The 55,907-nt window shown below is 65.0% G+C and carries 53 protein-coding genes and 3 pseudogenes (1 of these 56 running past the window's edge); 27 read left to right on the forward strand and 29 right to left on the reverse strand.

Annotated elements, in window-relative coordinates; translation table 11 throughout:
• The first annotated feature begins 381 nt into the window (after positions 1-381).
• The 3 genes from zapE (at position 382) to OKW39_RS29770 (ending at position 2,677) form a co-directional block, all read left to right on the forward strand.
• Entirely contained in the window at positions 382-1,482 is a 1,101-nt protein-coding gene (gene zapE / locus OKW39_RS29760; RefSeq protein ID WP_429564294.1) for a cell division protein ZapE, read from the forward strand.
• A gap of 250 nt (positions 1,483-1,732) precedes the next feature.
• Positions 1,733-2,161, forward strand: coding sequence for a VOC family protein (locus OKW39_RS29765; protein WP_429333862.1), 429 nt, complete (start codon positions 1,733-1,735; stop codon positions 2,159-2,161).
• 228 nt (positions 2,162-2,389) lie between these two features.
• The gene (locus tag OKW39_RS29770) at positions 2,390-2,677 is read left to right on the forward strand and encodes a hypothetical protein (RefSeq protein WP_090809909.1); all 288 of its coding nucleotides are present in this window, start codon (positions 2,390-2,392) and stop codon (positions 2,675-2,677) included.
• Between the two features lie 160 nt (positions 2,678-2,837).
• On the opposite strand, the gene OKW39_RS29775 is transcribed toward OKW39_RS29770, so the two are convergent.
• Positions 2,838-3,749 (reverse strand): AraC family transcriptional regulator, encoded by a 912-nt coding sequence (locus tag OKW39_RS29775; protein WP_429565459.1) that lies wholly within the window; start codon positions 3,747-3,749, stop codon positions 2,838-2,840.
• A 154-nt stretch (positions 3,750-3,903) separates the two neighbouring features.
• Here OKW39_RS29775 and OKW39_RS29780 point away from each other — a divergent pair, with 154 nt between their 5' ends.
• Positions 3,904-4,737 carry an oxidoreductase gene (locus OKW39_RS29780; RefSeq protein WP_429564295.1) on the forward strand — a complete coding sequence of 278 codons (834 nt, stop codon included), beginning with the start codon at positions 3,904-3,906 and terminating at the stop codon, positions 4,735-4,737.
• A 261-nt stretch (positions 4,738-4,998) separates the two neighbouring features.
• On the opposite strand, the gene OKW39_RS29785 is transcribed toward OKW39_RS29780, so the two are convergent.
• Positions 4,999-5,352 carry a DUF4148 domain-containing protein gene (locus OKW39_RS29785; protein WP_090809904.1) on the reverse strand — a complete coding sequence of 118 codons (354 nt, stop codon included), beginning with the start codon at positions 5,350-5,352 and terminating at the stop codon, positions 4,999-5,001.
• A 633-nt stretch (positions 5,353-5,985) separates the two neighbouring features.
• Between OKW39_RS29785 and OKW39_RS29790 the strand changes: the two genes are divergently transcribed.
• On the forward strand, positions 5,986-7,935 hold the full coding sequence (locus OKW39_RS29790; RefSeq protein ID WP_429564296.1) for a hybrid sensor histidine kinase/response regulator: 1,950 nt from the start codon (positions 5,986-5,988) through the stop codon (positions 7,933-7,935).
• A 69-nt stretch (positions 7,936-8,004) separates the two neighbouring features.
• On the forward strand, positions 8,005-9,951 hold the full coding sequence (locus tag OKW39_RS29795; protein ID WP_429564297.1) for an ATP-binding response regulator: 1,947 nt from the start codon (positions 8,005-8,007) through the stop codon (positions 9,949-9,951).
• A 43-nt stretch (positions 9,952-9,994) separates the two neighbouring features.
• Here OKW39_RS29795 and OKW39_RS29800 read toward each other — a convergent pair whose 3' ends face one another.
• Positions 9,995-10,699 (reverse strand): LuxR C-terminal-related transcriptional regulator, encoded by a 705-nt coding sequence (locus tag OKW39_RS29800; RefSeq protein WP_429333858.1) that lies wholly within the window; start codon positions 10,697-10,699, stop codon positions 9,995-9,997.
• A 377-nt stretch (positions 10,700-11,076) separates the two neighbouring features.
• Between OKW39_RS29800 and OKW39_RS29805 the strand changes: the two genes are divergently transcribed.
• Complete coding sequence (locus OKW39_RS29805) at positions 11,077-12,186, forward strand: DMT family transporter (protein WP_429564298.1); 1,110 nt, start codon at positions 11,077-11,079, stop codon at positions 12,184-12,186.
• Here OKW39_RS29805 and OKW39_RS29810 read toward each other — a convergent pair.
• From OKW39_RS29810 to OKW39_RS29830, 5 genes are all read right to left on the reverse strand, one after another.
• Positions 12,183-12,641 carry a ferritin-like domain-containing protein gene (locus tag OKW39_RS29810; RefSeq protein WP_018425186.1) on the reverse strand — a complete coding sequence of 153 codons (459 nt, stop codon included), beginning with the start codon at positions 12,639-12,641 and terminating at the stop codon, positions 12,183-12,185. The genes OKW39_RS29805 and OKW39_RS29810 overlap by 4 nt on opposite strands.
• 162 nt (positions 12,642-12,803) lie before the next feature.
• Entirely contained in the window at positions 12,804-14,885 is a 2,082-nt protein-coding gene (gene tkt, locus OKW39_RS29815) for a transketolase (RefSeq protein ID WP_429564299.1), read from the reverse strand.
• Between the two features lie 265 nt (positions 14,886-15,150).
• A complete protein-coding gene (locus OKW39_RS29820) occupies positions 15,151-15,696 on the reverse strand; it encodes a cupin (protein WP_429564300.1) in 546 nt (181 codons plus the stop codon).
• Positions 15,697-15,749: 53 nt separating this feature from the next.
• On the reverse strand, positions 15,750-15,926 hold the full coding sequence (locus OKW39_RS29825) for a hypothetical protein (RefSeq protein WP_167368764.1): 177 nt from the start codon (positions 15,924-15,926) through the stop codon (positions 15,750-15,752).
• 60 nt (positions 15,927-15,986) lie between these two features.
• On the reverse strand, positions 15,987-16,313 hold the full coding sequence (locus OKW39_RS29830) for a hypothetical protein (protein WP_090810523.1): 327 nt from the start codon (positions 16,311-16,313) through the stop codon (positions 15,987-15,989).
• Positions 16,314-16,507: 194 nt separating this feature from the next.
• Here OKW39_RS29830 and OKW39_RS29835 point away from each other — a divergent pair, with 194 nt between their 5' ends.
• Complete coding sequence (locus OKW39_RS29835) at positions 16,508-16,744, forward strand: hypothetical protein (RefSeq protein WP_090809894.1); 237 nt, start codon at positions 16,508-16,510, stop codon at positions 16,742-16,744.
• A gap of 47 nt (positions 16,745-16,791) precedes the next feature.
• On the opposite strand, the gene OKW39_RS29840 is transcribed toward OKW39_RS29835, so the two are convergent.
• Positions 16,792-17,037: a DUF6723 family protein gene (locus OKW39_RS29840; protein WP_090809892.1), complete on the reverse strand. Its 246-nt coding sequence runs from the start codon at positions 17,035-17,037 to the stop codon at positions 16,792-16,794.
• Between the two features lie 177 nt (positions 17,038-17,214).
• Here OKW39_RS29840 and OKW39_RS29845 point away from each other — a divergent pair, with 177 nt between their 5' ends.
• The gene (locus tag OKW39_RS29845; protein WP_429564301.1) at positions 17,215-17,544 is read left to right on the forward strand and encodes a hypothetical protein; all 330 of its coding nucleotides are present in this window, start codon (positions 17,215-17,217) and stop codon (positions 17,542-17,544) included.
• Here the strand turns inward: OKW39_RS29845 and OKW39_RS29850 are convergent.
• Positions 17,461-18,140, reverse strand: a pseudogene (locus OKW39_RS29850) (MarC family protein). The gene OKW39_RS29845 and the pseudogene OKW39_RS29850 sit on opposite strands and share 84 nt — an antisense overlap.
• Positions 18,141-18,489: 349 nt before the next feature.
• Here OKW39_RS29850 and OKW39_RS29855 point away from each other — a divergent pair.
• From OKW39_RS29855 to OKW39_RS29865, 3 genes are all read left to right on the forward strand, one after another.
• The gene (locus tag OKW39_RS29855; protein WP_090809890.1) at positions 18,490-18,705 is read left to right on the forward strand and encodes a DUF3311 domain-containing protein; all 216 of its coding nucleotides are present in this window, start codon (positions 18,490-18,492) and stop codon (positions 18,703-18,705) included.
• The gene (locus OKW39_RS29860; RefSeq protein WP_090809888.1) at positions 18,702-20,177 is read left to right on the forward strand and encodes a sodium:solute symporter family protein; all 1,476 of its coding nucleotides are present in this window, start codon (positions 18,702-18,704) and stop codon (positions 20,175-20,177) included. The genes OKW39_RS29855 and OKW39_RS29860 overlap by 4 nt, the downstream gene beginning before the upstream one ends.
• A gap of 162 nt (positions 20,178-20,339) precedes the next feature.
• Positions 20,340-20,990, forward strand: a complete 651-nt coding sequence (locus OKW39_RS29865; protein ID WP_429564302.1) for a glutathione S-transferase family protein — start codon at positions 20,340-20,342, stop codon at positions 20,988-20,990.
• 12 nt (positions 20,991-21,002) lie between these two features.
• Here the strand turns inward: OKW39_RS29865 and OKW39_RS29870 are convergent, their stop codons facing one another.
• Together OKW39_RS29870 and OKW39_RS29875 are read right to left on the reverse strand one after the other, a co-directional pair.
• Positions 21,003-22,199, reverse strand: a complete 1,197-nt coding sequence (locus OKW39_RS29870) for a diguanylate cyclase domain-containing protein (RefSeq protein ID WP_429564303.1) — start codon at positions 22,197-22,199, stop codon at positions 21,003-21,005.
• Positions 22,156-22,935 (reverse strand): hypothetical protein, encoded by a 780-nt coding sequence (locus tag OKW39_RS29875; protein WP_429564304.1) that lies wholly within the window; start codon positions 22,933-22,935, stop codon positions 22,156-22,158. The genes OKW39_RS29870 and OKW39_RS29875 overlap by 44 nt, the downstream gene beginning before the upstream one ends.
• A 589-nt stretch (positions 22,936-23,524) precedes the next feature.
• Between OKW39_RS29875 and OKW39_RS29880 the strand changes: the two genes are divergently transcribed.
• Positions 23,525-24,592 carry an FUSC family protein gene (locus OKW39_RS29880; RefSeq protein WP_429564305.1) on the forward strand — a complete coding sequence of 356 codons (1,068 nt, stop codon included), beginning with the start codon at positions 23,525-23,527 and terminating at the stop codon, positions 24,590-24,592.
• 75 nt (positions 24,593-24,667) lie between these two features.
• Positions 24,668-24,973: a hypothetical protein gene (locus OKW39_RS29885; protein ID WP_090809877.1), complete on the forward strand. Its 306-nt coding sequence runs from the start codon at positions 24,668-24,670 to the stop codon at positions 24,971-24,973.
• A 78-nt stretch (positions 24,974-25,051) separates the two neighbouring features.
• On the opposite strand, the gene OKW39_RS29890 is transcribed toward OKW39_RS29885, so the two are convergent.
• The 4 genes from OKW39_RS29890 to OKW39_RS29905 all read right to left on the reverse strand — a co-directional run bounded on the left by OKW39_RS29890 (position 25,052) and on the right by OKW39_RS29905 (position 28,884).
• Entirely contained in the window at positions 25,052-25,432 is a 381-nt protein-coding gene (locus tag OKW39_RS29890) for a cupredoxin domain-containing protein (RefSeq protein WP_429353704.1), read from the reverse strand.
• 36 nt (positions 25,433-25,468) lie between these two features.
• On the reverse strand, positions 25,469-26,413 hold the full coding sequence (locus OKW39_RS29895) for a metallophosphoesterase family protein (protein ID WP_429564306.1): 945 nt from the start codon (positions 26,411-26,413) through the stop codon (positions 25,469-25,471).
• 172 nt (positions 26,414-26,585) lie between these two features.
• Positions 26,586-27,545, reverse strand: a complete 960-nt coding sequence (locus tag OKW39_RS29900; protein WP_187611415.1) for an aldo/keto reductase — start codon at positions 27,543-27,545, stop codon at positions 26,586-26,588.
• 163 nt (positions 27,546-27,708) lie between these two features.
• Positions 27,709-28,884 (reverse strand): epoxide hydrolase family protein, encoded by a 1,176-nt coding sequence (locus OKW39_RS29905; protein WP_429564307.1) that lies wholly within the window; start codon positions 28,882-28,884, stop codon positions 27,709-27,711.
• 116 nt (positions 28,885-29,000) lie between these two features.
• Between OKW39_RS29905 and surE the strand changes: the two genes are divergently transcribed.
• On the forward strand, positions 29,001-29,780 hold the full coding sequence (surE, locus tag OKW39_RS29910) for a 5'/3'-nucleotidase SurE (protein ID WP_184060073.1): 780 nt from the start codon (positions 29,001-29,003) through the stop codon (positions 29,778-29,780).
• A gap of 31 nt (positions 29,781-29,811) precedes the next feature.
• Here the strand turns inward: surE and OKW39_RS29915 are convergent, their stop codons facing one another.
• Positions 29,812-30,630 carry a DUF4148 domain-containing protein gene (locus OKW39_RS29915; RefSeq protein WP_429564308.1) on the reverse strand — a complete coding sequence of 273 codons (819 nt, stop codon included), beginning with the start codon at positions 30,628-30,630 and terminating at the stop codon, positions 29,812-29,814.
• Between the two features lie 59 nt (positions 30,631-30,689).
• On the opposite strand from OKW39_RS29915, the gene OKW39_RS29920 reads away from it, so the two are divergent.
• On the forward strand, positions 30,690-30,887 hold the full coding sequence (locus tag OKW39_RS29920) for a hypothetical protein (protein ID WP_429564309.1): 198 nt from the start codon (positions 30,690-30,692) through the stop codon (positions 30,885-30,887).
• A gap of 110 nt (positions 30,888-30,997) precedes the next feature.
• On the opposite strand, the gene OKW39_RS29925 is transcribed toward OKW39_RS29920, so the two are convergent.
• Positions 30,998-31,633 carry a carbonic anhydrase gene (locus tag OKW39_RS29925; protein ID WP_090809864.1) on the reverse strand — a complete coding sequence of 212 codons (636 nt, stop codon included), beginning with the start codon at positions 31,631-31,633 and terminating at the stop codon, positions 30,998-31,000.
• 319 nt (positions 31,634-31,952) lie between these two features.
• Positions 31,953-32,228, reverse strand: a complete 276-nt coding sequence (locus OKW39_RS29930; RefSeq protein ID WP_008923225.1) for a DUF1488 domain-containing protein — start codon at positions 32,226-32,228, stop codon at positions 31,953-31,955.
• Here OKW39_RS29930 and OKW39_RS29935 point away from each other — a divergent pair.
• Positions 32,227-33,927 carry an MDR family MFS transporter gene (locus OKW39_RS29935; RefSeq protein ID WP_429333844.1) on the forward strand — a complete coding sequence of 567 codons (1,701 nt, stop codon included), beginning with the start codon at positions 32,227-32,229 and terminating at the stop codon, positions 33,925-33,927. The genes OKW39_RS29930 and OKW39_RS29935 overlap by 2 nt on opposite strands.
• Positions 33,928-33,964: 37 nt before the next feature.
• Here the strand turns inward: OKW39_RS29935 and OKW39_RS29940 are convergent, their stop codons facing one another.
• From OKW39_RS29940 to OKW39_RS29970, 7 genes are all read right to left on the reverse strand, one after another.
• On the reverse strand, positions 33,965-35,128 hold the full coding sequence (locus OKW39_RS29940; RefSeq protein WP_429333843.1) for an alpha/beta hydrolase family protein: 1,164 nt from the start codon (positions 35,126-35,128) through the stop codon (positions 33,965-33,967).
• A 2-nt stretch (positions 35,129-35,130) separates the two neighbouring features.
• Positions 35,131-36,162, reverse strand: coding sequence for an AraC family transcriptional regulator (locus OKW39_RS29945; protein ID WP_429333842.1), 1,032 nt, complete (start codon positions 36,160-36,162; stop codon positions 35,131-35,133).
• A gap of 167 nt (positions 36,163-36,329) precedes the next feature.
• Positions 36,330-37,058, reverse strand: coding sequence for a precorrin-4 C(11)-methyltransferase (gene cobM / locus OKW39_RS29950; protein ID WP_429564310.1), 729 nt, complete (start codon positions 37,056-37,058; stop codon positions 36,330-36,332).
• 20 nt (positions 37,059-37,078) lie between these two features.
• A complete protein-coding gene (locus OKW39_RS29955; protein ID WP_429365499.1) occupies positions 37,079-37,819 on the reverse strand; it encodes a cobalt-precorrin-6A reductase in 741 nt (246 codons plus the stop codon).
• Complete coding sequence (locus OKW39_RS29960) at positions 37,816-38,916, reverse strand: cobalt-precorrin-5B (C(1))-methyltransferase (RefSeq protein ID WP_429365500.1); 1,101 nt, start codon at positions 38,914-38,916, stop codon at positions 37,816-37,818. The genes OKW39_RS29955 and OKW39_RS29960 overlap by 4 nt, the downstream gene beginning before the upstream one ends.
• Positions 38,916-40,139 (reverse strand): precorrin-6y C5,15-methyltransferase (decarboxylating) subunit CbiE, encoded by a 1,224-nt coding sequence (gene cbiE, locus OKW39_RS29965; RefSeq protein ID WP_090809850.1) that lies wholly within the window; start codon positions 40,137-40,139, stop codon positions 38,916-38,918. The genes OKW39_RS29960 and cbiE overlap by 1 nt, the downstream gene beginning before the upstream one ends.
• A 37-nt stretch (positions 40,140-40,176) precedes the next feature.
• Entirely contained in the window at positions 40,177-40,407 is a 231-nt protein-coding gene (locus OKW39_RS29970; protein WP_429365502.1) for a hypothetical protein, read from the reverse strand.
• A 39-nt stretch (positions 40,408-40,446) separates the two neighbouring features.
• On the opposite strand from OKW39_RS29970, the gene cobG reads away from it, so the two are divergent.
• From cobG to cobJ, 4 genes are read left to right on the forward strand one after another with little or no spacing between them, the layout of a single operon-like run.
• Positions 40,447-41,886 carry a precorrin-3B synthase gene (cobG, locus tag OKW39_RS29975; RefSeq protein ID WP_429564311.1) on the forward strand — a complete coding sequence of 480 codons (1,440 nt, stop codon included), beginning with the start codon at positions 40,447-40,449 and terminating at the stop codon, positions 41,884-41,886.
• A complete protein-coding gene (locus OKW39_RS29980; protein ID WP_429333836.1) occupies positions 41,879-42,505 on the forward strand; it encodes a precorrin-8X methylmutase in 627 nt (208 codons plus the stop codon). The genes cobG and OKW39_RS29980 overlap by 8 nt, the downstream gene beginning before the upstream one ends.
• Positions 42,506-43,249, forward strand: a complete 744-nt coding sequence (locus tag OKW39_RS29985) for a precorrin-2 C(20)-methyltransferase (RefSeq protein WP_090809842.1) — start codon at positions 42,506-42,508, stop codon at positions 43,247-43,249.
• On the forward strand, positions 43,246-45,000 hold the full coding sequence (cobJ, locus tag OKW39_RS29990) for a precorrin-3B C(17)-methyltransferase (RefSeq protein WP_429565460.1): 1,755 nt from the start codon (positions 43,246-43,248) through the stop codon (positions 44,998-45,000). The genes OKW39_RS29985 and cobJ overlap by 4 nt, the downstream gene beginning before the upstream one ends.
• A 34-nt stretch (positions 45,001-45,034) precedes the next feature.
• Here the strand turns inward: cobJ and OKW39_RS29995 are convergent, their stop codons facing one another.
• Both OKW39_RS29995 and OKW39_RS30000 read right to left on the reverse strand, forming a co-directional pair.
• On the reverse strand, positions 45,035-47,656 hold the full coding sequence (locus OKW39_RS29995) for an AAA family ATPase (protein ID WP_429564312.1): 2,622 nt from the start codon (positions 47,654-47,656) through the stop codon (positions 45,035-45,037).
• Positions 47,653-48,858 carry a metallophosphoesterase family protein gene (locus OKW39_RS30000; RefSeq protein WP_429564313.1) on the reverse strand — a complete coding sequence of 402 codons (1,206 nt, stop codon included), beginning with the start codon at positions 48,856-48,858 and terminating at the stop codon, positions 47,653-47,655. Before OKW39_RS30000 ends, OKW39_RS29995 begins: the two co-directional genes overlap by 4 nt.
• 209 nt (positions 48,859-49,067) lie before the next feature.
• Between OKW39_RS30000 and OKW39_RS30005 the strand changes: the two genes are divergently transcribed.
• A complete protein-coding gene (locus OKW39_RS30005) occupies positions 49,068-50,348 on the forward strand; it encodes a DUF445 domain-containing protein (RefSeq protein WP_429564314.1) in 1,281 nt (426 codons plus the stop codon).
• Positions 50,349-50,463: 115 nt separating this feature from the next.
• Positions 50,464-52,443 (forward strand): AI-2E family transporter, encoded by a 1,980-nt coding sequence (locus tag OKW39_RS30010; protein ID WP_429564315.1) that lies wholly within the window; start codon positions 50,464-50,466, stop codon positions 52,441-52,443.
• Positions 52,444-52,507: 64 nt separating this feature from the next.
• Here OKW39_RS30010 and OKW39_RS30015 read toward each other — a convergent pair whose 3' ends face one another.
• Positions 52,508-53,413, reverse strand: coding sequence for a LysR family transcriptional regulator (locus OKW39_RS30015; RefSeq protein WP_429333830.1), 906 nt, complete (start codon positions 53,411-53,413; stop codon positions 52,508-52,510).
• Between the two features lie 114 nt (positions 53,414-53,527).
• On the opposite strand from OKW39_RS30015, the pseudogene OKW39_RS30020 reads away from it, so the two are divergent.
• The 4 genes and pseudogenes from OKW39_RS30020 to OKW39_RS30035 all read left to right on the forward strand — a co-directional run.
• Positions 53,528-53,956 (forward strand): annotated as a pseudogene (locus OKW39_RS30020) ((R)-mandelonitrile lyase).
• Positions 53,931-54,632 (forward strand): carboxymuconolactone decarboxylase family protein, encoded by a 702-nt coding sequence (locus tag OKW39_RS30025; protein ID WP_429564316.1) that lies wholly within the window; start codon positions 53,931-53,933, stop codon positions 54,630-54,632. Before OKW39_RS30020 ends, OKW39_RS30025 begins: the two are co-directional and overlap by 26 nt.
• 130 nt (positions 54,633-54,762) lie before the next feature.
• A pseudogene (locus tag OKW39_RS30030) lies at positions 54,763-54,975 on the forward strand (PLP-dependent aminotransferase family protein); the annotation flags it as partial.
• A gap of 128 nt (positions 54,976-55,103) precedes the next feature.
• On the forward strand, positions 55,104-55,907 hold the 5' end (the start) of the coding sequence (locus tag OKW39_RS30035) for an FAD-dependent oxidoreductase (RefSeq protein WP_429564317.1). Its footprint extends 933 nt past the window's final position; the window shows 804 of its 1,737 coding nt (coding positions 1-804); the start codon lies at positions 55,104-55,106; its stop codon lies off the right edge, out of view.

Consider the following 55,907-nt stretch of genomic DNA (forward strand, 5'->3'; position numbering starts at 1 on the left):
CGTCACGCTCGCGCAGGCCAAAGCGTTCGCCGAGACGTTGATGAAGGGCGACCCCGATCAGGGCAACGTGGTGGTCGAAACGGCGAAGCAGGTGCTCGGTGCCGTGCTGCCGGGGCATCACGACAAGTGAATGACGCGGTAGCGGCTCGACGACGCGTGTGCGCGCCAACGTTCGACGCAGAACGTGGCTGGTAAAATGGCGCGCGCTCCGTGCACGCGCTCATTGGGTCTGCTTCGCCGCAGGCCATCACGTCGGCCGTTATCTCATGCTCACACACGTCCTCGCCGTTTTCGCGGCGGCCCACACTGCGTCATTCGCGCAAGTCGCATCATTCGCGTCACTCGCGTCATTCGCGTCATCAGGCATGGACGCTCTTGCCGATGCTTGACGAAACCCGCATCGCGCGCGCACTGACCGCGCGCGGCATCTCTGCCGATGCACGGCAGCGCGAGGCCATCGGCGCGCTCGTCGGGTTGGTCGGCGCGCAGCAGCGCGCGCGGCAGGCATGGTCCACCGCCGCGTTCGGGCCGCAAGGCGTCTACTGTCACGGACTGCCGGGCCGCGGCAAGAGCCTCGTTGTCGATACGCTGTTCGAGCTTGCGCCATGCCGCAAACGGCGCCTGCATTTCCACGAGTTCCTGCGCGAGATGAACCGCCGGCTCGTGCACGCGCCGCGCGGCGACGACCGGCTCGGCGACGTGTCGCGGCAATGGCTCGACGGTATCGAGCTGCTGTGCTTCGACGAATTCCATGTGCACGATATCGCCGACGCGTTCCTGATGGGCCGCTTTCTCGACACCGCGATCAAGCTGGGCACGCGTATCGTGCTGACGTCGAACTACGCACCGGACGATCTGTTGCCCGACCCCGAGTTTCACGAGCGCTTTCTGCCGACCATCGCGCAGATCAAACGCGGCTTCACGGTGATCCATTTCGACGGCGTGCGCGATTACCGCTTCGGCGGCGAAGCGGCCGAGGTGCCGCGCTTTTTCGCGCCGCTCGACGCATCGAGCGAGGCCGCGTTGCGCGATATCTTCACGAGCCATGAACGCGACGCTGCGATCGAGCCGGTCAGGCTGAGCGCGGCGGGCCGGCCGCTCGAAGCGCGGGCAGCCGGCCGCGCGCTGGTGTGGGCGGACTTCGAGCAGTTGTGCGTCGCAAGCCGCTCGCACCTCGACTACCTCGATCTCGCCGAGCAATGGCAAGGCTTGATCGTCGATCGTCTGCATACGGAAGCGCTGAGGCAGCCTCATACGCTGCAGCGACTCGTCTGGCTGATCGACATCTTCTACGACCGCAAGCGCGCGCTCTTCATCGCCTCCGATCGGCCGATCGAGACCGCGTTGATCGGTCTCGAAGGCGCGCATGATCTGTCGCGTACGCTGAGCCGGCTTGCCGAGATGCAGTCGCGCGCATATCGCAGCGCGCTTGAACGAGGCGGCGAGGAGAACGCGCAAGACGGCATCAACGCCAAGGCTTGATGGCCGGGCATCGCACTCGCGCGCATTTCTGCAATTCTTGCAAAGCGACGGTAAAGCGTGCCAACGCCGTTTCGCGTCGACGCACGCGCCACGGCGCCGGGCGATGCATCGCCGGCCACCCGAAACAAGCCTACACTCAACCATGCCATGCCCCGCAGTACCGGAAAACTCGCCGGCAGATCAGTTCGATGGGCGTGGGCAAACATGTTCGTTCTTCATCGCGCCGCTCTTTCGCGGCAAAGGAGAAGCCATGGAACAGATCCCAAAAGCCACGGCCTTGTTCATCGCAGGTTTTGGCCCGATTGTGATTGAAGCCCAGGCAAGCCGCGATCTCTACGGTCGGGCCTTCGGTATCCCCTTCAAGGAAGAGAACGGCGGCTATCTCCATACGGAGGGTCTGAACGGCGCAAACTCTTTCGCCTTGTGGCCGCTCTCCCACGCCTCCCAGTCGTGCTTCGGCACGGATTCGTGGCCTCGCGACGTACCCATCCCGCAAGCCTGGATCGAGTTTGATGTCGACGACGTCCAGGCGGCAACGGCGGAACTTGAATCGCAAGGGTATCGGATGCTGGTCAGGAACCGGAATGAGCCGTGGGGCCAGACGGTCAGTCGCTTCATCGGGCCGGAAGGATTGCTGGTCGGAATCACGTTTACGCCGTGGATGCGGGAAGAGAAATAATGGCGGCCGCAGTGGCCGTCTTGCGCGCAGTGACTGATAGCCTCAGATTGGGGACCAGCGCGCGTCAGGTTACCCGGTTAGCGCCGAAAATCGATATTCACCATTGTGAATAATGCGCGTAACTATCAGCCACCGCTTTCCTAAACTTGGCATTACGGGACCGCGACGGAAACGGTACGAAAGCATCGTTTGCGTGGAAATCGCAGTCCAACCAAGGAGAAGCGTGTCATGAACAAGGCAAGCAGCACATTGATCGCGGCCGTCGCCGCACTCACGCTGTCGGGCGGCGTATATGCACAAAGCAACAACACGCTGGCGACTCCGACCACACAGTCGCCGGCCGCTGCAACGAGTGGCTACGGCACGCCTGGTGCCACCAACACGGACAGCGGCGCCGGGTCGCCGACCTCGGGCCAGCCGAATAGCGCGAACAGTAGCTCGACGTCCCGCCCCCCCGCTTACGGGGTTAACAACTCGCTGGCGACCCCAACCACAAAGTCGCCAGCCGGCCAATGACAGCAATCAAGGCTGGCAACCGGGCGCAAATGAGCGCAAAGCGACCAGGCGGTTCAATTTCGTCGGGCGTAGCGTGACCGAATAGCCGCGCCTGGCAACACAGATCGCGACGGTAGAAAAAGTTGGTGTGACTGGCCGATCGAACCGAACCGCGGCAAATTCAGTGGGACGAGACATAAGCCGTATCAGCGAATACTGCCGGGATCGCGAAGCTCTCGCGCATACGCTTAGCCTCTGCGGCAGGCGTCAAGCCAAACAGACGCCTGAATTCCCTGCTGAACTGGGACGGGCTCGCATAACCCACAGCGTGTCCCGCCGCCTCCGCGGTTAGTTCCTTGCGCACCATTAACAGGCGAGCCTGATGAAGGCGCGTCGACTTCACATATTGCATCGGCGACACCTGCGTAATTGCCTTGAAGTGGCTGTGGAAACTCGGAATGCTCATACCCGCTTCGTCGGCCAGTTGCCTCACGTCGAGGGACTGCGCATAGCTTGCATGAATCAGGCGGAGTGAGCGCCCTATCTGTCCGAACTGTCCTCGCATCGCCAAAGCCTCGCGCAACGAGCCTCCCTGGGCTCCGGTGAGCACCCGGAAATACAGTTCACGCAGCAGCCCGGCGCCCAACACAGCGGATTCGAGTGGCCGATGCATCGCCTCGAGGAAGCGCAGCACGGACGCTTGCATTGCGTCATCCATCAGCGTCGACATCATGCTTTGAGGTGCTGGTGCGCATTCCCCCACGCCTTCGCGGTCGATCCGCTCCGCAAGTTCGGCGGCCAATGCGAAATCGAGGTGCAGATACAGCGCGAGCAGTGGGCGCTCCTCGGTTGCGTCGGTCTCCATGCTGAACGGCACGGGCACGGACACGGCCAGGTAGTGACGCTCGTCGTACAGGTAGAGCTGGTCGCCGAAATAACCTCGCTTGCGGCCCTGGCAGACGATCACGATACCGGGATCGTAGAGAACGGGCGTGCGCGATAGCGCCCGGTTCGACCGCAAGATGCGGACGCTCGGCAGTGCCGTCAGGTTGTAGCCCTCGTCGGGCGCCAACGCGCGTAGCAGGACAATCATGCGTTTCTGGCTTCGAGAGGATAGAGCTGGATGCTGGGCCAAAGCGCGTATCGTGTTCATAGTTTTATGCAAGAAAATCAGCGGAATTCGGCTTAATTTGCCTCGCTGGTCAGATTAGCATGCACTCTCCAATCGACATTCGGGAGAAGCTTCAATGGCAACCAGCAAAACTCTGCTCATCACCGGCGTCAGCAGCGGCTTTGGCCGCGCGCTCGCACAGGAAGCGCTGGCGGTGGGTCACAAGGTCGTCGGTACGGTGAGAAGTGCCCAGGCAAAGCGTGAATTCGAGTCCGTATCCGCGAATGCCGCCTGGGGACGCGTGCTCGACGTGACCGACTTCGACGCGATCGACGGCGTCGTGGCGGAAATCGAGGCTGGCGTCGGACCAATCGATGTGCTGGTCAACAATGCCGGCTACGGCCACGAGGGCATCATGGAGGAATCGCCGCTCTCGGATATGCGCCGACAGTTCGATGTGAATGTATTTGGTGCGGTCGCCATGATGAAGGCCGTCCTGCCGTTCATGCGTGAGCGCCGCCGCGGCCACATTCTGAATATCACATCGATGGGCGGCTACATCACGATGCCGGGAATCGCTTATTACTGCGGGAGTAAGTTTGCGTTGGAGGGCATCTCCGAGGCGCTTGGCAAAGAGGTCAAGCCCTTCGGTATTGCGGTGACGGCCGTGGCGCCGGGCTCATTTCGCACTGACTGGGCAGGTCGCTCGATGACGCGGACCCCCCGCTCGATTTCGGATTACGACGATATTTTCAATCCCATTCGCCAGGCCCGCGAGGAAAAAAGCGGCAAGCAGTTGGGAGATCCCAGCAAAGCGGCGCGCGCAATGCTGGCCGCCATGGCAGGGGATCATCCGCCCACGCGTCTTTTGCTCGGTAGCGACGCACTCGGGCTCGTACGAGACAAGTTGTCGGCATTGAAGGTGGAAATCGATGCGTGGGAGGCTACCACCGTTTCGACGGACGGCTGATGAGCGCCGAGGCTGAGAAGCTGTCGAGAACCGTATCCCGCCGCGTCGGGTGCGAACGAAGCGATGCTTGCCCGATCTGAAAGTCCGTTGGCAACGAGGTCAACACCATGTGGCCGACGATGTATCGCCCGCGGGTTCATCATTTCACCTGGAATTCGTTGCGCAGGGTCCGAAGATTCGGACGCCACCGGTGAGGACGCCCCCAGACGATCCAGGCACGTTACCCGGATCGTCGGGCGGTGTCGGGCGAGCCATCTGCGGTCAATTGCCGAAGAAAAGGTTGCAATAACTTGCGGGGCCGACGCACGACGATGGCGAGGGCGTCGACACATGCTCGACACTGCCGGAAGCTGCGGTGCCGTTGGTCGTCGTACCGCCAACGTCACTGTTGCCCGCCTGCTGGCTGTCCTGTGCAGCGATCTTCGCTTCAGCAGCCTGAATTTGCTCGGGATACTTCGTATGGTCGCCGTCGCCCATGTGATAGCCGGCCTGCTCGAGACGGATCAGATCCGCGCGCACCTGCGCACGGGTGACGGGCGCGGTGCTCTGAGCGAAGCTGACGACTGGGCTGGCAAGCGCACAGCTGGCGAGGACAAGGCATGCAAGGGTTTTCATCGTGGAGCTCCTTGATTCATGGCTAACTTAACAATCGGGAAACCGAATAGCACACTGCAGCCAGTTCTGCAGACAAACTGGAAGTTGTGGTTGATATGGGGGGCATTCGACAAGAGAAGAACGCGGGCCATTGTGCGGTGATTGACGCCCTCCTTGTATCGAATTATGTTGCATTATTGCGCCGTGTAATCGTGTCAGTTGTAGTTACGTCGGTAATTTGATGTTCGGCATTAAAAGTTCCTTTTCGGGAGAATAAATGTTCGGCGTCGCTTTACGATTATTCGTTAGAGTGATTTCTTGAGCGTACGGCGCACGCCTGGTTACGGATGCAGTTCGACGCGGCACACACGGAGCGAGCACCCAATATCGCAATTGGCGAACCGTGCTTGATCGGGACAACCGCGAGTTACTGGTACTGCGCAGCGCGAGAGATCAGCCTCATACTTACCCTCGTTCAGCAGCTTTGACGGTCTTCCGCCCAACGCTCGGCACAGCGGGCACAATCTCAGGTAGGGACCACCTGCGTGGATCACGAACTTTTGTTCGGCAAGAAACAGAACACCTGTCCATCGACTTGCTGGCGGACCGCTAGCACAATGGCGTGTAGCTGCACCTGATGCCCGGAGGCCTGTTATGGCGTCCTGTACTCGAACACCACGTGATTCCGACGCGGGCGAAAAGCCCGGGGCCAGAACATCACTGTGCGCGGGCGAAACGGCTCACACAATCGAGCGCCGCAGATTCGCTGAATTTATGAATCTTTTTGTGGGACCGGTTGCAGCACTCAGTACTGAGCAGAATCTCCTCGTCAAACGCGAGTTATTGCAATCGTTGTCCCGCCGATCGGTTTATTGGATCGCGCTACTGCTGGTCGGAAGCCCGTTCTGGTTCGTATTTGGATCGTGGATCGAAACATCGGATATTTATCCCTTGTTCCGTGTCGTCTGGATCCTGGGACTGTGGGGGATAGCCGCTCCTTTGGCAGCATACTTGCTGAAAAAGACCATGACGCTCCCGAAGCACGCCAGCGTCAACGCGGTCGAGCAGATGCACTGGGCATGGGCTGCATTGGTCATGCTGACATCTTTCTGGTGGGCGGCGGCCAGCTTTGGGCTCATCCCACCCAAATTCGTGGTCCTCCATGGTTATTACTTTAGATTCGGCCGGTATGGCTTTCTGGAACTGACGATGATCTGCCAGGCATTCACGTTGCTGCTGCTCGCACCCAGTCTTCGTGCGGCTTTAGGCGCACTCGTGATTGGCACTATCCCATTCGGATTTAACATGGCACCACTGTTCTTTATTAACCGGCCAGGAATGTTTGACTGGTATACGGCTCAAATAATTGGCTATTGTGTCGTCGCATGGTTCATTTGCAACGATCAGCAACGCACATGTGTAAAAGAGGTTGTTCTCGAGGAGGCGCGATCTCAGGCTGTAGCGGCAACGGCGGAGAAGAACCAATTCATCGCCGCAATAAGCCATGACCTGCGTCAACCGCTCACCACGCTCGGCCTGAAGTTAAATTTCATCGAGCGGGGCATTAAATCGACCAATCTGGTTGAAGACGTCTCGATTGCGCAAAGGCAAGTGGATGCAATGGAAGGGATGATTAACGGGGCACTGGATATCTGCCGCCTCGAGTCCGGCACCTGGAATGTAGAAATTCAGGAGGTGGCGCTGCCTTCCCTTTTACGCGGCATAGTCGTGGATATGCAGCCGCTGGCTGAGGCAAAGGGGCTGAAGTTAAGACTCCGTAGTCGCCCCTATCTGGTCCGTACGGATCGACATGCGTTGGACAGGATCGTCCGGAATATGGTGATCAATGCGGTCCGTTACACGCCTTCCGAGCGGGGAGGCAAGAAGGGACATGTTCTGGTGAGTTGCCAGAGGCGAGGCAGCCGCATAAAGATAAGCGTCTGGGACAACGGGATCGGTATCCCTGAAGGTCGACAGGCGGATATCTTCAAAAGCTATGTACAGGTCGATAATCCCGAGAGGAATCGTGAAAAAGGGTTCGGCCTGGGTCTGTCCATTGTCCAGGGGCTCGCGAGCCTTCTTGGTCACAAACTGGACGTGGACTCGACACCAGCACGGGGATCGCGTTTTTCGGTTACGGTCCCGTTCATGGGACTCATACCGCCGGAGTTGCGCGAGGTTCAAACGGTTGAAGACGGTGACCCGGACCTGACCAATATGGTCGTGGCGATCATCGAGGACAACAGCGACTTAAGAATCGAAATATCGATGCGCCTGATCGAGCATGGCTGCTACGTCGTGGCGGGGGAATCGTCATCCGACGTCATCGAGCAGTTGCGCATTGAGGCTTTGGCAAGCGGTCCGCACTTCATCCTCTCCGACTACCGGCTGGAAAACGAGAACGGCATTGCGGCGATTACGGCGGTCCGCGCTGCTACCGACGCCTCGATCCCTGCGATCCTGTGGTCGGGCGACCCCTCGTCAGCTGTGCTCAAAAAAGTAGCCGTCAGTGGCATGAAGCTTTTGTCGGGACCGGATTCTAACCAGACCTTATTGACCATACTTGCAGAACATAAGCCAAAAACATTGACCGAAGGCGGGTGAAAGAGATGGCAGGGGAACACAAAGCTAGCGCAACGGAGCGTAGCTGCACTTGATTCTCGGAGGCCTGTTATGGCGTCCCGTATTCAAACACGACGTGATTCCGACGCGGGCGAAAATCCCGGGGCCGGAACATCACTGTGCGCGGGCGAAACGGCTCACACAATCGAGCGCCGCGTATTCGCTGAACTTGTGAATCCTTTTCTGGGACCGCGTGCGGCACTCAGTACCGAGCAGAATCTCTATGTCAAACGTGAGTTATTGAAATCGCTGTCCCGTCGAGCGGTATGTTGGACCGTGCTAGTGTCGGTCGGAGCCTCGCTGTTGTGCGTATATGGATCGTGGATCAAAACGTCGGATAGCTACCGTTGGTTCCGTGTCGTCTGGGTCCTGGGACTGTGGGGGATAGCCACTCCCATGGCAGCATACTTGCTGAAAAAGACCATGGCGCTCCCGAAGCACGCCAGCGTCGACGCGGTCGAGCAGATGCACTGGACGTGGGCTGCAGTCGTCACACTGACATCGTTCTGGTGGGCGGCAGGTAGCTTTGGGCTAACTCCACCCGATTTCTCGGGCCATGCTCCCTACGTCAAATTGGCCAGTTCTGGCTTCCTTGAGTACACGCTAATCAGCCATACATTTACCTTGCTGCTGCTCGCACCGAGTCTTCGTGCGAATTTAGGTTCATTCGTGCTCGGCGCTATCCCGTTCGGATTTAGCTTGGGACCACCTCTATTTATTTACCGGCCAGCAATGCTGGGCTTTTATACGGCTCAACTGATTGGCTATTGTTTCCTCGCGTGGTTCATTTTTTACGCTCAGAAGCGCGCATATGTTAAAGAGATCATTCTCGAGGAGGCGCGATCTCAGGCTGTAGCGGCAACGGCGGAGAAGAACCTGCTTATCGCTGCGATAAGCCATGACCTGCGTCAACCGCTCACCACGCTCGGCCTGAAGTTAAATTTCATCGAGCGGAGCGTTAAATCGACCGATCTGGTCGAAGGCGTCTCGATTGCGCAAAGGCAAGTGGATGCGATGGAAGGGATGATTAACGGGGCACTGGATATCTGCCGCCTCGAGTCCGGCACCTGGAATGTAGAAATTCAGGAGGTGGCGCTGCCTTCCCTTTTGCGCGGCATAGTCGTGGATATGCAGCCGCTGGCTGAGGCAAAGGGGCTGAAGTTAAGACTCCATAGTTGCCCCTATCTGGTCCGTACGGATCGACATGCGTTGGACAGGATCGTCCGGAATATGGTGCTCAATGGGCTCCGTTACACGTTTTCCGAGCGGGGAGGCAAGAAGGGACATGTTCTGGTGAGTTGCCAGAGGCGAGGCAGCGCCATAAAGATAAGCGTCTGGGACAACGGGATCGGTATCCCTGAAGGCAGACAGGCGGATATCTTCAAAAGCTATGTACAGGTCGATAATCCCGAGAGGAATCGTGAAAAAGGGTTCGGCCTGGGTCTGTCCATTGTCCAGGGGCTCGCGAGCCTTCTTGGTCACAAACTGGACGTGGACTCGACACCAGGACGTGGATCGCGTTTTTCGGTTACGGTCCCGTTCATGGGACTCATACCGCCGGAGTTGCGCGAGGTTCAAACGGTTGAAGACGGCGACCCGGACCTGACCAATATGGTCGTGGCGATCATCGAGGACAACAGCGACTTAAGAATAGAAATATCGATGCGCCTGATCGAGCATGGCTGCTACGTCGTGGCGGGGGAATCGTCATCCGACGTCATCGAGCAGTTGCGCATTGAGGCTTTGGCAAGCGGTCCGCACTTCATCCTCTCCGACTACCGGCTGGAAAACGAGAACGGCATTGCGGCGATTACGGCGGTCCGCGCTGCTACCGACGCTTCGATCCCTGCGATCCTGTGGTCGGGCGACACCTCGTCAGCTGTGCTCAAAAAAGTAGCCGTCAGTGGCATCAAGCTTTTGTCGAAACCGGTTTCGGAACGAACCTTATTGACCACACTTGCAGAACATAAGCCAAAAACGTCCACCGAAGGCGGTTAAAAGTGATGGCAGGGAAACATGAAGAGCGGTGTAGCAGAGATCTTCACGACAGTCGCGTATCTGCTGCCCCCCTTCCAAGGGTAAGCTCGGCATTGACTCGAAGTGCAGCTTCAACGCGGTTTCTGACTTGAAGTTTGTCGTAAATAGCACATGAAACCTGTCTGACATGTCCCTCGGAGACGCCAAGTTCTCTTGCGATCTGTTTACCTGAAAGGCCACGTGCAATGCAACGCGCCAAATCCCACTCTCGCGGAGAAAGCCCAAGATGATGCTGATTCCGGCTAGCTGAGGGCGCTTGTGTCGAGCAGGCAAAGCGGAGCAAGACTTCTTCCGGAATCCAGAGTTCACCTCCTAAGATCCTGCTCAGTCCAATGAACATTTTTTTGTGCGCGCCTCCTTTCAACAGGATTCCTCGAGCGGCGTAGTCACGCATGCACATTCGCAAAATTTCAACTTCATGATCGTTTCCAGGAGCAAGTCCTGTGCAGATGACCACGGGAACATTGGATGGATTTCCGGCCTGAAAATGCTCAAGTGTCGCGGCGCCACGATTCTCACCATCCAGATTAAGATCCAGGAATACCAGGTCCGGGGGCGGTGTCTTGTTGACTTCTTCAAGCGCGCTGGCAAGCGTAAAGACGGGTGTGATGTCGATTGGGGCTGCGCTCAGCTCCGACGCGTGTGTTTGGACATATTCGGACAGAGCAACGCAAAGAATTTCGTGGTCATCGACCCATAGGATTTTCATGGTCGCTTCTCCTCTTTATACATCCGAGAAAAGCATCGATCGTGCGCTACGTTTGTGCGGAGTACTGCCTGACAGCTTAGCATATCGAGCGAGGCCGCAGATCTTGAACTGCAGAGTGATGCGGACCCGCGATCTCTAGGGCACAGGGTGTGCCATGTTCGCGCCGCGTGCCGCGCCCCGGGCGGCACACGGCTTTGCGCGATCGAATCGGTTTGCGCGGCAGCCGCGGGCAAGAAGGCGATTCGCGAGTGGTGGTGGCGCACGGACAGCCTCGCGGCGAAATGTCTGCGGCGTGCCGACAGTTCGATGCTCCGAACATGTGCGAAGTGCGTCGACGTATGCCCCTATCATTTCGTCCAGGCGGTGTTGAACGACCGATGTACCTTGGAAACTGTCCCTTCTGCTGCGGACAAGAGGTTGGAGTGGTGAGATCAGGATACGGCGCGATATTCACCGCCTTAATCGCCGCGGCGCTGTTCGGCGCCGCGACACCGTTGGCCAAGTCGCTGCTCGGCTCAGTCAGCCCCTTCATGCTCGCAGGACTGTTTTATCTCGGTAGCGGCCTGGGGCTTGGCGTCGGCATCGCGTGGCGTGCCTTTCGATCGCGCGGGCTCCGGTCCGCCGCGGACCACCGCATCACCAAAGGCGAGTTGCCTTGGCTGATCGGGGCGATAGCGATGGGTGGCGTCGCCGGCCCCGCATTGCTGATGCTGGGCCTGTCCACCACTCCAGCGGCAACGAGTTCGTTATTGCTCAACCTTGAGGGTGTGTTGACCGCCGTGATTGCCTGGGTGGTCTTCCAGGAAAATGTCGACATTCAGGTTTTTCTCGGGATGGTGGCGATCGTTGCGGGCGGCGTGCTTCTGTCGTGGCATCCGGGACAGTCAGGCGTGCCGGTGGGTGCGTTACTGATCGTCGGCGCGTGTCTGTGCTGGGCAATCGACAACAATCTGACGCGCAAGGCCTCGGCGAACGACGCGATGGTGATCGCGTGTCTCAAAGGGATGGTGGCCGGTCCCGTGAATCTCGGCATTGCGATCGCGGCGGGCGCTTCGCTTCCGTCAGCAGGAACCATGGCGGCAGCGATGCTGACCGGGCTTGGCGGTTACGGCATCAGCCTCGTGCTGTTCGTTGTTGCACTTCGCCATCTCGGTACGGCGCGTACAGGCGCGTACTTTTCCGTTGCGCCGCTTTTCGGTGTCATGCTTTCGCTGATCATATGGCCCGCGCTACCCAATCTGTCTTTCTGGATTGCCGCCGCTCTGATGGCGCTGGGTATCTGGCTACATGTGCGCGAGCGGCATGAGCATGAGCACAGCCATGAGTTTTTTGAACACGCGCACCAGCATCGCCATGACGAGCACCATCAGCACGCGCATGAGTTTCCTTATGCTGGTGAGGAGCCGCACACGCACCTTCACGTGCATCTGCCCATTACACATTCGCACGCGCATTTCCCCGATATCCATCATCGGCATCAGCACTAGCTGTCCTCCGACGTCGTCATCTCCCCAGGGCGGCGCAGCATCTTGTCGACTTCGCCCGCGTGCATCTCCTCGACGTGGATCATCTGACGGGCGAACTCCTCGAGTGCAACAGAGCGGTCCTCGACGAGCGCCAGCAGGTCGCGATACAACTGCAACGCAAGATTCTCGGCTTGCAACGACTCGCGGAGGATCGAAGAGATATCGAAGGTGTGCGAGTCGAGCAGAGGACCGATCGCAAGCGACGGATAGGCACCCAGAGTCGTGATCCATTCGCCGGCCTGCTGTGCGTGCAACAACGATTCATCGGCCTGCGCGCGCAACCACGACCTGATCGGAATGCGTCCGAATCCGAAAACAAGGAACGAATAGTGCGTATATCGGACGACGCCGGCCAACTCGGATTCGAGAATCCGGTTCAGCACCGCAACAACGTCTTCCTTATTGATCTCGGCCATTTGAAGTCTCCTTTCATGGCGTGGCGAGGCGTCCGGCCTCGCGACCGAGTAGGCCGGCAAGCGGCCGCAAACCGTGGCCGCACGCCTGATCGAAACGGATAGATTCCGCCGGCCCACCGCTTTTCGCATCAAGCGTTCACGACGTCGTCGAGCGCCGCACGCTCAAGTGCCCTTCCCCTTCTTCACCCGCTCGATCTGCTGCTTCGCCGCCTGATACACGACTTCCGGCGTGAAACCGAATTTCTTCTTCAGATCCGCGATCGGCGCCGACGCGCCGAACGTATGCATGACGACCTGCGCACCGAGCCGTCCTGTATACCGATCCCAGCCGAGCGACGCAGCCTGCTCGACCGCGACGCGCGCCTCGACGTCCGCGGGCAGCACCGACTCCTGATACGCGCTGTCCTCGCGCTCGAAGATGTCCCACGACGGCATCGACACGACGCGCGCCGCGATGCCCTCGCTCTTCAGCTTCTCGTACACGTCGGCGCAGATCGATAGCTCGCTGCCGGTCGCCATCAGGATCACCTCTGGCTTCTTGCCAGTGGGCGCATCGGCGAGCACATACGCGCCGTGCCTGACGCCGCTCGCGGGCGCATAGCGGCTCCGGTCGAGCGTCGGCAGCGGCTGGCGCGACAAGACGATGCACGCCGGTCGATGCGGCTGCGTCAGCGCAACGCGCCAGGCCTCGGCCGCTTCGTTCGCGTCGCCGGGACGCAGTACCGTGAGGCCGGGCACCCCGCGCAGCGACGCGAGCTGCTCGATCGGCTGATGTGTCGGACCGTCTTCGCCGAGCCCGATCGAATCGTGCGTGAACACAAAGATGGCCGGCACTTCCATGATCGCGGACAGGCGGATCGGCGGCTTCATGTAGTCGCTGAAGATCAGGAACGTCGAGCCGTACGCGCGCAGATTCGATAGCGCAAGACCGTTGACCACCGCGCCCATCGCATGCTCGCGAATGCCGAAGTGCAGATTGCGGCCGCCATAGTTATTCGCCTGGAAGCTGCCGGCGCCTTCGAACTTCAGGTTGGTTTTCGTCGACGGCGACAGGTCCGCCGCGCCGCCGATCATCCACGGCACACGCGCGGCAATCGCATTGAGCACCTTGCCCGACGATTCGCGTGTCGCGATGCCCTTCGGGTCCGCGTTGAAGCTCGGGATGTCGCTGTCCCAGCCCTGCGGCAATTCGTGCGCCTCGATCTGCGCGAATTCGCGCGCGAGCTCCGCATACTGCTTTTTGTAGCTGTCGAACTTCGCCTGCCATTGTTCGCGCGCCGCCTTGCCGCGCGCGCCGATGCCCTGCGCGAAGCGCTCGTGCACGCCCTCGGGCACGTAGAAGAACTTGTCCTCGGGCCAGCCGTAGAACTTCTTGGCGAGCGCGACTTCCTCGACGCCGAGCGCTTCGCCATGCGCGGACGCGGTGTCCTGCTTGTTCGGCGCCCCCCAACCGATGATGCTGTGGACCACGATCAGCGACGGCCGGTCGGTCACGCTCTTCGCTTCGACCAGCGCCTTTTCCAGCGCGGCGGTGTCGTTCGCATCGCCGACGTGCAGCGTGTGCCAGTTGTAGCCGTGAAAGCGGCTTGCCACATCGTCGCTATACGCGAGGTCCGTATGGCCTTCGATCGTCACGCGGTTGCTGTCGTAAATCCAGATCAGGTTCGACAGCTTCAGATGCCCCGCGAGCGAGGCCGCTTCGTGCGAGATGCCTTCCATCATGTCGCCGTCGCCGCAAATCGCGTACACGCGGTAGTCGAACAGCGGCGTGTCCGCGCGATTGAAGTGGCTCTCGTACCAGCGCGCGGCCATCGCCATGCCGACGCTATTGCCGAGCCCTTGCCCAAGCGGTCCAGTGGTGGTCTCGACGCCGGTCGTCATCCGGTACTCGGGGTGGCCCGGCGTATTGCTGTCGATCTGGCGGAAATGCTCGATGTCGTCGAGCGACACGGCCGGCGCGCCGGTCGGCTTGCCGTGTTCGTCGACGGCTTTCACGTTGGCCAGATGCAGCAGCGAATACAGCAGCATCGACGCATGCCCGGCCGACAGCACGAAGCGGTCGCGATTCGGCCACAGCGGCTCGTCAGGGTCGTAACGCAGGTGGTGTTGCCACAGGTGATAGGCGACCGGCGCGAGCGCCATCGGCGTGCCGGGGTGGCCGGAATTGGCTTTCTGCACGGCGTCCATCGACAGCGTGCGGATCGTGTTGATGCACAACTGATCGAGGGCGGAATCGTTTTGCATGGGACGCTCCTTGTTCGGCAATTCGGGAGACGGCCGACGCGCGCCGCGGAGCGCGCGGATGGATCGGCGCATCGTGTCGACATGGAATCGCGCGCGTCCGGGCATGTCGATAAGGACGCGAAGCCGCACGTGGAACCGCCCACGTGCCAGCGTCAGCGCCGAAAGCGCGCGGGAAAATCGCGGCAAAGCCCACAGATGATGCGCCTAACCGCGCGACTCTGCACGCCACGCCGCGGCAGGTCGGTTGCTTCGCGAACGACGAAGTTCAGGCCGACTGCAGCCAGAACTCGATGACGGGACCGTGCTTGCCGTCGATCGGATCGAGCGGCGGAAACGGCAACGCCAGCATCTCGGTGAGTTCCTGCGGCGTCAGCGCTTCGCGGCGAATGTCCCATTGCTGTCCTAACGGATAGCCCGCCACCACCTGAAAATGCCGCTCGAACGATTGCAGACAATGGCCGGTGCCGGCCGGCAAGAGCAGCACGTCGCCCGCGTGCACCGTCACCACGCGTCCGCCCGGCCCGCCGACGATCACCTCGGCGCTCGCGTTTGTCACACCGAGCACCTCGTGCGCGGTCGCGTGAAAGTGATGGAAGTCGAAGATGGTGTTGCGCCACTGCGCGGGCCATGCATTGCGCTCGAAGAGGATTTCGAACGCGGCGGGCAGATTGCCGCTGCCGGGCGACAGCGCGCGCCGGTACAGCACGACCGGCAGCTTGCTGTTGTTCGGCACCCAGTCGTGCGACTCCAGCATGAACGCTTCGTATTCGGTCTGCGCGGCGTCGAAGCCGTGCCTGGACTCGTTGAACATGGTTGCTCCTGGCTTGTGATGCGGTTGCCGCGAACCTGCGGACGAGCAGCCGGCTAGCCTCCGCCGATGCCCTGCAGCACCTTGCCCGTGCCGCCGCACACCGCGCAGCGAGCGCCCTCGACCTTGCCCGTGCCGTGGCAGGCGCCGCACAGGTCTTCGCCAGCGCCCGGCGTGTTGGGCGGCGCTTCGTCGCCGGGGTTCACCGATTGGGTTGGATTGTCCGGTTGCATGCGCTTTCTCCGGTTGGGTGTTGACGGATTGGATGCACGGCTGGCACGCAACGCGCCGCGTCATTGCTCGCCCGGCTGCTTGTGATGCGACTCGCGCCCGCCGCCCCCCGGCGGCTCCGCGTGCTCGCCGGTGCCGAGCGGCACTTCGGCGCCCTGGCGCGGCCGCTCGCTCGACCGTGGCGGATTGGTCGCTTTGTCCACGCCGGTCTGCACGACCGGTTCGATGCCGAGCGGACTCGGCTCGACGTAGTGCGTGCCGCTCGGCTTGTTGCGGGCTTTGACTTCGTCGGACAGCGTGGGCGCGGCGCGGTTATCTGGCCTCGCGGACTGCTCGCCGCCCGGCGTCGCGCTCTGCTGCGGGGTGTCGGTCGATTGGGGATCTTGCATCGCGCCCTCCTCGTTTGTTCTGCCGTCGATTCGCGTCATTACGCGCCATCTCGAACGGCACCTGGTTCATGCAGCAACATTCGAGCCTTGCCGGAGAAGTCCGCGCGCAGCGCAACAGGCACGGCCATTGCGAGCTCGAAGGCAGTAGCGCGGCACGTTCGCTTTGTAAAAAAGCGCCCCCGAAGGAGAACCTCATGAGCATTACGACAATTCGCATATCCGATACCGAGGTGCAGGTCGAGCGCACGCTGTACACGTTCGCGCAAAAGAGCGACGCCGATGCGTTCCAGAACTGCCTCGTCGACGGTTCGGTCGACACCTGCTATCGCGATCATCCACCGCTGTCGGCGCGCCCTACCCTGCCCGACGAACATCCGGACGATCCCGCGCGCGGCAGCACGATTTCGCCGTCGCTCGGCGGTATGCCCTGATGGCTCTGCGCCTCTCACGCAAGCACTGCCAAACCGGCTGCGCCCGCTCAGCCTTCGGGCGCGGCACGATCGGCCGCGACGAGCTTGCGGCCGTATGCAATTGCGGCGCGGCGTGCTTCGTCGGCGGTCGCATAGGGGCCGATCTGCGGTGCGCCCTCGAATGGGAACAGAATCCGCCTGTCCGCTTTCCTCACAACCTTCAGTCCACCTATATATCGGCCGTCGCCTGTTCCGTGATAGCTGGCGAAAATCTCGAAGTCGTCGTCGGCAACGTCGGCCTTATGTCGCGCCATATGCGCTCCTCGTCCTGTGCTTTGCGTGGGCGATGTCCAATGTGAGCCGGGCGCGCGCGGTCATCGCGATGCGGCACGCGTGCCGGGTTCCAGCAATTGGCGTTCCACGCGAACGAGATCCGTCGGCATGCGGCACGGGCATTGCGCGTCTGAACGAAGACTATAGGGAGAGGACCGATGGATTCACCTGATACGAGCCGGCAAGCGCCCGGTGCAATCGGCACATTCGACCAGTCGCTGCCGCTGCATCCGCATGCGCCGATGCCGCCCGAAGTCGACCCCGACATCGCGCCGAACACGCCGCCGCCGAAGATCGACCCCGATCCGATCCCCGACGATCCGGTCGACGTTCCGCACGAACCACCCGAAGGCGATCCACCTGCGGCGCCGCCGCCACAGCGTGCATGGCGCCGGCATGCGGCGCTAGCCCGCCGGCGGGCGCATCGTCGCGATCGGAATCAGGAATTCGGATACACCGGTCAGAATGATCTGCACGCCGATGCATAGCAGCAGGAACGCCGACACCCGCAACGCGACCTTGGTGCCCTCGACGCCGAGATAGCGCGCGAGGATCGTCGCGCGGCTGTAGATCAGATACACGCAGACGGCCACCGCGAACGTGATGGCGACCGACGCGATGCCCGACATCACGAACGCCGACAGCTTGTGCGTGCGATTCGCCGACAGCGCGATCGCGGTCGCGATCGAGCCGGGCCCAGTGGTCAGCGGCACGGTCAGAGGAAAGAACGCGCGCGATTTCGCGGTTTCGGCGTCGACGCGCTTGACTTCCGTCTGCTCGACCGCCGGCGTGTCCGGCGCATTGAGCATTTGCCAGCCGCCCACGGCAAGCGCGAGCCCGCCGCCGATGCGCAGCGCCTCCATCGAGATACCAAAGAAATGCAGGATCGGCGTGCCGATGAAGAATGCCACCAGCAGCACAACGGCGGCGTTGATCGCGATCTTGCGCGGGCGAGTAAGGTGCGCTCGTCGAGGGTCAACGACGCGGTCCGGTCCAGAAACACGAACGCGCCGCTGAACGGATTGATGATGCTGATTAAGCCGATAAAGCCAAACATGATGTCCGAGATCAGACTTTCGACCATGTGGGTGTCCGTGTGCCTGCTTGTCTGCGTGTGCTCGCGCGGGTTCGCGCCTGGGCGCGCTGCCGGTCATGAACCCGGCCGGAATCGCGCGGTCCGGAAAATGCTGCAATGCTCGCAGATCATATCGCGGCGCGCCAGTCGGCCTGCAGAAAAGCCGCGCGACGCCTTGCGCGCCACGGCGCGTCCCGCTTTGCACTGCAGCAATCCGGGCTGGAAAGATGCAATTGCAGCGGTCGAAACTCCGACATTTATTTTGACCTGCTTTACGGGACCGAAGTATCCGGCATACAGTCCTCAGCGAAGCCGGAATTTCAACGACACATACCTACTGGTTCGAGGAGTTGTCCACATGCTGCTTCGTGTACTTGCCGCGTTGCCGTTCGTCGGCATCCTGGTCGGCGTTTCGTTTGTCAATCGCGTCGAGCCGCTCGTGCTCGGCATGCCGTTCGTGCTGGCCTGGATCGTCATGTGGGTGGTGTTGAGCGCGATCATCATGGCGATCATCTACAACCTCGATCCGTCCAACCGACACGTCGCCGCCGATGGCGAGGAGGTTCGCCCATGAGCGCACTCGTCATCATCGCCGCCGTTACGCTATTCGCGCTGTTCCTCGGCGTGCGCGCAAGGCGCGGCCACGACATGAGCCTCGAGCAGTGGACCGTGGGCGGCCGCAGCTTCGGCACCGCGTTCGTGTTCCTGCTGATGGCCGGCGAAATCTATACGACCTTCACGTTCCTCGGCGGCAGCGGCTTCGCGTACGGTAAGGGGGCGCCGGTCTACTACATCCTCGCGTACGGCACGCTCGCGTACATCCTGTCGTACTGGATGCTGCCGCCGATCTGGCGCTACGCGAAGACGCACCGCCTGGTCTCGCAGCCGCACTTCTTGAGGCGCAAATACGAGAGCCCGGCGCTCGGCACGCTGGTCGCGCTGGTCGGCGTGGCCGCGCTGATCCCGTACCTGGTGCTGCAATTGAAGGGCCTCGGCATCATCGTCGCGACCGCGTCGTACGGCGCGATCTCGTCGACGGCGGCGATCTGGATCGGCGCGATCGTCGTGACCTCTTACGTGATCGTGTCGGGCGTGCGCGGCTCCGCCTGGAACTCGGTGGCCAAGGATCTGCTGATTCTCGCGATCGTGCTGTTCCTCGGCATCTATCTGCCGCTGCATTACTACGGCGGCATCGGCGCGATGTTCCGCACGATCGACGCCGCCCGTCCCGGCTTCCTGACCTTCCCGGCGCGCGGTTCGAGCGTCGTGTGGTTCCAGTCGACGGTGCTGCTGACGGCGCTCGGCTTCTTCATGTGGCCGCACACGTTCGGTTCGATCTTCACGGCGAAGGACGAGCGAATCTTCCGCCGCAATGCCGCGATTCTGCCGCTCTATCAGCTGATCCTGCTGTTCGTGTTCTTCGTCGGCTTCGCGGCGACGCTGCGCGTGCCGGGCCTGAAGGGCGCCGACATCGACCTGTCGTTGTTCCGCCTGTCGCTGCAGACGTTCGATCCGTGGTTCGTCGGCGTGATCGGCGCGGCCGGTATCCTGACCGCGCTGGTGCCGGGCTCGATGATCCTGACCTCGGCGTCGACGCTGCTCGCCAACGACGTGTATCGCGGCATGGTGAACCGCAACGCGTCGGATGCGTCGGTCGCGGTGATCGCGCGCTTCCTCGTACCGGTCGTGGCGCTGGTCGCGGTCGCCTTCACGCTGAACGGCGGCGAAACCATCGTCGCGCTGCTGCTGATGGGCTACAGCTTCGTCACGCAATTGTTCCCGGCCGTGCTCTGCAGCCTGTTCCCGCACAACCGCGCGACGAGGCAAGGCGCGTTCTGCGGCATCGTCGCGGGTGTCGCGGTGGTCACACTGACCACGACGCTGCACTGGAGCGTCGGTCACCTGATGCCGTTCCTGCCCGATGCGCTGAAGGACGTCAACATCGGCTTCCTTGCGCTCGCGGTCAATGTGATCGTGTTCGTGATCGTCAGCGCGGTGACGCAGCCGAGCGCAGCCGAGCAGGAGAAGCACGCGTCGGCGCATTGAAAGACCTGGCCGCGGGCATGATTCGAGGCTTGCTGTTTCGAGCGCCCGCATTTGCGTACGCTGGCGCCTTACGCATCTGAAGGGGCTGTTCGTTTCGGCGACAGCCCCTGATTCTTTCTGTTCACGGCTCGACCTCGCTCTCGACGATCCACGGAGCCCCGAATGTCCTACGTTCTCTACTACTCGCCCGGCGCGGCCAGCATGCCCGTGCACTGGATGCTGCTCGAAATGGGCGTGCCGTTCGAAGCGCGCCTCGTCGATATCGACGCGGGCCAGCAGCACGATCCCGAGTATCTGCGTCTGAATCCGGCCGGGCGCGTGCCCACGCTGGTCGTCGATGGCGTGCCGCGGCATGAATCGGCCGCGCTGCTGATGCTGCTCGCCGAGCGCCACGCCGAGGCCGACCTCGCGCCCACGCCCGGCTCGGCCGCACGCGCGCAATGGCTCGAATGGATGATCTACCTCGCGAATACGCTGCTGCCCGCGATGCGCGACTGGTTCTACGCCGGCAGCGACGGCGACCCCACGGGCGCCGAGGCGGTGCGTGCGCTCGCGCAACGCCGCATCGAAGAAGCGTGTGCGCGGCTCGACAGGCATTTCGCCGACGGCCACGCATACCTCGCGGGCGGCAAGCTCAGCACGGCCGATCTGCTCGCGCTCGTGCTGATGCGCTGGACCCGCAACATGCCCCACCCCGCGACGGTGGGCTGGCCGCATCTCGCGAGCTATATCCGCAGGCTGCGCGCACGGCCGGCGTTCATCGAACTCAACGAGCGCGAAAAGCTGACGGAGTGGCGCAACGAAGGCCAGTGACGTTCAGACGGTTCACAACGTCGCTTCCCTGCCCGTCTGCGCCGCGAACGCGAAGCCGTTTTTGCCGTCGCGCTTGACCTGATACATCGCGGCATCGGCGGCGGCGACCAGACGGCGGTGATCGTCGACGTCGTCGGGATAACTCGCAATGCCCACGCTCGCGCGCACGCCGCCGATTCCCATCTGTTGGTCGGTGTCGACCACGCAGGCCATCAGCCGGCGCGCGATCTCGGCGAGCTCGTCATCGCCCGCAAAGGTGCGCACCAGCACCGCGAACTCGTCGCCGCCGATGCGCGCGACCAGATCGCCTTTGCGCACCGACGCGCGAAACCGGGCGGATACCGCGGCAAGGAATTCGTCGCCGGTGCGATGCCCGAACGAATCGTTGACCTGCTTGAAGCCATCGAGGTCGATATACAGCACGGCGAAGCGCTGCTCGACGGCCGCGGTCCGCGCGTGCCTCGCGGCAGAGTCGAGCGCGGCCAGCAGCTTGCGGCGGTTCGACAGGCCCGTCAGCGAATCGTGCAGCGACGCCAGCTCGAACTCGTGCGACTGCCCCGCGAGCTGGCGGGTGCGCTTCGCGTACATGCCGAGCGCCGTGATCAGCATGCAGAACAGCAGCGCGGCGAGCGCGATCAGCGTGCGCGCGACGTGCGCGACGCGCAGCCGCACGTCGGCGCTCGACGCGTCGCGTTGCGCGCGCCAGTAGGCCGACACGCTGCCGAGCGCCGCCGCGACGGCTTCGGGCGTCGCCTGTGTCGGTGACATCGACGGAATGGGCGGCGCCGGCGACGGACTCGCGTTGACGAGCGCCGCGAGCGCCGCGAAACGCCGCGCGAGTTCGGCGCGCGCCGCGTCATAGGCCGGCACGAACGACGCGTCGTGACTCGCCGGGGTGTCGGCCATCCGCTGCCACGCGGCCAACTGCTCGCGCGCGCTGTCGACGCGCCCGGCGGCTTCGAGCACGAGGCCCGCGTACTCCTGCTTCAACTGATCGGAAAACACCGTGCGGATCTGCATCGCCACATACAGCAGGCCGAACAGCAGACACAACAGCGCGGCCACGCCGACGCTCGCGGGCCCCAGCCGGAACCGCCACACCGGCACGCGCGCGCGTGCGGCGCCGCGCAGCCCTGCTCGCCCCGCTGGCCCGACGACCGCGTGCTCAGGGATGGGAGTAGGTATCTTGTTGCCGTCGGCCGTTGTCATGTTGACGATAGCTCACGCGTCGAAAGAACTGTCCGATCCGCGCAAACAGACCGCCCTTGTGCTGCGACGACGCGCGCCGCTCCTGCTGTGCGAGCCGTGCTTCTTTCGCGTCGTGACCGGCCGCGGGCTTCGCGGTGGAATGGGCGGCATTGGCGACGTGCCGCGTGTAGCCCGGCGGCGGCGTGGGAACAACGGGGGCTGTGGGTGGGGTGGCCGACATATCCGCCGACATATCCGCCGAGGTATCGACCGGCGTATCGGCCAGCGTGGCGGTGAGATTCGGGTCAGGCGTACTCGCGCGGATCTGCCCGGACCACACGGCCGGGTTGGTGTCCTCGAAGCCGCCGTTCGCGCCGGCCGCTGCGAGCGCGACCTCTGGCGCAGCGGGCTGCCTGGCTGACGGCATGGCAAACGGCATGGCAAACGGCGCGGCGGCCTCCTCCGGCGCGTGCGCGACGGCCACCGTCGGCACCCGGGCCGATGCCGATGAGCCGAGCGCCTGGCGCGCGCCCGCAATGGCATCCGCGTACGTCTGCTGATCCTGGTTGAACCAGACGCCGTAGGCGACGGTGCCCATCACACCGAAGGTCAGCGCGCCGGCCGCCGCGAGGCACAGGGCGAGGCGGCCGAAGCGCGGGGGCGGCACGCCCGATTCGTCAGGGCTGTCGGGTTCGAAGGAGGACCGGCCGTCCGTTGTGGAATGACGCAAGTCGATATCGTCGGGATCGGTAGCCATCGCAATACGCTCCGGGTATGCCACTTCTTGCAGACAAGCTGGCGCGCTGACGAGCCGGCGCGTAAACCGAGCTCGCGGACTGCCGCTGCACGCAATGCTCAATGAATGTAATCCTGTCGCGAACGGCCGACAACATAGCAGCGTTGCGTTTCCGCCTCGCTTCGGCGGTGCTTCAAACGACGCCGCCCGATGCCGTGTGAGTTGGCAAAAAAGCGTGCAAAGCCGGTAAAAACTCCAACCTGGCACAGAGCCCGAGAGCCAGCCGTGCGCCTGCCGGAGGCCGCTACGCTCGATGCGACGCGGATTCTGCGAAACGCGCCAACGCGGTCGCCGTTTCGCACGCAACAACCGGGCCTGGCGGCGAACGCGCGCGCGACGCCGAAACCGCCGCTTGAAACCCGCGTTGGACTGCGCGCGCCGCGCGCCTCGAGCCGCATTCCGCGAACCTGCTGCCGTGCGAATTCCCGAAGCCGTCCGCGCCGGATGATAAGGTCACGTGCGCGCATGTCGCGAACGCCGCGCCGTGCCGGGCCCAACGGTGCCGGGCCCAACGGTGCTCGGCCCCACGTCATCGGTCAGCATAAAAATCATGTCGAACAGGTATCTGCACCAACCACTCACGCCCTTGCGCCGCGCGCTCGCGCGCTTTTCTCTGTCGGAAACCGCCAAGTACACGAAGCTGACGCTCGGCCTGTGGATCGGTTTCGGCATCCCATACCTGCTCGGCTTTCCCGACGCGGCCGTGCCGCTAGCCGGTTCGACGATGCTGACGCTGGCGCTCGGTAGCTCGATTTCGGCGGCTCGAAGCTACTTCTATAAGCGGGTGTTTTCGAACGTGGTGGCGATGCCGATCGGCACGCTGCTGATCTGGCTGACCGCGCCGCACCTGTGGATGGGCGCGGCGCTGCTGCCGGTCGTGATCTTCAGCATCGTCGCGCTGCGGCCGTCGCTGTTCCAGATGACCAGCATCACGGTGCCGATCACGCTCGTGCTCTATACCGGCGAACATCTTCCGCTGCTCGAACAGCGCCTGATTGGCGTGGTACTCGGCATGTTGCTCGGCTTCGTCATCCAGCAGATCGCGTTTCCGCCCGATCACGGCTACTGGGCGAACACGCTCGTCAACGACGGCAACGAACAGGCCACCGATGTCGTCGCGCAACTGGCCGCGGGACAGCTCGACAAAGCGCAGATCAAGCCGGCGGCCTCCAGGCTGCGCATGCTGAGCACGAACCTGAAGCAGGCGCACCTGCTGCTGAAGACCGACCTCGAGCAGGCGTGGGTGTCGCCGCATCTGAAGCGCAACGCGGCACGGCTGCCGGTGTTCGCGAGCTATCAGGAGACCTTCGATTCGCTGGTCAATTTTCTTGAAACGATGGACACGTTTCACGATCAGTTCGCCGCGCTCGACGCCGCGTGGCGCGAAATGTTTCTCGCGCGGCTCGCGCGGCTCGTCAACGCGCACCGGCAACTGGCCGGGGCGGCGGACCTGCGCGTCGAGCGTCCGCCGCTCGACGCGCCGCCGCTGCATTTGGAGGACCTGCGTGAGCTGACCGAGGAGCTGCCCGCGTCGGACGTGTTTACGAGCGTGTACCTCGGGCATCTGACCGGCTATGGGATTCTGCTGTGCCGGTTGAGCGAGTTGCATACCGCGTGACCCAAAACCCCCGTGCTTATGCCATGTGCAAACAGACGGCATCTCAAAATTACCAGAGCTGCAGAGGTTTCTGAGATGACAAAGCGCCAGCGTGCCACCGTGATTTTTTATAACGAGGATGCCTGTGAAATCCAGGTATGTACCGTGTCGCGCGAGGAAGTCGAGGGGGCAATTGATCGGCAGATAGCGCGCGGAATGGCAATGACTGTGCCTCTGGGTTCGGACGATTGCCGCGCGCCGATCACGGACGAAACCTTGCGTCAAATCGGAGGCATGGCTGTTCTCAACCAGGCGTCTGTCCATCCCGAATTGCGCGATCGTCTGCAGATTTCGCTGCACCACCCCGTCGACTGGGGGCAGGCCAAGCCGCCTACGGAATAACAGTGCTCGCGATCCAGGGTTGAGTTCGGAGCAAAATCCGAACTGCCCTTGCTGAGCAAGGGTTTGGCGGCAATCGGATCATTGCACGGTAATGGTCGCCTTCATGTTCGGATGGATGCCGCAAAAGATCTTGTACACGCCCGGTTTATCGAATTTGAACTGATAGGTGTCGTCCTGATCGAGCGCGGCCGAGCGGAACAGGCCCGCGTCGTTGACCACGCTGTGCGGCTCGCCGTCGAGATTCTTCCATGTGACCGTCGTGCCCGCCTTGATGGTCAGTTCCATCGGCGAGAACATGAAGTTCTTGATGACGATCGCGTTAGGCGTCGACGCGACGGTCTGTTTCTGCACCTGCATCGGCATCGTCGTTTGCGCAAAACCGAGCCCCGCCGACACCGCCAGAATCGCGACACTGCCGAGCAGAATCGCGAGCGCGCGGCCCATCATCCTGGTTAGCATCATTGATCTCCTCGAGCGTAAAAGTAGCGCGTGTCGTCAGGCGAGCGTCGTGTCGTCGAGCGTCGCCTTCAGCGGATGACGCGCGATGCTGACGCTCGTCACGCCGAGCATCTTCGGCAACTGCTCGCTCGCGACCTTCAGCGGCCCAGGGCCATCGCCCTGGCCGGCGGTCGGCTGCGGATAGGCGGTCGAGCGCGCGGTATGGAACGTCACGTTGCCCTCGACCTTCGTCACGATCTGATGAATGTGGCCGTTCAACACCGTCACGGAACCGAAGCGCTTCAGATAGCTCATCGCCTGTCCCGCGTCGCCCGTGCCCCAGCCCCACGGCTCGTAGATGGTCCACATCGGCATGTGCGCGAACACCACGACCGGGGTGCTCGACGAGCGGCCTTTCAGATCGTTTTCGAGCCATTCGAGCTGCTCGTCGCCGAGACCGCCGAGGCCGTTCGGCTTGAAATGCATCACGTTGACGAGCCCGACGAAATGCACGCCCTGGTGATCGAAGCTGTAATAGCCGCGGTTATCCGAAGCCTTGCCGAAGCGGCTGAAGTACTCCGTGCCGGGGCCGTCGGTGACGTCATGCTCGCCGGGGACCGTGTGCAGCTCGGTGATCCTCAGTCCCGACATCAGCTGCGCGGCCAGATCGAATTCCGCGGGCTTCGACAGATGCGTGATGTCGCCGGTGTGAATCGCGAGCGGCGGACGCGCCGGCATCGCGTTGACGTAATCGATCGTCTGTTTCAGCGTGCCCGCGACGTCGGGATTCGCCTCCTTGTTGAAGCCGATATGCGTGTCGCTGATCTGCAGGAAAAGCGGCGTGCCAGCCGCTGGCGTCGCGGTGTTCGCGTCGGCCGCGAGCGCGAGTTCGACCGGCGTCAGCACGCCGCCCGACAGCATGAACACGGTGCCGAGGCCACCGAACGCAAGACACTTCAGCGCGCCGCGACGCGCCGGATCGAATGAATGATGTGACGACATGATGACCTCACGATAAGGATTCGCCGAACCGAACCCGGTTCGTGAGGCATGACTGGCGTGTGGCCGGTTTTATTCCCGTGTCGTGCGGCGTTTGTGGGAGGCGGCACCTGTATGCGAATAGCAAGCGGCAAGTAATCGCCGTGGCGGACTGCGCACTGGATTGCGCATCACGTCAGCCGCCGACCGCCGCGATGATCCGCGCGCGCATCGCGTCGTCGGGTAGCGGTCCCGATCCCGCGCGCACGTTGTCCGCCATGTATTGCGGCCGCCCGGTGCCCGGAATCACGACCGTCACCGCCGGCTGCGCGAGCACGAATTTCAACAGAATCTGCGCCCAGCTCGTGCAGCCGATTTCGCCGGCCCATGCGGGCAACGGCATTTTCATCACGCGCGCGAGCAAACCGCCGCCGCCGAACGGTTGATTGATCACGACGCCGATGCCGAGATCGGCCGCGAGCGGCAGGATACGCTGCTCGGCCGCGCGATCGTCGGCGGCGTAGTTGATCTGCACGAAGTCGGGCTTCTCGCTGCGCATCACCGCCGCGACTTCGTCGAAAGCGCTCGATGTGTAATGCGTGATGCCGAGATAGCGAATCCGGCCGCGCGCTTTCCAGTCGCGCAAGGTCGCGAGCTGCGTGCGCCAGTCGAGCAGATTGTGGATCTGCATCAGATCGACATGCGGCTGCTGAAAACGCCGCAGCGATTCCTCCATCTGCGCGATGCCCGCCTCGCGTCCCTCGGTCCAGACCTTGGTGGCGACGAACGCCTTGCGATGCGCGTCGAGCTGCGTGAGCAGCGCGCCCGCGACCGCTTCCGACGAACCGTACATCGGCGAAGAATCGATCACCGAGCCGCCCGCTTCGAACAGGATGCGCAGTACCTCGGCGAGTCGGGCGCGGGCGGCGGCATCGTCGCCGACGTCGAAGGTGCGCCACGTGCCGCAGCCGATCACCGGCAGCGCTTCGCCGGTGGACGGGATCGCGCGGCGGCTCACGCGGGGTAAGGCGGCACCGGATTGCGCGTGCGCCTCGGTTTGCGCGGACGTGACGCGCGACAGCGCAAGCGCTGCCGGCAGCCCGAGCGCCGTGCGCAGAAAGCGGCGGCGGTGATCGTGGTTCGACGAATGTGCCATAGCCTGTATGGTGCCCTCGTGCATGAAAGTTCGACCACCGTCCACGCTGGCCTGGCTGTCGTCGATGAATGCGTGCAGCCTGCGATCGCCGCGAGACGCTCGACGCGAGCGGCGCGGTCGTGTGAGGTGAAACAGAAGCAGCGTGACGCGTCGCGCTGCGCGCCTAGCGCGCTTTCTGCCGCAACGGCCTGAAGAACTTTCGAATCTCGGCCGCGAGCAACGCGGGCTTTTCCATCGCCGCGAAGTGCCCGCCGGCTGGCATTTCGCTCCACTGCGCGACGTTGAAGGTTCGTTCGAGCCAGCTTCGCGGCGGATGATTGATCTCCTTCGGAAACAGCGCGAAGCCGACTGGTGTGTCGATGCGCTCGCCGTCGGAGAAACGCATCGGCTGCAGGCGGTTTTCCCAATACATCTGCATCGCCGGGCCGATGCACTGCGTGAACCAGTACAGCGAGATATTGGTCAGCAGATCGTCTTTCGAGAACACGCTTTCCACCTCGCCGCCGCAATCGCTCCACGCGCGAAACTTCTCGCCGATCCATGCGGCGAGTCCCACCGGCGAATCGTTTAGCGACGCGGCGAGCGTCAGGGGTTTGGTGCCGTGCTGATGCGCGTAACCGCCTTCGAGCGCGGCCCAGTCGTTCTTCTCGCGCAGATAGTCCTGCTCGGCCGGCGTCAGTTCCCGCTGCGCCGCGCCGATCGCGGGCTCATAGGAACTCGGCAGGAAGTTCAGATGGATGCCGTCGACCACCCGCGGATGATGCGCGGCCAACGCGATCGACACGCCCGCGCCAAGATCGCCGCCCTGCGCGCCGAAACGCTCGTAGCCGAGCCCGCGCATCAGTAACACCCACAGGTCCGCGACCTTGAACGCGGACATGCCGGCCTGCGCGGGCGCAGGCGAAAACGCGAAGCCCGGCAGCGACGGCGCGACGACGTCGAAGGCGTCGGCGGGATCGGCGCCGAACGCGACCGGATCGCACAACTGATCGAGCAGCGCGTGAAACTCGAAGAAGGAACCGGGCCAGCCGTGCGTGATCACCAGCGGATAAGCCTGAAAGCCGGGCGCGACACTGGCGGCGCGCCGATGCGCGAAGTGCACGGTCTGGCCGTTCACGTCGGCGAGAAATTGCGGCAACTGGTTCAACCTGCGTTCGGCCGCGCGCCAGTCGAATTGCCCGGCCCAATAGCTCGCGAGATCGCGCAGCCAGGCCGGGTCGGCGCCCTGCTGCCAGGCGGGCGCGGGCGTCGTGGGCGCCCAGCGGGTGGCGTGGATGCGGCGGCGCAAATCGTCGATGTCCTGATCGGCGATCGCAATCTCAAACGGGTCGATCTGCATGAGGGTCGTCCTGGGTCGTTGGCGGCTCACCGTCATCGTACGCGCGTCGGACGGAAGCCCGATAATGGGCGTCCCTTCCCTACGATTCATTCACCGAGCCACAGGAGATTGACGCGATGTCCGCTTACGAATCCAAGCTGCCGCGAGTGCTGCTGACGAACGACGACGGTATCGACGCGCCCGGCCTCGCCGTGCTCGAAGCCGTGGCCGCCGAGCTCGCGCACGAAGTCTGGGTGGTCGCGCCCGAGCACGACCAGAGCGGTACGTCGCATTCCATCAGCCTGCATTCGCCGCTGCGCGTGAGCCGCCAGGGCGAACGCCGTTTCGGCGTGACCGGCACGCCCGGCGATTGTGTCGTGATGGGCGTGCGTCATCTGATGCGCGAGGCGCCGCCGTCGCTGGTGCTGTCCGGCGTCAATCGCGGCGGGAACCTCGGCATCGAAACGATGTTCTCGGGCACAGTCGGCGCGGCGATGACAGGTCTGCTGCTCGGGCTGCCGTCGTTCGCGCTGAGCCAGGCGTTCAGCGATCGCGAGCGCGTGCGCTGGGACACCGCGCGCACGCTCGCACCCGGCGTGATCCGTCAATTGCTCGCGATCGAGCATGCGGCGCCGACCTGCCTGAACATCAACTTCCCCGACGTCGATGCCGCCGACGCAGGTCCGCTGACGCCGACGCGCCAGGGCGTCGGGCTCGTCAGGGACATCGAGGTGCTGCCGGAAGTCGACCCGCGCGGCATCGCGTATCACTGGCTGCGCTTCGATCGTGGCCCGCGCGAGAACGATGCCGACAGCGAAACGGCAACCGTCGCGGCGGGGTGCGTATCGGTCACGCCGCTTGCGTTCGATCGCACCGACGAAGCCACCTTCGCGCGGCTCGCCGCGTCGTTGATCTAACGGTTGCCGGGGACGCGGCGCGAGGCCCGCTTCAGTGCGCCCCAGGTCCCGATGGCTCGGGTCTGCCGAACGCGGGCATCGTGCCGTTCTCACGCGCACGCACGAGTTCGGCCTCTACTTCGGCGCGGGTTTTGGGGCCGTTGCTGGCGACCGCCTGAGTTGCGGACTGGCTGGTCAGCCCCGCGCGCGGCATCGACCATGGCGACTCGACGCCTTGCGTTGCATATTGCGGCAACGGCCGCGCCTCTGGCACGACGCTGGCCGCTTTCTTCCCAGACCGCTCAGCAGTAGAACTTTTCCGGTGGCTGCCGCCCCGCGCATGACTACCCGATGTCGTCGCAACACTTTGCGCTGAGTGCGGTTTCGTCGCGGTACCCGACGCAACGCGGCTATGGTGTGCGTGCCCGGTCTTTGCCGTGGGTGGCGCCTGGGTCCGGTTCGAAGTCACCGCAGGCTGCGGCGGCAAACTCGTCTGCTGCGGCTGCGGCTGCGGGTGCGGCTGCTGCTGTTGCTGCGCCTTGTTCGACTCCCGCGCGAACTGTAGCGCCGCGATGGCCAGAGCATCGCCCGCCTGCGCTCCAATCGACGCGGCCCGCTGAGCCCGCAAGGCGGCCACGTCGTCGCGCAGCGCATGGCGGCGCGTTGCCGGCGCGACCGTCGCCGCGCCGGGCCGGCCTTCGCTCTGCCCTGCCGCCGCCGCCGTCGCGCTGACACCCCGTCCGCCGTCGGCGACGAGACTCACGTCCCGACCGGACGACCAGTCGTTGTCCAGCTGCGACACATAGGCCCCAATCGTCACCGCGCCGAAGACGAGGCCCATCAACACGATCATTCTCGGTTCGCTATACAAGGCACGCTCCCCATTCCAACCGATCGACCGACCCATTAGTCGAAGTGTGGGCGATCCGAATGACAGTGTTTTCCTTTTTAGCCCCAACAACCGACGAATCGGCGGATCTGGTCGGGGATGTGTCCGAAACCGACGGGTATTCTTCCGTTCAAACGCGCGCTTTAATCGGAGTCCCAAGCGGTTCTTCCGGCGCCGCCTTCGACCCTGTTTTCAGCGACGCAAGCGCAGCGCCGGATTCGCTGGTGACGTCGAGCTGATAGGGATGGTCGTGGCGGGCGGCGCGGTGGGGTTGAAACCGCGCCGCCGCGCCGGCTTTTAGCAAGCCGAGTGTTAATCCTTCAAACTAAAAACCCGTTTTAATGCCGCTTCAACTCGCACAAATTTCCCGATTATCCGCAAGCGGCAAGAAGTTACCGGTCTTGCCATCGAGCGCAAGCATTTCACCGCTTTCGATATTGAAGATCCAGCCATGCAGCCGCAGCGTCTTGTTCACGAGTCCGACCGCCACCGACGGATGCGTGCGGATGTTGCTGAGCTGCGCGATCACGTTGTCCTTGACCAGCGCCTCGAGACGCTCCGCATCCGAGCAGTAGTGGCGCGACGCGTTGATCGCCTTCGCCGCATCCGCGTGACGCAGCCAGCTCGCGACCGCCGGCATGTGCTCCAGATTCGTGCAGCTCGAGATCGCCGTCATCGCGCCGCAGTTCGAATGGCCGCAGATCACGATGTCGGTCACGCCGAGCACGGCAATCGCATATTCGACGGTCGCCGACACGCCGCCCGGCTCCGGACCGTACGACGGCACGATGTTGCCCGCGTTGCGGATCACGAACAGCGACCCCGGTTCGGTCTGCGTCAGCAGTTCCGGCACCACGCGGCTGTCCGAACACGTCACGAAGAGCGTGCTGGGATTCTGCGCGGTCGACAAACGCTTGAAGAGCGCGCTTTGCTGTGGAAAGACCTCGCGTTGAAAGCGGATCAGACCTTCGATGATTTCCTGCACGATATTCTCCAGAGAATCGAAGAGACGGATTTAAAGTTGCCGCGACTATACCGCAGCCTTTCAATCGTCGCGCGAATCACCGTGCCAATCGTCGCACGCTCCTGCGGCGAACGGCCAGCGAAATAATGGCGTGCTCGCACGCGCCATAAAAAAAGACCCGGCTGCCGGCAGCCGGGTCCAACTCTCTCGCTCACACGCGTTAAGCGGTGTGTGCGTCGATACTGTAGCCGCGCCGACGTCGCGTATATAGTCGCCGCGATGGAAGAGTCCTTTCCACCGCGGCACGAATCGCTTGACCCGATACAAGCATGCGGGTCGCTCAATCGAAGTCGCGCGTCTCGAGCTCCACGGACCGTCCCCCGTTGCGTTCGAGCACCCGCCGCGTAGCATTTTCAATGCGGGCGCGGTTCGCCTCGAACGCTCCCACCAGATCGTGAGCCGACGGGGCGCCGTTGCCGAGGCTGCCATTGCCGAAATGGTCATTGAGCGCGTCGAGCGACACGCTGCACCATACGTCCTTCCCGTCCACATTGGCCTCGTAGGCGACGCGCGCAGCAGCCACCACTTCCCGGCGTCCGGTGAATTCGATCCTCATGATTGTCCTCCGTGTGTCAAAGGGAAATCCGAATACGCAACGGTCGTGCCCAATCCGGCCGGCTCGCCGGCTGCCCGGGCGCGAGCGCGCATTCTCCGCAAGGTGCATACTCCTGACCGGCCGCCGCGCGCGGCCGCGCCGATGCGTCGCAGCAAGGCCTCCTCCGGGCCGTCGACGCATTCAACATATCGATACTACGCCCTTCATGTCCCGCAATACTCAATCTTCACGCCCGCTCGTGATCGCCGCCGTGATGGCCTCGATGGCGATGGTCGCGATCGAAGCGACCATCGTGTCGACCGCGATGCCGCAGATCGTCTCGCAACTCGGCGACCTGCATTTATACAGTTGGGTGTTCTCGTCGTTCCTGCTCACGCAGACCGCGATGACCGTGGTGTTCGGCAAGCTCGCCGACCTCTATGGGCGCAAGCCCGTGATCCTCGCGGGCATCGCGATCTTTCTCGTCGGCTCGGTGCTCGCCGGCTTCGCGTGGTCAATGCCGGCGATGATCGTGTTCCGCCTGATCCAGGGGATCGGCGCGGGCGCGATCCAGCCGGTCACGCTGACCGTCGTCGCCGATCTGTACCCGGCGCGCGAACGCGGCAAGGTGCAGGGTTATCTCGCGAGCGTGTGGGCGATTTCGGCGGTCGTGGGTCCGATGGTCGGCGGCTTCATCATTCACAACCTGTCGTGGGCGTGGATCTTCTGGATGAACGTGCCGATCGGGCTTGCGTCGGCGGCGGGCTTCATCGCGTTCCTGCGCGAATCGGAACGGCACGCGCGGCCGTCCATCGACTTCGCCGGCGCCGCGCTGTTCATGGCCGCGATCGCAGCGCTGATGATGACGCTGACCTACGCCGGCGACGACGCGTTGGCGCCAGCCTCGTTCGCAGGCGGCGTCTTCGTGCTGTGCGTGCTGCTGTTCGTGCTGCAGGAGCGTCGCGCGGCCGAACCGATGATCTCGTTCGCGCTATGGAGCCGCCGCCCGATCGCCGCATGCAACAGCGCGACGGTGCTGGCCGGCATGATCCTGATGGGCGCGACCACGTTCCTGCCGATGTACGTGCAGGGCGTGCTGCATCGTTCGCCCGTGGTGGCCGGCCTCGCGCTGACGATGATGATGGTCGGCTGGCCCACCGGCGCGACGTTCGCGGCGAAGTCGTTTCACCGGCTCGGTTTGCGGCGCATCCTGATCTGCGGCAGCGCGTTCGTGCCGCTCGGCGCGGTGCTGCTGCTGTTGCTGTCGCCGGGCGCGTCGCCGCTCGTCGCCGGGTTCGCGTCGCTGATCATGGGCTTTGGCATGGGGACGTCGAGCGTCAGTTCGCTCGTGCTGATCCAGGAGATCGTCAGGATGGACGAACGCGGCAGCGCGACCGCGTCGAACCTGTTTTCGCGCAATCTCGGCAGCACGCTCGGCGCGACGCTGTTCGGCGCGGTGCTGAACTTCGGGCTCAGTCATTCGCAGGGCGTCGCGACGGTCACGTCGGATCAGTTGAAGGCGCTGCTGCAGAACCGCGCCGCCGATCTCGGCGACAGCGATCTGGTCCGGCTCGTGCTGCACCAGTCGCTGCATCTGACCTTCGTGTCGATGTTCGTGATCGCGCTATTCGTGGTCGCGCTGCTCGCGCTGGTCCCAACGATCCGATTCGGCGACGACAAGCCGGCACCACTCAAGGCCTTGTCGCCGCTCGAGGACTGAGTCGCGCGGCGTCGCGAACCACGTGCGTTCGCGAGCGCTATGAGCCGCCCGCCGGCAGCGTCGCCGCGAAGAAATCACGCACCTGGGCCGCGGTTCGCGCATGAATCGCGGCGCGATCGACACCCGGCCCGTCCTTGCAGATCGGCGCCAGACGCTCCATCGCCTCGGGCTCGCACACATCCATGAACGTATAGTGCGAGGCGCCCGGCACCATCGTCACCGTCGCTTGCGGCATGAAGCCCGCGATGCGGTGAATGTTGGTGTTGACTGGCGCGGTCGTGTCCGCCTCGCCCGCCAGCAGCGCGACCGGAATCGTCACTTCCTTGAACGACGAACTGTTGAATGCCTCGCCGAGCGCGGGTGCGATCGCGAACGCGGCTTTGACGCGCGGATCGCGATACGAGTCGCCCGAGCGCGCGCGCGATGCGTTCGTTTCCGCCGATAGCCCCTCGACCGTCAGCGCCGGCGCGCCCGGCGCGTGCGCGAGATTGGCGGCTTCGGGCGGCGAGCAGATCGCATCGGCTTCGGGCGACGTGCAGAAGCGCTCCAGCGCCGCGCGATCGGTCCGTGCGCCCGCGACTTCGAGCACCGTATAGCCGCCGAGCGAAAAGCCCAGCGCGCCGATCCGCGTCGTGTCGACGCGCGGACCGAAACGCGGGTCCGCGAGCACCCCGTCGAGCACTTCGCTCAAATCGGTCGCGCGCTCCCACCAGAGGATGAAGCCGTCGCGCGTGCGCGGCTCCAGCGCGTTGTTACCCGGATGATTGACGCCCGCGACGATATAACCCTGCGCGGCCAGCGAGGCCGCGAGCCAGTCGAGACTGTCCGCGCTGCCGCCGGTGCCGTGCGATAGCAGCAGCAACGGGTATTTGGGCTGCGCGGCGGACAGCGGGGCATCGGCGGCGGCCGCGTGGCCGACGAACATCGGATGGCCCGGCGCGCCGATATCGTGAGGCGTTTCGGGTTGCGCCGCATCGGCCGGGTACCAGATACGCGTGATCAGCGCCTGCGTTTGCGCGCCGCGCCAGTTGCGGGCCACGGCGGGGTGAAATACGCGGCTCGTTTCGCCGACATGCCAGCCGGCGGAGGCGGTTTGCGCGATGGCGTTCGCCGGCAACGACGCCCACATCGCGCCGGACAGCGCCGCGGTCAACGACACCACCACCGCGCTCGACAGCGCGGCACAACCTCGACGCATCATGGTTAGTGCTCGCAAATGGGGATCAGCAGATCGGTGACGCAGGGATGTTGCGCGCCGCGATCGGGCGTGCTTCGATACAGTTCCAGTCCCGGCCGCTGATCGCGCCGGTAGCCGCTGCGCGGCAGCCAGCCGCTGTACAGCGCCCTGAAAGTGGGCGAGATCAGCGCATAAGGGCCGACGAGGCGGTGCACCGCATACAGCCCGCCTGCGAGCCGCAGCGGCTCGATGCCCGGCGGCGGCCCGACAACACGCGGGCGTTGCGCGGCTTCGTCGAGCCGCTCCATCGCACCGCTCAACGCCGCCTGCGAGCCCGCGACAATTGCCGCGTGATAGCAAAACCCGCCGGCCATCGACGGATCGCGCGCGCAAATGCCGACGCGCTGTTGCAACAGCGGGTTCTCGTCACAGCGCAGCGTCGTCATCAGCGTGTGGAAGGTCTGGCCGATCGTCGCGACCGGGCCGTCATGGCGAAGGCATAGCACGTCGAGCGGCGCGAGCTCGGTGACTTCGACGCACGGCAGCGCAGGCGTGCTTCGGCTTTCGGTGCTTTCGTCACGGTTATCGTCGACGCCATCGTGAATGCGGGCGCCGTCGCCGTCGCCATCGCCGTCGCCTCGCTGCGCGATGCGCGCTTGCGCCGTTCGCAGGGTCCGCGCCGAAGCTGTCGAAACCGCCGGATTCGCCACCAGATGCCGCTGCCGGGTCCTGAATTCGCTCGGCGACACACCGGTGAAATCGCGAAACGCGCGCGCGAATGCTTGGGGACTGTCGTAGCCGGCGTCGTGCGCGACCGCGGTGACCTGCGCGGCGTCGGTCAATCGCTGGGCCGCCTCGGCGAGCCGCAGACGCTTGACGGTGTCGCCAACGCTCTCGCCCATCAACGCGCGATAAATCCGGTGGAAGTGATACGGCGACATATGCGCGACGGCCGCGAGGCTGTCGAGCGTGTGTCGCGCGCCGGGCTCGACCAGAATGGCCTCGACCACGCGAGCGATCCGTCGACGGTAATCACGTTCGGTGCTGGGCTTCATCATGGCGCCACGATAGCGGTCTGCGCGCCGCGAGGCGGTGCAGAACTTGCGGATTTTCGCGTTTTGCCAGCAGACGGGCGGCCAGGCTCGCGCGCTGCGTCACATTATGATCGACAACCCAAGCGGCTTCCTGACGCCAGAACGGCTTTCATGGCGCCGTCAACTCGCCGTCAACTGCCCTTCGCATACAGCGTCGAATCGGCGAACCCTTCGGCGGCCAGCACCTCGCCGACCAGAATCAGCGCGGTGCGCTCGATCGCGCTGCCCTGCACCTTCGCGACGATATCGTCGAGCGTGCCAGTGATCTTTTCCTCGTCGGGCCAGCTCGCGCGATAGATCACCGCAATCGGACACACGCCGCCGTAATGCGGCCGCAACTCATCGACGATGCGCGCGAGATGCCGCACGCCGAGGTGAATCGCCAGCGTCGCGCGATGCCGCGCGAGATCGCCCAACTGCTCGCCTTCGGGCATCGACGTTTTGCTCGCGTAGCGCGTGAGGATCAGCGTCTGCGACACGTCGGGCAGCGTCAACTCACAGCCGAGCGCCGCCGCGCATGCGGCCGTCGCGGTCACGCCGGGCACGATTTCGTAAGGAATGGCCAGCTCGCGCAAACGGCGGATCTGCTCGCCGATCGCACCGTACAGCGACGGATCGCCCGAATGCACGCGCGCGACATGCTGGCCCTTCGCGTGCGCCGCCGCGAGCAGCGCGACGATCCGGTCGAGATCGAGCTCCGCGGTGTTGATCACCTGTTGCGCGCTATGACCTTCGAGCACCGCGGCCGGCACCAGCGACCCCGCATACAGGATCACCGGACAACTGCGCACGAGACGCTGCCCTTTGACCGTGATCAGTTCCGGGTCGCCCGGACCCGCGCCGATAAAAAACACTGTCATTCAGTACTCCAATTATTTGCTCACTTACCCGAATCCGCATTCGCCTGCGCGGGCAACGCATCGAGAAGATCGGCAACGCCGGCGAACTCGCGATCGACCTCGGGCAACACCGGCCGTCGCAGCATGATCACCGGCAAGCCACGTTCGCGCGCGACCTCGAGCTTCGCCTCGGTCGCGCCGCCGCCGCTGTTCTTGCTGACGACGACGTCGAACGCCTGCAGCGCGAACAGCGCGCGTTCGCCGTCGAGCGTGAACGGTCCGCGCGCCGCGAGGACGCGCGAGCGCGCGGTGTCCGGATGCGAGTCGAGCACGCGCACGGTCCAGAATTGATGCGGCGCAATCTCGTCGAGATGCGCGAGCGGTTCGCGCCCGAGCGTGAAAAGCGGCCGCCTGAACGGCGCGAGCGTGTCGATCAGTTCGTTCCAGTCATCGACCATGCGCCAGTCGTCTCCAGCTTGCGGCTGCCACGCTGGACGCCGCAGCGCCCAGCACGGCAACTTCGCCACGCGGCACGCGTCGACGGCATTCGCGCTGATCCGCGCCGCGTACGGATGCGTCGCGTCGATCACGAGGCCGATCGCTTCGCTCGCGAGGTAACGCGCCAGACCCGCGCTGCCGCCGAAACCGCCGACGCGCACGGCGCACTTCAAGTCGTCGGGGACCTTGCCGAGTCCCGCGAGACTGTACACATGCGCGGGACCGAGTCGGCGCGCGATCTTCAGCGCGTCGCCGGTGCCGCCGAGCAGCAGGATGCGCGTCATCGCGCGACTCCGACGATATTGCCCTGCCGGTCGATCGCGAAGATTTCGACGCTGACCTGCGGCGGCACGATATCGCGAGCAACGGCCAAAGCGTGCTGACAGACGATATCGCCGAGCGGCACCTGCCGCGCGTGAGCAAGCGCGAGCGCCTGCTGGCTCGTGTTGGCCGCGCGCATCGCCGCTTGCAGCGCGGCGTCGGCGCCATGCGCGGCAGCCCAGCCGGCGAGTTGTTCGAGATCGATGCTGGAGTTGCGGCTATGCAGATCGAGATGGCCGGCCGCGAGCTTGCTGAGCTTGCCGAAGCCGCCGCAAATGCTCAGTCGCTCGACCGGCGCGCGCTTCACATGCTTGAGCACCGCGCCGACAAAATCGCCCATTTCGATCAGCGCGATATCAGGCAGGCCGTAGTGCGCGCGCATCGCGTCCTCGCTCGCGTTGCCGGTGCAGGCGGCCACATGCGTATAGCCGTTCGCGCGCGCGACGTCGATGCCCTGATGGATCGACGCGATATATGCCGAGCACGAAAACGGCCGCACGATGCCGGTGGTGCCGAGGATCGACAGTCCACCGACAATCCCGAGTCGCGGGTTCATCGTTTTCAGCGCGAGCGCTTCGCCGCCTTCGACGCCGACCGTCACTTCGAAGCCGCCGCGATACGCATGGCGCGCGGCGAGTTCGTCGAGGTGCTGCGTGATCATCTGGCGCGGGACCGGATTGATCGCCGGTTCGCCGACCGGCAGCGTGAGCCCCGCGCGTGTGACCGTGCCGACGCCCGGCCCCGCGCGAAAGATCACACCGGGCCCGGGCACGAGGCGCACGCGCGCGAACACGAGCGCGCCGTGGGTCACGTCGGGATCGTCGCCGGCATCCTTGATCGTGCCGGCTTCGGCGATCCGCTCGCCGTCCAGCGCGGCAAGGCGGCAGAACGTGAGCCGCATCGGCACATGCTGGCCCTTCGGCAACACGATCTCCGCGACCTCGCTGAGCTCGCCCGCTAGCAGTAGACGAGCGGCCGCGAGCGACGTCGCGGTCGCGCAACTGCCGGTCGTATAGCCGCTGCGCAGCGGCGCCGGCTGCTCGGGAGTCTCGTCGCGCATCACGAATCGGCCGATGGTTTGGCGGGTTTGGTCACATCGAGCAGGGTGATCGGCAACGCCTGGCGCCACGTATCGAAGCCGCCGAGCGGTTGCGCGTGAGCGAGCCCGATGCGCGTCAGCGTACCGCCATGCCGCTCGCGCCATGCGGCGAGCACCGCCTCGCCTTGCAGCGTCACCGCGTTCGCGACGAGCCGGCCGCCGTCGCGCAGTTGTGTCCAACAGGTGTCGAGCACGTCAGGCTCCGTCACCCCACCGCCAATAAACACCGCGTGCGGCGCCGGCAGTCCCCGCAACGCGTCAGGCGCGCGGCCGGCCACGAGTTGCAGCCCGGGCACGCCCAAAGCATCGCGATTCTGTTCGATGAAGCGCTGCCGCGCTTCGTTCGCTTCGATCGCGATCGCGCGACACGTGGGATGCGCGCGCATCCATTCGATTCCTATCGAACCGCTGCCCGCGCCGACGTCCCACAGCAACTCGCCGGGCGCGGGCGCGAGGCGCGCGAGCGTGATGACGCGCACGTCGCGCTTGGTCAACTGGCCGTCGTGGATAAAGGCGTCGTCGGGCAAACCGCAGGTCAGCGGCAGACGCGGCGCATGCGCCGACGCGCGGCACTCGAGCGCGATCAGATTGAGCGCGGCCATCTCGCCGGCCGGCCATTGATCCGCGCGGCCATCGACACGCCGTTCTCGTGCACCGCCCAGATGTTCGAGCACGGTCATGGCAGTCGCGCCGAAACCGCGCGCATCGAGCGAGGCCGCCAGTGCCGCGGGCGTGCGCCCGTCCGCGCTCAGCACGAACAGGCGCGCGCCGTCACGCAGATGCGCAATCAGCGCGGCAAGCGGTCGGCCGACCAGCGAGACGGTCGCGACATCCTGCAACGGCCAGCCGAGCCGTGCGGCCGCGAGCGACAACGACGACGGCGCCGGCAGCACGCGCAACTCGCCGGCCGGCAACTGCCGCGCGAGCGTCGCGCCGACGCCGAACAGCATCGGGTCGCCGCTCGCGAGCACGCACACCGCGTGCGGACGCTCGGCGAGCAACGGCGCGAGATCGAACGGACGCGGCCACGCGGCACGACGCGCCGCGAGCCGTGCGGGCAGCATCGCCAGATGGCGCTCGCCGCCGTACACGACCGACGCGCCCAGCAACGCACGCCGCGCGGGCCGCCCCAAACCGGCGAAGCCGTCGTCGCCAATGCCCACTACGGTCAGCCATGCCGGCATGCATCCATCCTCATCGGTTGCGTCGATTCTTTAGCGATTACACCGGCTCACGCATGCGGCTTTGCGCAGGCTCGGAGCGCGGGTTGCGAAAGTCGGCATGATACCGCCGCCATGCGGCCCGCGGGTTCGCGGCGGAGCGCCATGCCGCCGGGATCACCGGCATCGCGCGATGGCCGGCAAACAGGCGCTGCGGCCACAGCGTAAAGATATAATGGCCGCTTTCATTGCCCACGGTCGGCCCGAAGCGCCTTTCGGCCGCACCGTTCACGCCGGCCCTCGTCGGGCAGCATGCAGCGAGGCCGCAGCCATGCCGTCGCGCGACGCTAAACCCGGTGCCCCTTTGAATCGAGCTTCGCCTCCCACCGTTTCGTCCCACGCGGTCACGACACCGCGGTCCTCGGCATGTCCGGGGTTGCTGCGCATCGTCCCCGCGCGCGACGGCGGCATCTGCCGCATCAAACTGCCCGGCGGCGTGCTGAGCGCGGCGCAGGCACGCGCGATCGCCGATGCCAGCACGCGGCACGCGAACGGCGTCGCCGAGCTGACCAATCGCGCGAATCTGCAACTGCGCGGCGTGCGTAACGGACACGAAGCGGCGTTGAGCGCGGCGCTGATCGGCGCGGGGCTTGGACCGGCCGGCGCGCTCAGTTGCGCCGACGACGTCCGCAACGTGATGATCAGCCCCGCCGCCGGCCGCGATCCGCACGCGCTGATCGACACGACGCCGCTGTGCGGAGAACTGCTGACGCTGCTGCAAGGCGATGCGCGCTTGGTAGCGTTGTCGCCGAAATTCGCGCTGCTGCTCGACGGCGGCGAACAGCTTGCGCGGGTCGATCATCCGCATGACGTGTGGCTCGCGGCGTCGGCTGACGAAGAAGGCGTGCGCTTCGTGTTCGGCCTCGCGGGGTGCCCGGCTCCGGCAGGCGAAAACTCGAACCCGCGCGACCATCGCGATTCCAACGGCACGGGCGCGCTCGCGGCGGTGCCGCCGTCGCGCGTGCCCGCGCTCCTGCGCGCGTTGCTGCACACGTTCCTCGACCTCGCCCCAGCCGACGCGACCCGCATGCGCGACCTGCTCGCCACGCATTGCGCCGACGCGCTGCTGCGGCACGCGCAGCGCTACGTCGATTTCCCGCTCGCGCGCGACGCATCGCTGAGTCACTGGCAACGGCACATCGCCGCCGACCCATCGCTGCGGCTCGGCGCGCACGCGCAGCGCGGCGACGGCACGTCGCATGTCGGCGGCCAACCACCGCTCGGCCGGATCGATGCGGCCACGCTGCGCGCCCTGGCTGCGCTCGCGCAAAAACACGGCAACGGCAGGTTGCACGCGACGCCATGGCAAAGCGTGCTGCTGCCCGACATCGCGACGACGGCGGTGCCCGCCGTGCTCGCGAAGCTGATCGCACTCGGTCTCGCGTGCGATCCCGCGCAGGCCATCACGCACGTGATCGCCTGCGCCGGTTCGGCCGGCTGCGCGAAGGGCCTCGCCGACACCAAGACCGACGCGCTGCAACTCGCCGAGCGCTTACCCGCCGGCGTCGACGTGCATCTGACGGGCTGTCCGCGCTCCTGCGCGGCCGCCCAGCGCGCGCCCTACACGCTGCTCGCCGCCGCGCCCGGCCTCTACGACCTTTATCGACGCGACGGCCGCCCCGGCTTCGGCCAATGCGTCGCGCCCCAACTGACGATCGACGAGGCCGCCGCGCTGCTCGCGCGCCTCGCCCGGAGTACTCCACATGCTTGATTACATTCGCGACGGTCAGGAGATCTATCGCCAATCGTTCGCGACGATCCGCGCGGAGGCCGACCTCGCGCGCATCCCCGCCGACCTCGAAAAGCTCGCGGTGCGCGTGATCCACGCGTGCGGCATGGTCGACGTGATCGACGACCTCGCGTTCTCCGACTGCGCCGGCAGCGCGGGCCGCCGCGCACTCGCGCAAGGCGCGCCGATCCTGTGCGATGCGGGCATGGTCGCGCAAGGCATCACGCGCGCGCGGCTGGCCGCGAACAACGAAGTGATCTGCACGCTCACGCACCCGGACGTGCCCGCGCTCGCGCGCGAAATCGGCAACACGCGCTCGGCCGCCGCGCTCGAATTGTGGCGCCCGCATCTGGCGGGCAGCGTCGTCGTGATCGGCAATGCGCCGACCGCGCTGTTTCATCTGCTCGACATGCTCGATGCCGGCGCGCAGAAGCCGGCGCTGATTCTCGGCTTTCCGGTCGGCTTCGTCGGCGCGGCGGAATCGAAAGCGGCACTCGCGCAAAACAGCCGCGGCGTCCCCTATGTGGTCGTGCACGGACGGCGCGGCGGCAGCGCGATGGCCGCCGCCGCGGTCAACGCGCTTGCGACGGAGGTCGAATAAATGGCGAGCCAGCTAACGAGTCGCGGACGGCTGTACGGCATCGGCGTCGGTCCCGGTGACCCGGAATTGCTGACGTTGAAGGCGCTGCGGCTGCTCAAAGCGGCGCCGGTGGTCGCGTATTTCGTCGCGAAGGGCAAGAAGGGCAACGCGTTCGGCATCATCGAGGCGCATCTGCACGACGCGCAGCAGCATCTGCCGCTCGTCTATCCGGTCACCACCGAAGCACTCGAACCGCCGCTGTCGTACGAAGCGATCATCGCGGACTTCTATGACACCGCCGCCGAAATCGTCGCGGGCCATCTCGACGCGGGCCGCGACGTCGCGGTGATCTGCGAAGGCGATCCGTTCTTCTATGGCTCGTACATGTATCTGCACGACCGGCTCGCGGCGCGCTACGACAGTGAGGTGGTACCCGGCGTGTGCTCGATGCTCGGCGGCGCGGCGGTGCTCGGCGCGCCGCTCGTCTATCGCAACCAAAGCTTGTCGGTGCTGTCGGGCGTGCTGCCTGAAGATGAATTGCGCCGCCGTCTGGCCGACGCCGACGCGGCGGTCATCATGAAACTTGGCCGCAATTTCGACAAGGTACGGCGCGTGCTCGACGAACTCGGACTCGCGCAGCGTGCGCTGTACGTCGAACGCGCGACGATGCGAAATCAGCGCATCGTGCCGCTCGCGGAAGTCGATCCGATGGCGTCGCCGTATTTCTCACTGCTGGTCGTGCCGGGGCAAAAATGGCAAGGATGAACGCGCCCGCCATCGTGATTCTCGGCACGGGCGCGCTTGCGACCGCGCGGCGGATTCAGGCGTCGTATGTCGAGCGTGGCGCGCATGCCGCGGCCGGCGTTGCGACGGACTGCCAGGTCCATGCGCTGCAGGGGCGCGTCGACGCCGACGTCTCGTACAGCGAACTCGGCGCGCATCTGCGCAAGCTGTATGCGCGCGGCACGCCGATCGTCGCGCTGTGCGCGGCCGGCATCGTGATTCGCTGCCTCGCGCCGCTGCTGTCGAACAAAGGCGCCGAGCCGCCGGTGCTCGCGGTCGCCGAGGACGGCAGCGCGGTCGTGCCGCTGCTCGGCGGCCTCGCGGGCGTCAACGTGATGGCGCGCGACATCGCCGCGGCGTTGGCCGTACAGCCTGCGATCACGACGAGCGGCGAGCTGCGCTTCGGCACCTGCGTGCTCAATCCGCCCGATGGCTACGCGCTCGCCGACCTGGGCCTCGGCAAGCGCTTCGTGTCGGATCTGCTCGCGGGCGAAAGCACGCGCATCGAAGGCGACGCGCCGTGGCTCGAGGACGCGCAACTGCCGCGCGCGGCGTCGGCGCGTCTCGCGATTCGCGTGACGCCGCGCGCGTGGGATGGGCGTGAAGACGAGCTCGTGATTCATCCGCGCAGTGTGGTGGCGGCTGTCGCCAGCGACGATGCCGATGCCGCCGACGCGATCGTCGCGCGCGTGCGCGCGGCACTGAACGCGCAGGGTCTCGCGATGCTTTCGCTTGCGGCCTTGCTCGCGCCATCGACGAGCATGGCCGACCCGGCGCTTGCGCAAGCGGCAACGCTTCTCGAGGTGCCGCTGCGCTTCGCCGATGCCAGCGCCGAACCGGGCGAATCGAGTGCCGCGAGGTTACTGCATACCGCGCTACGCGTCCCCCACGAAACGCTGCACGACGACGCGCACCCCAACGTCGCGCTCGCCCTCTCCCCGCTCGCCATCGACCCCGCGACGCTCGGCCGTGCCCGCGGCCGTCTGACCGTGATCGGCCTCGGTCCCGGCCGGGCCGAGCTGATGGTTCCGGCCGCGCGCACCGCGTTGAACGAAGCGACCGACATCCTCGGCTACGACACCTACGTGAAAATGGCCGGCCCGCTGCGTGCCGGTCAGCGCGTGCACGGCACCGACAATCGCGAGGAAATGCAGCGCGCGCGGCACGCGTTCGAGCTCGCGAGCGAAGGCCGCTCGGTCGTGATGGTGTCGTCGGGCGACCCCGGCGTGTTCGCAATGGCGGCCGCCGTGCTCGAAGCGCTCGAAGCTTCCCGGAACGACGCATGGGCGGCCGTCGAACTATCGATCGTGCCGGGCGTGTCGGCCGCGCTCGCTACCGCCGCGCAGGCCGGCGCGCCGCTCGGCCACGACTTCTGCATGCTGTCGCTGTCGGACAACCTGAAGCCGTGGACGATCATCGAAACCCGCCTGCGCCATGCGGCGCAAGCCGATCTCGTGATGGCGTTCTACAACCCGATTTCGCGCGCGCGTCCGTGGCAACTCGACAAGGCACTCGACATCGTGCGGGAGTATCGCGTGCCATCGACCCAGGTGGTGCTGGGTCGCGATATCGGCCGGCCCGGCGGCACGCTGCGCACGCTGACGCTCGGCGAGCTTCGCTCGGCCGATGTGGATATGCGCACGATGGTGATCGTCGGGTCGTCGCTGACGAGAAGATTCGCTTGCGGTCATCACGGCGCGCAGTGGGTGTACACGCCGCGGTGGTACGAGTAAGCGGACCGTACCGGGTGGTACCGGCCCGCCCCGCTCACGCCACCTTCAGATCCTGCACCGCCCGCTGCCTGACGCCCAGGTCGTCCCACAACTCCGGATGGCACGTGAACACCAGAATCTGATGCCGCGTCGCCGCGTCGATCAACGCGCGTTTGAGCGCGTCGCGGCGCGCGGCATCGGTGTGTACCGCGGCGTCGTCGAGCATCAGCAGAGTCGGCCGGCCTGAGGCCTGCAAGAGATCCGCATACGCGAGCCGCGTCAGGATGCCGAGCTGTTCGCGCGTGCCGAAGCTGAGCGCATCGAGCAGTTCCGCGCGGCCGTCGCGATCGAGCATCGCCGGAATCAGATCGTCGCCGAGCGCGAGGCTCGACTGCGGAAAAAGCCGCTTCAGGTAGTGACCGACCCGCTCGGTCAACGGCGCACGCAGTTGGGCGAGCGCGGCGTCGCGTTCGTCGACCAGCACTTCGTCGAGCAGGCTCAGCGCGCTCGCGCGCAGGCGCAGTTCGTCCTTGCGACGCGTGGCCTGCTGAACCTGGGCTTCGAGCGCGGCAAGCCGTTCGCCGAGGCCCGATGCGCCCATCGTTTCGAGCTGGCTACGCAACTCCGCGATCCGCAGTTGACGCTCGTGCTGCTCGTTGCGCGCGAGCTCCGCCGATGCGCGATAGCGCTTCGCCTCCGCCACAGGGTCGTCCAGACGCGCCGCATCGAGTTCGCGCTCGCGCTCGCCGCGCTGGTTCTTGAGCGCATCGACCTTGACGCGTTGCTCGACGATATGCGCCTGCCACTGCGCGCGCTTGCGCCGAAACGCTTCGTCGTGCAGCTGCGCTTCTTTGCGCTGCAACTGCGCCGTGAGCGAATCGGCCTTCGCAACGCCGCTGGATTGCGCGCCCGCCGCCTGCGCGAGCACCTTGCGCGCGGTCTCCAACGCGTCGCGCGCGATGTCGGCGTTGCGGCGCGCGTCGTCGAGCGGTGGCGCCGCGGACACGTCGGGCAGACTGGCAAGGCGCTCGCTCGACGCCTGCAAGCGCGCCGCCGTCGATGCCAGCGCCGCGCGCAACGCATCGATGCCTTGCGGCGCATGGACCTCGAGTATCCTCGCCTGGCTCTTCTGTTGCGCGACCAGCGTTTTCCATTGCTCGCGACGCGCCTGCGCATCGCCCACCGACGCGACGCCGAGCGAGCGCAGCAACTGCGCGTGCTTCGCCTCGAGCGACGCCAGCTCCGACAACCGCGCCGACAGATCGGACACGCCCGGAATCACGCGCAATTCGCCGAGCTTCCCGAGACCGATGCGCTTTTCATCGTCGACATGCAGCACGCCCGTGCCGCTGATCGTCTGATCGCCGACGCTCAACTCGCCATTCAAGCTGTACTCGATGCGCGTCATCGCCGCTTCGGTCCGCGCGCGCAACACGGTCAGTTCGCCGTCGAGCGCGACGAGGCGCTTGAACTGCGCGTCGTCGAGTTCGAGCGCCGCCGCGTCTCGCGCGGCCTGCAACACCGCCGCGTTCGCCTTGTCCGCCTCGCCGATCGACGCTTCGAGCCGCTGGCTCTCCGCCCGATAGAAATCGACCTGGCTGCGCAGATCGGCGGCGGTTACGGCCGCGTTCGCGAGTTCGAGCGCGCGGTTCGCCTCGGCCGATGCCTGCTCGAATTGCGCCACACGGCTTTGCGCCTGTACATGCGCGGTTTGCGCTGCCGCGAGCTCGACGCGCGCCGCGTCGAGCTGCTCGCGTTCGAGCGCGATGGCCGCCTCCAGTTCGAGCGCGCCCTGCTCCTGCTGCACCGACAACGCGAGTTCGGCCTCGCCGATCTTCAACGAATGCGCGAGCCCTTCGAGACCGCGTTCGAGTTGTTCGACCGCCGCGGCACGTTGCTGCGCGAGCGCGGCCTTCTGCTCATGAAGCTCCCACGGACGCCTGCGCTCGGCGTCGTCGAATGCCTGCTGTTGGGCGGCGAGGCGCGCGATGTTGTCGTCGAACTGCTGGCGCTGCTGTTGCAGCTCGTCGCGGCTCGCGATCAGCGAGGCGAGCTTCTGCTCCGCCTCGGCGAGCGGCCCGGTCGACTTCTGCGTGCGCGCGGTCAGTAGTTGCCGCAGCTCGCGCTGCACGGCCGCGATCAGCGCGTCCTCGCCGCCCGCTTCGCGGCCGCCCGACAGTTGCGTGAGCGCGTCGCGCAGATACTGCGCCGCGTGCCCGGTCGAATCGCGCATCTCCTGCGTGCCGCCTTGCTGCACCCACAACAGACCCGGCACGCCGGCGTTCTCGGCTTTCATCGGACCGCGCGCCGCGCGCGAGAAGCCGAGCAGCGCGGCGAGCTTGTCTTCGGCTTCGTCCTCGCTATACACGGCCTGGCCGATCCTCAGCTCGCAACGCTGACGCGACACGAACTGCTTCGACAGACGGCACGCCACGCCATCGAGCTCGAAGCTGACCTCGACCGACGGCTGCCCGCTCGCGAGCCCCCACGGCAACAGGTCTTTCAGATGCGACGCCTTGTAGCGTTCGAGGAACACCGTGCGCACCGCCTCGGCAATCGTGCTTTTGCCGGCCTCGTTCGGGCCGATGAACAGATTGAGACCGGGCTGCAGATCGTCGATCACGATCTGCCCGCCGAACTGCCTGAATTCCTGAATCGCGATACGTTGCAGCTTCATGCGGGGGCTCCTTCACGCGGCGCCTCAGGTTGCTGCCGCTCGCGCGTCTGCGCGGGTGGTGCGGCCTGCGAATCGCGTTGCCGCTGGTCGCGCTGAAAACGCGCCAGCAGCAGCAACGCCTCGGCCGCGCGCCGCGCCTCTCGCGGATCGGCCTGCGCGTCTTCCTGCAGGCCGCGCAGCCGCGCCACCACCTTCGCGAGATAGCCGCTTTGCGCGCCGAGTTCGGCGAGATCGTCGGCGGTCGGCAGCACGTGCAGACTGCCCAGATCGGCACGCAACGCGCGCATGCGGGCGCGCGCCTGTTCGACCGCGACATGCAGCGCCTCGGCATCGGCGAGCGCCGCGGTGCCGCCGACCTCGATGCGCAGCACGTCATTCGCGCCGAGTTCGGCGAGGCGGGTTTTCAATGCATCGACATCGGTCGGCACCGAAATCGTTTCGTCCCAGCGATGCCACCGGTATTGCCCGACCCGCACCGCGGCGACCTGCGGCACCGCGCCGGGATCGCTGACGGTAACGTCGAGCACGAAGCCCGGCTCGTTCGCGCGGAAACGGTCCTGCTCGTGCGTGCCCGCGTACCACGTGCGTTCGTCGACGCGCAGATGGCCGTGCCAGTCGCCGAGCGCCAGATAGTCGAGCCGCGCACCGGCGGCGCGCGTCGGCGCGATCGGATTCGACGAATCGATGCCGTCTTGCAGAATGCCGCCGACGCTGCCATGCGCGAGCCCCACGCGGTGATAGCCGGGCGGAGTATCGGTGGAATCGAAGAATGCGGTGGTGTCGTCGTAGGTGATGCGCTGCGTGAGCGGCGCGCACAGCAGCGCGCAACGGCACGTGTCGAGCAGCACGACGCCGGCTTCGAGCACGAGGCGCACGTTCGGCGGCACGCAATCGAGCCGCTGCGCGCGGGTCCACACGCTTTCGACGAGCGCCGCGTCGTGATTGCCCGGCAGCATGATCCACGCTCCGGAAAACGCTTGCAGCGCGGCGAACAAACGTCGGATCACGGTGTCCGACACCGTCTGCAGATCGAACACGTCGCCCGCGACGAGCACCGCGTCGACGTTGCGCGCGGCCGCTTCTTCGGCGATGCGGCGCACCGTGTCGAAGCGCGCCTGGGCGAGATGCGCGGCCTCGTCCGGTTCGAACTGACCGAATTGCGTGCCGATCTGCCAGTCCGCGGTGTGCAGAAACCTGATCACTGTGCCTCCATTGCGATTGCGTTGCGTCCTCTTGCGTTGATTTCGCCGAGGAGCCCAACCGCGAATGTTACCTTGCCGAAGCGCCGGCGCGTATTGCGCGCGCGCGTATCCAAGCTGGACGCGCGCGCGGGCCGTACCGCATCATTGCAACCGAACCGGCTGAGCCCGCCGACTTTCCAGCCCCCGCCCGACACGATCAACCGCGCCCGATGGACAAGATCACCGAACTGAAGAAGGCCAAGCGCACGCCTTTACTGCTGCTGCTCGCGGCCGCCTGCGTTTTCGTCGTCGCCGCATTCCTGCCGCGCGGCCTGTGGGTCGACGGCATCAAGGCCGTCGCCGAGGCCGGGATGGTCGGCGCGCTCGCCGACTGGTTCGCGGTCGCGGCGCTGTTTCGCCGTGTGCCGATTCCGCTCGTGTCCGCGCACACCGCGATCATCCCGCGCAACAAGCACAAGATCGCCGACAACCTCGCGCACTTCGTGCAGGACAAGTTTCTCGACGTGCCGTCGCTGGTCGGTCTGATCCGCCGGCATGATCCGGCGCAGACCATCACCGCGTGGCTCAGCGAATCGGCCAACTCCGCGCGCCTCGGCGACTACGTGGTGCGGCTCACCGGCGGCATCCTCGACGTGGCCGACGACGCGCGCATTCAGAACTTCATCAGGGACGGGTTGCGCGAGGTGCTCGCGAAGGTCGATCTGTCGCAATCGCTCGGCGCGATTCTCGACACGCTGACGCGCGACGGCCGCCATCAGGAACTGCTCGACACCGCGATCGATCAGGTGATCGCGGTGCTGCGCGAGGCGCCGGCGCGCGAATTCATTGCCGCGCGCATCGTCGATTGGGTGAAAAGCGAGTATCCGACGATGGAGAAGTTTCTGCCGTCGGTGTGGCTCGGCGACAAGGGCGCCGAAGCGATCGCGAGCGCCGCGAACCGTATGCTCGAACAGATCGCGCAGAACCCCACGCACGAGCTGCGCGACAAGTTCGACCACGCGGTGCAGACGCTGATCGTGCGGCTGAAGACCGATCCGGTTTTCCTGCAACAGGGCGAAGCGCTGAAGCGCTATCTGGTCGAAGGCGAGGCTTTCGGCAGCTACGTGAAGGACATGTGGGGCGAGCTGCGTGCGTGGCTCAAGCGCGATCTGCAAAGCGCCGATTCGGCACTGCATGCGCGTGTCGCCGCGATGGGCGCGTGGGTCGGCCGCGAACTCGCGCGCGATCCAGCGCTGCGGCAATCGCTGAACGATCACCTCGAGGAAGCGGCGCGCGCGATGGCGCCGGACTTCGCGCGGTTCCTCACACGCCATATCAGCGATACGGTGAAGAACTGGCCCGCGCACGAGATGTCGCACCAGGTCGAGATGAATATCGGCAAGGATCTGCAGTACATCCGCATCAATGGGACGATCGTCGGCGGATTTATCGGCTTGTTGCTGTATGTGAGTTCGCTGTTGCTGGAGATGCTGCGGGTGCATGTCGGCTGACGACTCGAGCGCGTGAGCCCCCTCCCGCCAAACCACCTACAATTCGGGCATCTGTCTTGCTGACGACCAGTGCTCCGCTCGGTCGTCAACGCGTCCCAACCGGAATTCTGCTTACATGAAAATATCGCTGCCGCCACCGCAAGGGCGGCCCAACCGCGTTTACCCGCCGGGCACGCCGGGCCTGCATGGCCTCGTGTCGCTGATCACCGGCGTGGTGGTCGTGTGCGGGCTGTACTTCGGGCGGGAGGTACTGATTCCGATCACGTTGTCGGTGCTGCTGAGCTTCCTGCTCGCGCCGCTCGTGCAGATGCTGCGGCGTCTGCATATGGGCCAGTTGCCGTCGATCTTCATCGCGGTGCTGTTCGCTCTCGCCTCGCTGCTCGCGATCGGCGCGCTGATCGGCGCGCAGCTCGTGCAGCTCGCGGACGCGCTGCCGCAGTACCAGGAAGCGATCGAGCAGAAGATCGAAACCGTGCAGGAAAAGACCGTGGGCCGCGCCGACGCACTGATGAGCAGCGCTGCCAGCGCGCTGCAGCGCGTGGCGCCATCGCGCCCCGCGCCGCCGCGCCCGACCGGCCGGGCCGCGCGCAACGCGCCGCAGGTGCCGCAACAGGTCGAGGTTCATCAGCCCGCGCCGACGCCGGTGCAACTCGCGCAGCGCGCGCTGACGCCGGCCATCGCGCCGATCGAGACGACCTTCATCGTGCTCGTCGTGACCATCTTCATCCTGTTGCAGCGCGAGGATTTGCGCGACCGTCTGATCAGCCTGTTCGGTTCGCGCGACCTGCACCGCACGACTACCGCGATCAACGACGCCGCCGGGCGCCTGTCACGCTATTTCGTCGCGCAGCTCGGCGTGAATCTGAGCGCGGGCGGCATCATCGCGATCGGGCTCGCGATCATCGGCGTACCGGGGGCGCTGCTGTTCGGCGTGATCGCCGCGCTGCTGCGCTTCGTGCCGTACATCGGCATCTGGATCGCGGCGATCCTCGCATTCTTTCTCGCGGCCGCGATCCAGCCGCAATGGACGATGGCGGTCCTCACGCTGATCCTGTTCATCGTCGTCGACGTGGTCGCCGGGCAGATCGCCGAGCCGCTGCTGTACGGTCATCGCTCGGGCCTGTCGCCCCTCGCGGTGGTGGTCGCGGCGATTTTCTGGAGCTGGCTGTGGGGGCCGATCGGCCTCGTGCTGTCGACGCCGCTCACGCTGTGCGTCGTCACGCTCGGGCGCTACGCGGACCGGCTGAACTTCCTGACCGTGCTGCTCGGCGATCAGCCCGCGCTGACGCCCGCGCAGAACTTCTATCAGCGCCTGCTCGCCGACGATCCGCACGAGGCGATCGTGCAGGCCGAACGGCTGCTGCGCGAGATGTCGCTGATCGACTACTACGACAAGGTCGCGCTCGAAGGCCTGCGGCTCGCGCGCAACGACGCGCAGCGCGGCGTGCTGATGCCCGACCAGTTGCAGCGGATCAACGACGCGCTCGTCGATATCGTCGAGAACCTCGAGATCGCCGAAGGGCTGCGCGATTCGCTGTCGCCCGCCGAACCGGCGGACGCGGGTAACGCGCTGCTTGCCGGGACGCCGGATCTGGCGTCGCCGGGCGCGGGTGCCACGGAGCGATACCGCAGCGATCTGCTCATGCGCTCGCAACAGCCGGACGGAGCGGGCAAGGCCGCGGTGTTGTGCGTGCCCGGCCGCGGCGCGTTCGACGAAGTGACGACCGCGATCGCTGTGCAACTGCTGAACCGCCAGGGCTTCGCGCCGCTGATGGCGACGCACTCGGGCTATCGCAGCGCACGCGCCGACGAGCCGAGCTTCAAGGACACGTCGATCATCTGCATCGTGTCGCTCGACGCGCCCGAGTCGCCGCTGTACCTGCGCAACATGCTGCGGCGCACGCGCGAATGGCGGCCGCGCGCGACGCTGGTGGTCGGCGTCGGCGTCGGCGACGCGCCGGACGGCAGCGTCGAACTCGATGCGGGCGGGGAACTGCACGCGTCGCCGACGTTCCGCGCGATGATCGAGGCATGTCACGCGGCGACGGCTGGGCAGCCCATGCGGCAGCCGTCGCAGACGGCCAGCGCCGGCTGAGGCTGGGTGGGCTGAGGCCGTGACCGCAGTGGTGAAAATCTGCGTCGTGATCGCCATTTGCCGGTCACTGCGCTCGACGCTGATAACCGCTCTTCAATGCGTCCACCACAAGCTCGACTGCCCGGGATGATTTGCGGCGACTTGGATAATAGACGTGATGTCCGACGAACGTGGGAAACCAGTCTTCCAGCATCCAATTCAAGCGCCCGGCCCGGACATGCACCTCGGCCAGGTCTTTGGGCACGTACGCGAGCCCAAACCCGCCAAGCGCTGCGTCCATCATCTGGTAGACACTATTGAAGGTGAGCTGCCCTTCGACCCGCACCTGCAGTTCTCGCCGCCCCTTCCGTAGCTCCCACGGGAGCAGTGAATCTCGCGTTGGCAATCGAAGATTGATGCAGTTGTGCAGCGTTAGATCCTGCGGCGTCTTCGCCGGTGCGGTCGATTGCAGGTAGCCTGGAGAGCCCACGATTGCCATCGTCATGTCAGGCGCGATTCGCACCGCGATCATGTCTTTGGCCACCTGGTCGCCTAGCCGCACGCCGATGTCGTACCGATCCGCGACGATGTCGGCTAACCCGTAGTCATTGAGCAATTCAATCTTCAGATCCGGATACTGGCGCAGCAACGGTTGCAGACGCGGCCAAACGTACGAGTTTGCCGCGTAGTCGGTGGTCGTGATCCGGACAGTTCCGCCTGGACGGCTCGTCATCGCGCGCAAGGAATCGACCTCCGCTTCGATTTCCTGAAAACGCGGTGCAATCGCCGCCAGTAGCCGTTCGCCTGCCTCCGTCAACGAGACACTCCGGGTAGTGCGCATCAGTAACTGAAGGCCCATCCGCTTTTCAAGGCCGGCAACCGTCCGGCTCAAGGCCGACTGCGAGACTCCCAGTTGCGCGGCCGCCCGCGTGAAGTTGCGCTCACGCGCAACGTTCATGAAGCCGACCAGATCGTTGAAATCCTCTTTCAATTAATGCTCCACAGCATAAGGGCATCCCGATATTGTGATCTAGTCGCATCAATTGCCAGGAGTTAGATTAACAGCAGTGGCATATCGCCCCGACGATACCGACGAGGAACAGTCATGGAATTGAAACGCGCGGGCTTCCAGCCCTCGAAGAAAGGCCCTTAAGAATGGTTTACGGGCACGGTGCGGCTCGACCCGCTGAACGCTCCGCCTCCGCCGGCACGCGTTTCGTGCGCGAGCGTCACTTTTGAGCCGGGAGCGCGGACTAACTGGCATACCCACCCGCTCGGCCAGACTTTGATCGTTACGGCCGGCTGTGGCTGGACCCAGTGCGAAGGCGAGCCGCGCGTCGAAATCCGGGCTGGTGACGTGATCTGGTGCCCGCCTGGCCACACGCATTGGCATGGCGCAACTTCGACGACCGCGATGACACATATCGCCATTCAGGAAGCGCTCGACGGCAAGAACGTCGAATGGCTGGAGAAGGTCACGGACGAGCAGTATGGAAAGGACTGGAAACATGCAAGATCCATTGTCACAAGTTGATCTCACTCCCGTTTCTCCGGCATTCGCGCGTTATACGAGCCAGACCGTGCTCGGCGGCCTCTGGAAGAGGCCGCAACTGTCACCGCGAGACCGGAGCATCGTGACGCTGTCGGTGCTCATCGCCCGCAACCAGACCATCGAGATGCCGTTCTATTTCCGGTTGGCGCTGGATAGCGGTGTGAAGCCTGCCGAGATTTCGGAAATGATCACGCACCTCGCCTTCTATTCCGGCTGGGGAAATGCGACCGCAGCGGCTGTCGTCGCGAAGGGTATCTTCGATGAACGTGGCATCGGTATCGATCAGGTCCCTCGGGCCGAAGTCGAGCCGCTACCACTGAACGAAGTCGCAGAGCAACAGCGTGCGCAGGCGGTCGAGCAAAGCTTCGGCTCGGTCGCTCCCGGCGTTGTTCAGTACACGACCGATGTGCTTTTCCGCGACCTTTGGCTGCGTCCAGGACTCGCTCCACGCGACCGGAGCCTGGTCACGGTGAGCGCCCTGGTTGCCAGCGCTCAGGTCGCGCAGATTCCGTATCACCTCGGCCGTGCCATGGACAACGGTCTGACGAAGGACGAGGCGTCCGAAACGCTGACGCAGCTCGCCTTTTACGCAGGCTGGCCGAACGTCTTTTCGGCGATGCCCGTGTTCAAGGATGTATTCGCGAAGCGAGCGGCATAAACGTCGATGCCGGATCGTCCACCGGTTGGGAAGCCGCGTTTTTCCGACCGAGGTGGAAGCTCGTCGGCCCGGATGCTGCACTGGCACCGCGGAAGCTCGAACAAACATCAGTTAGGGACCGCGTCTTCACTTCGTCGACGGCCCTGATGGCCCTGTCGACGACGTCGCGGTTGCGGCGCGCGCCCGCGAAGCGGGGCTCGCCGTTCTGCCGCTCTCGGTCTGGTACGCGAATGGTCGCACGCGTAGCACGCCGCGTGGCGTTGTGATGGGCTTCGCAAACATCGCCAATGCAGGTGAAGCGGGCCACCTCGCGCGGAGCTTGCGCGCCTGTCTGGACGGCTAACGAGCGGCGAAGGTCCAGGTCTCTACCACTCCTCACGCTCGCGCGCGGCGCTGTACCCAAAATGAGGACAGCCGCGCGCGAACGCTGACGCATACTGCACCGATAACGCAAGCAAACTGGAGACACGCATGACCCGCCCGTTCAAGCCCTATCCGTTCGCCCCGCGCCGCTATCCGGCCGTGGTGCCGCCGCTCATCGACGGACGCGATCCACAAGCGCGCGCCGTCGCGATCGTCGGCGGCGGTCCGGTCGGCATGACGCTCGCGCTTGCGCTCGCGCGCCAGGGCGTGCGCTCGGTGCTGATCGAGGCGGACGACAGCGTGTGCACCGGCAGCCGCGCGATCTGCATCTCGCGACGCAGCCTCGAAATCTTCAAGCGGCTCGGCGTCGTCGACGGCTTTTTGCAAAAGGGGCTGGCGTGGACCGGCGGGCGCAGTTTCTATCGCGACACCGAGGTGTTCCGCTTCGCGATGCATCAGGACGACGAGCAGTCGCTGCCGCCGATGATCAATATCGCGCAGTATCAGATCGAGCAGTTGCTGCTCGACGAGATCGAACGGCACGCCGATCTGATCGACGTGCGCTGGCAAACGCGTGTGACGGGCCTCGAGCAACGGCCGCAGGGCGGCGCGAGCTTGACCTTGCGCAGCGCCGATCCTGCCGATCCGCAAGGCAAAAGCTGGCAGATGGACGCTGCGTGGGTCGTCGCCTGCGACGGCGGACGCAGCACGATCCGCGACCTGCTCGGGCTGAAGCTCACAGGCACGACCTACGAAGGCCGCTACGTGATCGTCGATATCGAACTCGACAGCACGCGCGCGACCGAACGGCTCGCGTACTTCGATCCGCCGTCGAATCCGGGCTCGACGGTGCTCGTGCACAAGCAGCCTGACAACGTGTGGCGCATCGACTATCAGTTACGCGACGACGAA

It is taken from the genome of Paraburkholderia sp. MM6662-R1 (genome assembly GCF_050436245.1).
Taxonomy (GTDB): domain Bacteria; phylum Pseudomonadota; class Gammaproteobacteria; order Burkholderiales; family Burkholderiaceae; genus Paraburkholderia; species Paraburkholderia tuberum.

Bases quoted from the DNA above. Each gene is read 5' to 3' on its own strand.
- OKW39_RS29955 (WP_429365499.1), bottom strand. From the start codon at position 37,819: ATGACGCGCATCCTGCTGCTCGGCGGCACCGGCGACGCGCTGAAGATC.
- cobJ (WP_429565460.1), top strand. From the start codon at position 43,246: ATGAACGCGCCCGCCATCGTGATTCTCGGCACGGGCGCGCTTGCGACC.
- OKW39_RS29895 (WP_429564306.1), bottom strand. From the start codon at position 26,413: ATGTCGTCACATCATTCATTCGATCCGGCGCGTCGCGGCGCGCTGAAG.
- OKW39_RS29935 (WP_429333844.1), top strand. From the start codon at position 32,227: ATGATTGTCCTCCGTGTGTCAAAGGGAAATCCGAATACGCAACGGTCG.
- OKW39_RS29885 (WP_090809877.1), top strand. From the start codon at position 24,668: ATGACAAAGCGCCAGCGTGCCACCGTGATTTTTTATAACGAGGATGCC.
- OKW39_RS29790 (WP_429564296.1), top strand. From the start codon at position 5,986: ATGGCGTCCTGTACTCGAACACCACGTGATTCCGACGCGGGCGAAAAG.
- OKW39_RS29860 (WP_090809888.1), top strand. From the start codon at position 18,702: ATGAGCGCACTCGTCATCATCGCCGCCGTTACGCTATTCGCGCTGTTC.
- OKW39_RS29855 (WP_090809890.1), top strand. From the start codon at position 18,490: ATGCTGCTTCGTGTACTTGCCGCGTTGCCGTTCGTCGGCATCCTGGTC.
- OKW39_RS29845 (WP_429564301.1), top strand. From the start codon at position 17,215: ATGGATTCACCTGATACGAGCCGGCAAGCGCCCGGTGCAATCGGCACA.
- cobM (WP_429564310.1), bottom strand. From the start codon at position 37,058: ATGACAGTGTTTTTTATCGGCGCGGGTCCGGGCGACCCGGAACTGATC.
- OKW39_RS30005 (WP_429564314.1), top strand. From the start codon at position 49,068: ATGGACAAGATCACCGAACTGAAGAAGGCCAAGCGCACGCCTTTACTG.
- cobG (WP_429564311.1), top strand. From the start codon at position 40,447: ATGCCGTCGCGCGACGCTAAACCCGGTGCCCCTTTGAATCGAGCTTCG.
- OKW39_RS29775 (WP_429565459.1), bottom strand. From the start codon at position 3,749: ATGATTGTCCTGCTACGCGCGTTGGCGCCCGACGAGGGCTACAACCTG.
- OKW39_RS29945 (WP_429333842.1), bottom strand. From the start codon at position 36,162: ATGATGAAGCCCAGCACCGAACGTGATTACCGTCGACGGATCGCTCGC.
- cbiE (WP_090809850.1), bottom strand. From the start codon at position 40,139: ATGCCGGCATGGCTGACCGTAGTGGGCATTGGCGACGACGGCTTCGCC.
- OKW39_RS29940 (WP_429333843.1), bottom strand. From the start codon at position 35,128: ATGATGCGTCGAGGTTGTGCCGCGCTGTCGAGCGCGGTGGTGGTGTCG.
- OKW39_RS29920 (WP_429564309.1), top strand. From the start codon at position 30,690: ATGACAGTGTTTTCCTTTTTAGCCCCAACAACCGACGAATCGGCGGAT.
- OKW39_RS29785 (WP_090809904.1), bottom strand. From the start codon at position 5,352: ATGAAAACCCTTGCATGCCTTGTCCTCGCCAGCTGTGCGCTTGCCAGC.
- OKW39_RS29820 (WP_429564300.1), bottom strand. From the start codon at position 15,696: ATGTTCAACGAGTCCAGGCACGGCTTCGACGCCGCGCAGACCGAATAC.
- OKW39_RS29830 (WP_090810523.1), bottom strand. From the start codon at position 16,313: ATGCAAGATCCCCAATCGACCGACACCCCGCAGCAGAGCGCGACGCCG.
- OKW39_RS29840 (WP_090809892.1), bottom strand. From the start codon at position 17,037: ATGGCGCGACATAAGGCCGACGTTGCCGACGACGACTTCGAGATTTTC.
- OKW39_RS29780 (WP_429564295.1), top strand. From the start codon at position 3,904: ATGGCAACCAGCAAAACTCTGCTCATCACCGGCGTCAGCAGCGGCTTT.
- OKW39_RS29800 (WP_429333858.1), bottom strand. From the start codon at position 10,699: ATGAAAATCCTATGGGTCGATGACCACGAAATTCTTTGCGTTGCTCTG.
- OKW39_RS29880 (WP_429564305.1), top strand. From the start codon at position 23,525: ATGTCGAACAGGTATCTGCACCAACCACTCACGCCCTTGCGCCGCGCG.
- OKW39_RS29825 (WP_167368764.1), bottom strand. From the start codon at position 15,926: ATGCAACCGGACAATCCAACCCAATCGGTGAACCCCGGCGACGAAGCG.
- OKW39_RS29900 (WP_187611415.1), bottom strand. From the start codon at position 27,545: ATGGCACATTCGTCGAACCACGATCACCGCCGCCGCTTTCTGCGCACG.
- OKW39_RS29835 (WP_090809894.1), top strand. From the start codon at position 16,508: ATGAGCATTACGACAATTCGCATATCCGATACCGAGGTGCAGGTCGAG.
- OKW39_RS30010 (WP_429564315.1), top strand. From the start codon at position 50,464: ATGAAAATATCGCTGCCGCCACCGCAAGGGCGGCCCAACCGCGTTTAC.
- OKW39_RS30025 (WP_429564316.1), top strand. From the start codon at position 53,931: ATGCAAGATCCATTGTCACAAGTTGATCTCACTCCCGTTTCTCCGGCA.
- OKW39_RS29960 (WP_429365500.1), bottom strand. From the start codon at position 38,916: ATGCGCGACGAGACTCCCGAGCAGCCGGCGCCGCTGCGCAGCGGCTAT.
- OKW39_RS29980 (WP_429333836.1), top strand. From the start codon at position 41,879: ATGCTTGATTACATTCGCGACGGTCAGGAGATCTATCGCCAATCGTTC.
- OKW39_RS29905 (WP_429564307.1), bottom strand. From the start codon at position 28,884: ATGCAGATCGACCCGTTTGAGATTGCGATCGCCGATCAGGACATCGAC.
- OKW39_RS29795 (WP_429564297.1), top strand. From the start codon at position 8,005: ATGGCGTCCCGTATTCAAACACGACGTGATTCCGACGCGGGCGAAAAT.
- OKW39_RS29765 (WP_429333862.1), top strand. From the start codon at position 1,733: ATGGAACAGATCCCAAAAGCCACGGCCTTGTTCATCGCAGGTTTTGGC.
- OKW39_RS29875 (WP_429564304.1), bottom strand. From the start codon at position 22,935: ATGGCTACCGATCCCGACGATATCGACTTGCGTCATTCCACAACGGAC.
- OKW39_RS29805 (WP_429564298.1), top strand. From the start codon at position 11,077: ATGTACCTTGGAAACTGTCCCTTCTGCTGCGGACAAGAGGTTGGAGTG.
- OKW39_RS29930 (WP_008923225.1), bottom strand. From the start codon at position 32,228: ATGAGGATCGAATTCACCGGACGCCGGGAAGTGGTGGCTGCTGCGCGC.
- surE (WP_184060073.1), top strand. From the start codon at position 29,001: ATGTCCGCTTACGAATCCAAGCTGCCGCGAGTGCTGCTGACGAACGAC.
- zapE (WP_429564294.1), top strand. From the start codon at position 382: ATGCTTGACGAAACCCGCATCGCGCGCGCACTGACCGCGCGCGGCATC.
- OKW39_RS29870 (WP_429564303.1), bottom strand. From the start codon at position 22,199: ATGACAACGGCCGACGGCAACAAGATACCTACTCCCATCCCTGAGCAC.
- OKW39_RS29770 (WP_090809909.1), top strand. From the start codon at position 2,390: ATGAACAAGGCAAGCAGCACATTGATCGCGGCCGTCGCCGCACTCACG.
- OKW39_RS29865 (WP_429564302.1), top strand. From the start codon at position 20,340: ATGTCCTACGTTCTCTACTACTCGCCCGGCGCGGCCAGCATGCCCGTG.
- OKW39_RS29890 (WP_429353704.1), bottom strand. From the start codon at position 25,432: ATGCTAACCAGGATGATGGGCCGCGCGCTCGCGATTCTGCTCGGCAGT.
- OKW39_RS29985 (WP_090809842.1), top strand. From the start codon at position 42,506: ATGGCGAGCCAGCTAACGAGTCGCGGACGGCTGTACGGCATCGGCGTC.
- OKW39_RS29810 (WP_018425186.1), bottom strand. From the start codon at position 12,641: ATGGCCGAGATCAATAAGGAAGACGTTGTTGCGGTGCTGAACCGGATT.
- tkt (WP_429564299.1), bottom strand. From the start codon at position 14,885: ATGCAAAACGATTCCGCCCTCGATCAGTTGTGCATCAACACGATCCGC.
- OKW39_RS29995 (WP_429564312.1), bottom strand. From the start codon at position 47,656: ATGAAGCTGCAACGTATCGCGATTCAGGAATTCAGGCAGTTCGGCGGG.